The organism is Myxococcus sp. CA033 (assembly GCF_013336625.1).
Classification (GTDB): Bacteria; Myxococcota; Myxococcia; order Myxococcales; family Myxococcaceae; genus Myxococcus; species Myxococcus llanfairpwllgwyngyllgogerychwyrndrobwllllantysiliogogogochensis.
In genome coordinates, this window is the sequence record NZ_JABUMU010000020.1 from 1 (window position 1) to 57,110 (window position 57,110).

Sequence of the window (57,110 nt, forward strand, 5' to 3'; positions counted from 1 at the left end):
CAGTCCACCCGTTTCACCCGGAGAATATCCATGCAGATCAAGACCAAGGTTCGTGGCGGTCCCCGTGGTTGCGGTGGTGGCGGTACGATCCCCGGGTTGGCCGACGTGCTGGCGTAGTCGTTCAGTCCACCCGTTTCACCCGGAGAATATCCATGCAGATCAAGACCAAGGTTCGTGGCGGTCCCCGTGGTTGCGGTGGTGGCGGTACGATCCCCGGCCCCGTGCTCAGCACGGACGTGCTGGCGTAGTTCCTGGCGTCGACTGGCTTTGCCGGTTGACCTCGGCGGTATCTGTTCCTTCAACTCAGTCTTCACCAGGAGTTCATCATGCAGATCAAGACCAAGGTTCGTGGCGGTCCCCGTGGCTGTGGCGGTTCTCTTCCCTTCCCCACGCCTGTGTTGACCACGACGGACGTGCTGACGCAGGTTCCGTAGTTTTTCGTCGGGCGCCTCGGTGCCCGTATAAGACGTAAGTCGCCAGCGGGTGGTGGACCACCCGCTGGCGACTGTCATTGCGGGCAAAGACAGCCTCCCGGGCGCCACCTCTCCGGAGTGAACTCGCGCTAGGCTGGAGGGATGTCACTCCATGTCCAGAGCTATGCCTGGCAGGCCGCGATTGTCGGCAACGCCCGTCTCGGAGGTCTGGAGCTCCGGGCGCTGATGCTCGAGGACCCGTACGCCGGGGTCTTCCGCGGGGCGCCGGACAAACCCTTCCGAGGTTTCCAGGTGGAGGGAGGCTTCGAGCCGTCCTTCTATGCCTGGTTGGACTCGATGAAGGCGCGGGGGCTCGTCGCCATCCGCTCGGTCGAGGCCCTGGACCCGGCCGACTGGGTCCTCACCACGCCTCCGCCTCCGCTCCCCAGGATGCCGGAGCTGGTGCTCGTGTTTCCGGACCGGGACGTCTGGTACCAGCACGTCTTCCCGTGGCCAGGGCCCGACGGCAAGGCGAAGAATCCCGACGAGTGCTTCAGGGAGGTTCCGGAGTCGCGCTCCTCGGCCGTCCCGTCCGTGGAGGACGCGGAGCGGGAGCTGCTCGCGGCCACCCGGGCCTATGTCGACTTCGTCGGGGCGCGGGCCCGGGCGGATGACACGACGGAGGTGTTCCATGCGGAGATGGGGCGCACGGCGCTGGCGCGACTCCTGGATACGGAAGCCCAGTTCCGCGAGCGGCTGGTGGCGCTGCGGGACGAGCGGCTGCGGGAGTACCGGCGCCGCGCCAAGGACTGGTACCCGGTGAAGCCGGTGACGAAGGCGATGCGCCCGCTCATCCTGGAGAACGCGGCGAAGAACCTCCAGCTCGACGACTACCTGCGCATCATGGAAGCAGCGGGGCTGTCCTGGCGGGCCGTCCGGCTGGCCTGCGCGGCCGAAAACCTGCATCCCCTCAACATGCGCCACGAGCGCACGTCCGAGGAGCAACTGCCGCCCTTCGTCAATGCGCCGGGCTATGTGGCCGTCGGCGAGCGGTTCGACCGGGCGGCGAGGGACGCGCGCAATGCCGCGGTGAACGCGCGGTAGCTTCCGGGCCGGGACGTCTCAGCGGGGCGTGTCCACCGAGGTGCCCGTGGGGGAGGGCGCGGAGCGGGAGAGGGCTTCGCGAAAGCGCCCCTCACGCTGGGCCACGCAGACCTGGAAGCCCTCCACGGTGCCGCAGGTGACGGCGTCACCCAGTCGCCGGAAGGACTCCAGCCGGGCCGGGTCGACGATGTAGAGCGTGTCCGGAGAGAGTCGCCCCGCCGAGACGTCGGCCAGGAGCGCCTCGCAGACCTCGGAGACGCGCGCCTCGCCCCCGTGGACCTCGAGCACGGGAGCGAGCGCTGGCTCCGCGCGCTTCCGCGGAAGCGCGGGCAGGGGGCTCACCACAGCATGATAGCGGACTCGCCCGCGCGCTCCTCGTAGTAGAGCCGCAGGCGGACCACGTACTCGCGTCCCCGGAACAGCTTCAGCTTGAGGGCCGCGTTGGTGCCCAGGCCGCTGTCGTCGTCACCGGCGAGGAAGCGCAGCCCCGTGCCGCTCTTCTCGAAGAGCACCATGACGGTGTCGGAGACGCCGAACGTGCGCAGCTCGTACGTGCGGGTCTCCTGGGGCGTGAAGGTGAAGTTGCGCTGCTGTCCGGGCTTGAGCTGCAGTCGCACGGACTGGAACGGCTGCAGCGCGGTGTAGTCCTGCTCGGTGAGGGGCGGGTACATCGTCCGGGCCCAGGCCTTGTCCTGGTCCGACAGCCCGCCCTTCGGGGTGAGGCCGTTGCGGAAGTACTCGATGGGCTCCTTGATGAGCCCGGGCTGGAAGGGGTACTCCATGACGGAGTCCGGGTCCCAGGTGGAGCCCTCCACCGAGCTCGCGACCAGCTTGCGGATGATGTTGTGGAACGTCGTCTCGCGGCTCCAGCTGTTGGGGGGCCGGGCCAGCGCGGCGTAGACGGCCTCCTCGTCCCAGATGATGCCCGCGTGGGGGTTCTGGTGCTCGTGCGGGAAGCCGAGCGTGTGGCCGATTTCGTGGATGGCCGTGTCGATTTCGCGCGGGTGCTCCGTGAGGTCCCAGCCGAAGTTCATCGTCCGCTCGTCCTGCCCCTGGGCGAGGATGTCCCTGCCCACGTAGGACCAGGCGCCGTCGTCGCGCATGAAGCCGATGCGCACCTCGGCCTCGTCGCGTGAGGCCACCTCCTGGAACTTCAGGCCGAGGCCCACCTGCGTCCACCGCTCGAAGGCCGCGCGCACGACGTCCTTCTCGGTGTCCGTGGTCGTCCATGGCACGAAGCGCGTGGTGCCGTTGGCCAGCCGCACCTCCTCGCCATCCGTGGCCTTGTCGAAGAAGTAGTAGTGGAGGACCGTGCCGTTGGCCCACTTCTGCTCGTTCATGCGGATGAGGCGAAGTCGGCGCGCGTTCAGGTCCGGAGGCAGTGGCCGCTCCGGGACTTGCGGCAGTGCGCAGTAGGCATAGCCGAGCGCCTTCGTGGTTTCGCTCGTCGTGGCGCGGCCTGTCTTTCCCGCCGTCCTCGCGCGAGGCGCCGCCTTGCGGCCCCGGCGAGTCGTGGGCTCGGGTGCCGCCGCGCGGGGTTTCGAGCGCCCCCTGCCTCGCGCCCCGCCCGCGTTCTGTTTGAGTTTGTCCGTCATGGTGACTCTCCCCTGGCGGTGGATGCTCCGCCCGTCAGAGAGAGTCCCGAGGTGTTTCGTGTGACGGCGCGAGGACTGGGAGGGACGCGGCCAGCGCTCGGCGCCGGCCTCGCCCGGGCAGGGAGAGACCAGCGACGTGAAGCGGCCCGGGAGGCGTGCTCCGGGGCAGTCTCTCAGCTCGCCTTGGCGAGCACCTCGTTGGAGACCTGCGGCGGAACGACATAGCCGGCGGCCATGAGAATCTCCGAGGCGGCCATCGCGACGCGGGCTTGCACGGCGCTGGCCTGGGGCTGCTTGCAGTACACGCCGATGCCCAACACGGGACCCAGCACGCTGAACTCCGCCACCTCGACGCTGGGCGCGGGTTTGGCCTGGACGTCCGGCACCAGCGCCACGCGCTCCTCGAGGGCCCGCATCAGTCCGCGGACGTCACCGCCGTGCATCATCGGAACCTTCACGACAAGCTTGCGGTGGGGGTGGTGGCTGTAGTTGACGATGTTGTCGCCGAAGAGCCGGTTGTTGCCGACGGAGATGCGCAGGTTGTCGGACGTGTCGATGGTGGTGGCGAACAGGCCAATCTCCTGCACCACGCCTGTCGCCCCCGCGGCGGAGATTTCGTCTCCCACGCGGAACGGACGCAGCACGAGCAGGAAGATGCCCGCCGCGAAGTTGGAGAGCAGGCCGGACCAGGCCGTGCCGATGGCGATGCCCGCGGCGGCCAGCAGCGCGGCGAACGACGTGGTCTCGAACCCCATCATCCCCAGGATGCCGAGCAGCAGCAGGATGGTGAGGGAGCCTGCGAACAGCGATTCGATGTACCGGATGAGCGTGGCGTCGAACTGACGCTTCTGCAGGGTGATGTTCAGCACTCGCCGGAAGGTGTTGATGACGGCGCGACCCACGAACCACAGCACCAGGGCCCCGACTGCCTTGAGCAGGAAGGGGAAGGCCTCTGCGAGTGCCAGGGTTTTCAACTGCTCGATAATGGCGTCCATGACGTTCCTGAAGCGGCGGAGAGTCCACGTCCGTGGCGCGCCAGCTTCGCGGGTGCGCATGTGCAGGGGACGGGCCAGCAGTGGGGCTGCCGGTAAGCCCCCGGATGCAAAGCACTTTCACGCCCGCGGAGGCAATCGCCCCTCGGTCTGAGCCGCCCATGGACGCGTCAGCCTCCCCCGTTGACGTGTCAGCGGGGGCCCTCCGTCAGGGGTGGGGCCCTCAAGAGGGCTTCGTGGCCGTGAGCAGCTTCTCCACCGCGAGCAGCACCGAAGCGGCGGTGGCGGGGTGCTTCACGAAGGCGGCGGGGCTGAGGTTCGACAGCCGGCCCATCAACGAGTCGGGCCCGCTCACGTTGACCAGGATGGTGCGTGAGCCCGGCCGGCCCGCGGTGCTGAGCACGTCGAGCGCGGAGCCGGTGTCCACGACGATGATGGGCGCGGGCCTGTCGCTGTCCGTCACGACGCGCAGTCCCTTCTGGTGGAACAGCTCGGTGACGAGCGTCATCAGCCGCGCGTCCGACAGGCGCACCAGGATGGGGACTCGCGTATCCAGCTCCACGGCGGTGGCCGCCTGGGGCGCGGGGCCCTTGCCCAGCTCCCGCACGTCCGTCTTCAGCAGGCCCATCACGTCCGTCTTCAGCACGCTGCGCACGCGCTGGAGCAGCGAGGCATCCTGCGTGAGGAAGGACTTCAGCCGGCGCTCGGCTTCGGGCGGCAATTGGGTGAAGGCCACGCCCATGCCGTCCTCGCGGGACCAGACCACCTGTCCCTCGGCGCGCAGGGTCTGGGAGGCGTCGGGCAGGGTGATGCGCAGCTCCAGCGTGCTGCCCACCGGCAGCGCGCGCGGGGTGCGGATGGCCAGCCCTCCGGTGCCGATGTTCTTGCTGTACGCGCGCACCACGTCGTCCTGCGTGGCGAACGTCAGCTCCAGTACCGCGTCCGCTCGCGCGGGGCGCGGGGGAAGGGGACTGCCCTCGGGTGGCAGCGCGCCCAGCTCCAGGAGCACGTCGCGCAAGAGCTCCAGTCGTTGCTCGTCGTCGGGGCCGAGCGGTCGGGTTCGTTGTCGCTCGAGCAGCGCCTTGTACTCCTCGAGCGCGTTGACGCGTGGACTTCCCATGGAGCCCCCCTGCCTGCCTGGACTTCCGTGCAGCCTGCCATGTCCCCGCGGAGGCGCGCGAGAGGTCCGCTTCCACCCTGTCGTGATGGATACACCCTGGTATAGCGGGCCGCATGGACGTTCCCTGTGCGCTCCCTCCCCGCCCGGGTCTGCTGTCGAGCCTGCTGCGCTGGAGCGCGGCCTGCGCGGCGATACCTCCGCTGCTGACGCCCGCGCTGTTGCTGGGCCCGGTGAGCCAGGGGGCGTCGGATGCACTCATGCGCGCCTGGTGCCTCTGGGCGCGGCGGGTCTTCGGCGTGGACGTGGAGGTGGTGGACCACAACGCGGGCCGGTACGACGCCGCCGCGTACGTCTTCCTGCAGTTGAATCAGACGAGCCTGAGCGAGACGTTCGTGACCCCCCCGGCGCTGCCGCGACCCGCGCTCATCTTCATGAACCTGGGGTTCGCGGTGCTGCCCTTCGCGGGGTGGGTGCCGCTGTCGCAGGGCTCCACGGTGGTGGTGCGGCAGTGGCATGCGCAGGCGCGGCGCGCGGTGGACCGGGCCACGGAGGCGCTGCGGCGGGGGGCCAGCTACTACATGTCCATCGAGGGACTGCGCAGCCCCGACGGCGCGCTGGGGCCCTACAAGAAGGGCGCGGCGGTGCTCGCGATTCGCTCCGGGGCGACCATCGTCCCCATGGTGTTCCACGGAGCGCGCGCGGTGCTTCCCGTCGGCGAATGGCGTGTGCGCCCGGGCCGGGTGCGCGTCGAATTGCTGCCCGCGATGGAGACGCGGGGCCTGCGTTACGAGGACCGGGATGTGCTCCTCCAACGGCTGCGTGAGCTCGCGGAGGCTCACGGGCTGGGGCGGCCGCAGGGGTGAAGTCCCACGTCGGGGCCGGCCCCGAGTAGGCTCGGCGTCATGTCCTACCAACGCAACCCGGTGAAGGCGCCCCGCGTGTCGGGGTTCGCGCTCAAGGCGTTCGTCAACACCCTGGAGAGTGGGGTCGGCGCTCCCGTGCTGGAGAAACTGGTGCGGGACAGTGGCATCACCCAGTGGCGCGAGCTGCCCGCGGGTGACGCACCTCCGCTCCAGTTCCCGCTGCCGCCCGGTGCGCCCGCGACGGAAGTCCAGTCCCCGCAGGAGCAGGCCGCGCGTGCCATCGCCGCGCAGGCCGTGACGCCGGAGCGCGAGACGGTGGGCTCGTACGCGCGCGCCTACCGGGAGGGGGGAGCGGACCCTGTCGCCGTGGCGCGGCGGTTGAACGAGGCCATCGACCGGCTGGAGCGGGGTGAGGCGCGAATGGGCTTGTTCATCGCGCGCAAGCCCGACGAGGTGCTCCGCGCCGCCGAGGCGTCCGCCGAGCGCCTGCGCGCTGGTCGTCCGCTGAGCGTGCTGGACGGTGTGCCCGTGGTGCTCAAGGACGAAGTGGACCTGGCGGGTTTCCCCACGACGTTGGGGACGCGGTTCCGCAATCAGGTGGCCTCGACGGACTCGACGGTGGCCGCGCGCCTGCGGGCCGCGGGCGCGCTCATCCTGGGCAAGGCCAACATGAATGAGATTGGCATCAACCCCATCGGGTTGAATCCGCACCACGGTGCCGCGCGCAACCCGTGGAACCGGGCGCACATCACCGGGGGCAGCTCCAGTGGCTCGGCCGCCGTCGTGGCCGCGGGCCTGTGTCCGCTGAGCATTGGCGCGGATGGCGGTGGCTCCATCCGGATTCCGGCGGCGCTGTGCGGCATCGTCGGGCTCAAGGCGACCTGGGGCCGCATCCCGGAGACGGGCGTGCCGCCGCTGTGCTGGAACGTGGGCCACGTCGGGCCCATGGGACTCACCGTCGACGACGTCGCCGCGATGTATTCGCTGCTGGCGGGGCCGGATGGCAAGGACCTGGTCTCGCAGACGCAGCCGCCGCATCACCTGTCTGGTTACGAGCGCACGGATTTGATGGGGGTGCGGCTGGGCATCTGCTGGCCCTACTTCGAGGATGCCTCGCCGGACGTGGTGGCGCGCTGCAAGGACGCGGTGCGCGCCCTCACCGACGCGGGCGCGACGGTGGTGGAGATTCCCGCGCCTGACTTGAACACGGTGCTGTGGACGCACAGCTGCATCATCCTGAGCGAGATGGCGGAGTCGATGCTTCCGCACTCGCGCGCCAATGCCGCGGACTTCGGGCTCGACTCCCGCACCAACCTGGCCATCGGCCGGCACTTCCGTGCCACCGACCTGATTCATGCGCTGCGCCACCGCCACCGGCTGACTCGCGACTTGTTGGCCGTCATGGCGGACGTGGACGTCATCGTCACTCCGTCGACGGCCACCACCGCGCCGCTCATTCCGGAAGCGACGTTGCCGGATGGCGAGTCGAACCTGCCCGTGGTGGATGCGCTGATGCGCTTCGTGCGCGAGGGCAACCTGACGGGCTTCCCCGCGCTGTCAGTCCCGGCCGGCTTCGACCGCGCGGGCCTGCCGGTGGGTGTCCAGCTCATGGGGCGCCCGTATGAGGAGCACCTGCTCCTGCGCCTGGGCCGAGTGGTGGAGCGAGCCACGGCGGCGCGGACTCCCGCCATCCACGTCACGGCCTTGCGCTGACCTGGCGCGCGGTGTGCGCGCGTGTCACGGCGCGGAGGGCTTCATGGGCCTGGCGCGCCGACTCTCCCGGGTGGACATCTCCAGGGTGCCGTCGGGTGTGACGATGACGTCGCCGCCCGCGCAGGAGATGAACAGCCGGCCGTCTTCCATCGTCCCGGCGACCTTGGGCGAGCCGGGCAGCACCCTCCAGGGCTCGGCGACGTAGGAGTCACCCTTGGGGACGATCCGGTACAGCATTCCGCGATGGCTGGAGAGGTGGGCCAGTCCCGTGACGGCGACGAGGGTTTCACCGATGCGGTGGATGGACCGCGTGTTCTCCTTCAACAGCACCGTGGTGGCGCGCTTCGCGCTCCGGTGGACCAGCTCGCCTCCCCATTCTCCTCGGTTGGTGCCCAGCAGGTGCCCGTTCGCGACGCGCAAGCCACAGCCCGGCTCCGCCTGGAAGTTCTGGACGCGCCAACCCTTCTCGGCCCGGGTGCGCACCTGCATGGGGTACTTCAGCGGCTTGAGGTCCTTCTCGGAGAGTTCGTCGCTCCCCGGGACGAAGGGCGGCTCGACCGGGTTGGGCGTGTCGTCGACCGAGAACCGGTAGTGGAGGAACTCCGAGGGAAAGTGCGGATCCTCGGTGTACGTGGCCTCGCCCCGGATGACCTTGATGGCCTGGAGCGCTCCCTTGCGCACGAAGGGATACCAGTGCTCCTTCGCGACGCGCTCCAGCGGCCCCACGGCTTTCTGGGCCTTGAACTTTCCGAGGGCCTCGACCGAGACGATGACCATCCGCCAGTCCTTCTCGTCGTTGAGCTGGGCGATGAGCAGGTCGGTTGCGTCCGTGTACTGGAGGTAGCCCATGGCATGGACCGCCGCGACGCGTACCTCCCAGTTCTCGTGGGTCAGCAGCTCGACGAGGGCACCGCCGGCTCCGCGCCCGTCCTGACGCAGCTTCGCGAGGTCTCGCAGCAACGGGATGGTGGGCTCGACGCGCAGCTGTTGGGCGAAGAGCGCCGCGGTCAGCTCGGGGCGGATGCTGATGAGCGCCAGGTCGATGTCCCGCTTCAACCGGGGCGTCTTCTCACGAAACTGCTCGAGCCTGTCGGCGGCGGGCTGGGCGAGAAAGCCGATGCATCCCAGCAGTCGTATCGCGTGGACCTGGTTCTTGGGATGAGTCTTCTCCTCCGCCATCACCGCGAGGAGCGGCTCGATGGCGGGGCTCGCCTTGTCCTTCATTTCACGCAGCAGCTCGCAGGCGACGTCGACGTACGCGGGTTTCCGAGGCTTGGGAGCGCGCAGTGACTCCGTGAGTGCGAGGGCCCCTTTGCCTCCCGCCGTTTCCAGGGCGCCGGTGATCTGATTGTGTCTCGAGGGGTATTCATCGAGGGCCTCCGTGAGGAATGCCAGGGCTCGAGGCGTTCCGATGTGGCCGATGGCCCGCTCGACCCACGGCGTGCCCTGACGCTGCGCCTCGATGAGCGGCTCCAGATGCTGCTCGGTGAGCCCCTCGATGTCGCCCAGGGTGTAGCCCGCGAGCACGCGCACGCCCACCTTGTCGCTGTCGAGCATGGCGAGCAGCGGGGGAATGGCGGCCGCGCCATGGGCCTGAATGGCCGTCGCCAGGGCTTGTCGTTCCTTCTGGATTCCCGAATCTTCTACTTCGTCGTCCGTTTTCGAATCGTCATGCGCGACGTCCTGGAATCGATCCAGGAGGTTCGTGAGCGGCTCGCGAGCGTCGGGCGTCGGCGCGGAGCCCAGGGCCAGGGTGGTGGTGAAGGCGATGATGAGGGCGAAGCTCAATTCCAGGCCTCCGGGACGCGCGGATGGGTGGACAGCCTACACCTGGGCCGTGACACACGAATCGGGAACGGGGCGGGGCTGGTCCGGGGACCTCGTGGGGCGGCTAGCATGGCGCCATGTCGGAACGGGGAGACGCGGGGCGCCGGGAAGGGGACGACGGGCCCACGATGGATGGCAGCGAGGCGCCGGAGGACGCGCGCGCTCCAGACCTGGGCGTGGCGGAGGTGGCGATGGGCGAGCGCTTCGACTCGCTGGAGCTGCTGGGGCGCGGGGGGATGGGGGAGGTCTACAAGGCGAGGGACCGGAGGTTGGGTCGCTTCGTGGCGCTCAAGTTCGTGCGGGAGGCGGACCCGGACCGCGTCATGCGCTTCCTCCAGGAAGCCCGCGCGCAGGCGCGCATCGTCCATCCTCACGTCTGCCGCGTGTACGAGGTGGGCCGTGTCGGCGCGCGGGACTTCATCGCGATGCAGCTCGTGGACGGCACCCGGCTGGACCGCGTGGCGCCCGACATGTCGCTGGGCGAGAAGGTCCAGGTGATGCGGGAGGTCGCATCGGCGATGCACGAGGCGCATCGGCTGGGCGTCATCCACCGCGACCTCAAGCCCTCCAACATCCTGGTGGAACGGCAGGAGGAGCGGCGCTGGTACCCGGTGGTGACGGACTTCGGGCTGGCCCACGACGCGGACCTGGAGCAGGGCCTCACGAAGACAGGGGCGGTGCTGGGCACGCCTTCGTACATGGCTCCCGAGCAGGCGCGCGGAGACCGCGCCAGCGTGGACCGGCGCACGGATGTCTATGGCCTGGGCGCCACGCTGTACGAGCTGCTGACGGGGGTGCCGCCGTTCCGCGACACCACCTCCGTGGGCACGTTGCATCAGGTGTTGCACGAGGACGTGGTTGCTCCTCGCCTGCGCGTGCCGGAGGTGGCGGGCGACCTGGAGACCATCGTCCTGACGTGTCTGAACAAGGACCCGGCGCGACGGTATGCCTCGGCGCGCGCGCTGGCGGAGGACCTGGACCGGTACAGGGATGGCGAGCCCATCCTCGCGCGAAGACCGGGGCTCGTCGCACGAGGACGGCGGTGGGCGCGCAAGCACCGCGCGCTCGTCGTCGTCTCCGCCGTCTCCCTGCTGAGTGTCCTGGTCGTCTCCGTCCTGGGTGTGCGCTCGTGGAGTCAGGCCGAGGGACGCGCCCGCCTCGCGGAGCACCTGGGGCAGCAGGTGAAGGACGTGGAGTGGCTGATGCGCGCGGCCTTGATGGCGCCGCTGCATGACACGCGTCCGGAAGAGCGGCTCGTGCGTGAGCGGATGGTCCAGCTCACCTCGGCACCGCACGCGCTGGGTGTGCATGGCGAGTCGCTGGTGCATTACGCACGAGGCCGCGGCCATCTGGCGATGGGCGAGTTGGAACAGGCCCGCGAGGAGCTGACTCGCGCGGCGGGGCTGGGGCTGGATTCTCCCGAGCTGAATCTGGCGTTGGGGAAGACGCTGGGCGGCTTGTACCTCCTGGCGATGGAGACGGCGCGACGCCGGGGCGGGCCCGAGTGGGTGGCCGAGCACGCGCGGACCCTGGAAGTGGACCTCCTCGCGCCCGCCCTGCGCGCGCTGGAGCGAGGGCAGGGCGCGGCGGGGGAGTCGCCACGGCTGCTGGCGGGATGGATGGCGTTCTATCGCCAGGACCTGGCTGGGGCGGAGGCCGCCGCGTCGGGTGCGGAGGCCGAGACTCCGTGGATGTTGGAGCCGCGGATGCTCGCGGCGGACGTGGCTCATGCGCGGGCCATGGAGCGGCTGGGCCGTGGGGATTACGAAGCCGCGCGCGCGGACTTCCTGGAGGCGGCACGTCGCTATGAACGTGCGCTGGAGCTGGGACGCAGCGATGCGCGGGGCCACGAGGCGCTCGCGGAGGTCTGGCTCCAGCAAGCGGACCTGGACCGGAAGGAGGGCCGCTCGCGCAAGGACTCGTTGTCGCTGGCGCTGGAGGCGAGTGAGCGGGCGCTCGTCGCATCGCCCATGCGCGCGTCCGCGCACACGAAGCGGGCGCTGGTGTTGATGAATGCCTATCGCGCGGCGAGTCCCCTGGATGGGAACGAGGAGCCGAAGCGGCTCCTGGGAGAAGCCATTGCGTCTGCCTCGCGAGCCATCGAGCTCGAACCCCGGGAGGTCCTGGCGTACGACACGCTGGGCTTCAGTCTCTTCCTGCGGGGGCTTCAAGTCGCGCGCGAGGGCGGAGACCCCGGGGCGTCGTGGGACGAGTCCATGGCCCAGCTCACCCGGGCACTGGAGCTGGAGCCGGCCTACCCCTGGGGACACAATGACCTGGCGCTCGTGCACCGGTGGAAGGGCAATCATCAGCGCGAGCACGGTCTGGACCCGCGTCCCGAGTACGAGGCCTCGGGGAAGCACCTGCGGCTCGCGCTGCGCACGGACCCCCGGTACCTCTTCGCGCACTCGAATCTGGCGGAGCTGCACAACTCGCTGGGGACGTACGCGCTGTCGCGAGGCGAGGACCCGAGCCCGGACGTGGAACGCGCATTGGAGGCGGGACGGGGCGCGCTCGCGTTGGATGGTCGCTTCTACTCCGCGCTGAACGAGGTGGCGCTGGCGGAGCTGACCCACGCCTCGTACCTCATCGACGTGGGAGGTGACGCGAGTCCCACGTTGACCCGGGCGCTCGATGCACTCGCCCGCTCGCTGAGCATCAATGCGACGGCGGGACGCACCCACTTCCATGTCGCGTCGGCGCACTTGTTGTTGGCGACCCAGGCGGTGCGTGACGGGAAGTCTCCCGAGACTCCGCTGGCGGATGGGCGCCGGGCGCTGGAAGAGGCGTTGCGTGTGGACGCGCGCTGCGCGGATTGTCGCGTCGTGGGCTCGAGTCTGGAGTTGATGGGCGCGGAGTGGGCCCGGCGGCAGGGGAGGAGCGCGGTGGAGGCGCTCCTGCGAGCCCGTGCCGAGGCCCGTCGCGCCGTGGCGCTCTATCCGTATCTCGAGGCCCATGTGTCGCTCGCGCGGGCTTCGTGGAAGCTGGCGGAGACGCAGCCCCTCGCGGAGGCGAGAGTCGCGCTGGCCGAGGGCTTGAAACAGGTGGAGCTGGCGATGCGGCTCGACCCGAATCAGGCGCAGGCACATGCGCTGCGTGCCGGGCTGTTGTTCATGGAGGCGCGGGTGGGCTCCACGCAGGAGGAAGGTGTCCGTCAGGCGAAAGCCGCGCTCGCGCGAGCCCTGGAACACAACCCCTTGCTTCGTCGTGAGTACATCGAACTGATACGAGGCCTGGACGCCATGGTCCAGGTCCCCGTCGCAGGACCTGCAAAGTGGCTGGCCCCCGTAGAACATCCAGGGGTCATCCACCTCCAGGCACCCGGCGGTGAACGGTTGCTCGACACCCAGCGAGGCGTGAATCCCCGTCAGCGGTGACCCTGACATCATTGCACATGGATATGGGTAACGGAATGAAAGACAATACAGGGCGGCGGTTCGGAAGGCCAGCAGCGCTCTGGCTGGGATTGTTTCCATGGGTCAGCCGTGGACAGCCCACCGGCGCGCCAGGAGCGCAGGTTTCGACAGGCGCTGCTCTGTCGGGGGCTCAGGCTCAAGCCCGTATCGCCGCTGGCGATTCCCATTCGCTGGCGCTGCGCTCAGACGGCACTGCGTGGGGCTGGGGCTACAACGCATTCGGCGAGGTGGGGGAGGGCATCACGAGCAAGCGCTCCACCCCGGTGCCGGTGCCAGGGCTGATCGGGATATAGCCGCATCCGCCTGGTGAGCGAGCGCAACGCGGACACGGTGGACCTGTACCGCACCGGATTGTCGAGACACCCAGGCGGGTCGTAATCAGGCCGCTTGTTTCAGCTGCGGCAGCGCTCGCCGGGCCTGACTCGGCGAGAGGAAGTTGTGGCGCTCCAGCAGCCGGTGCTCGTTGTATCGGTGGGCCCACTCCAGCAGGGCCGTCCGGAGGTACTCCACGGGGGAGAAGATGCTCACCCAGAGCAGGTGCTCCTTGAGGGGGCGAATGAAGCGCTCGGCGCAGCCGCTGCCCTCGGGGCCTTCGAACAGAAGCAGTACCCGGGTGTGAGCAGCAACCAGAGAACCAGGGTGACCCGCGCCATTGCAGTTATCGATGAGAGGAGGCTCCTCTTCCGTCTTGCTCACCTGGATGCTAGGTATCAAATATTCAGCTCTTTCTGCCGTCACCAAATCCTCATGAACGCCTCCGCCGTCAATGCGTCCCCAGCCTTTGACAGTCGTCCACTACCGCAGCCGCCTGAAGCCGTGACGCCCTTTCTGTCGGATGTTGCCATGAAGAGAGGAGGGGGCTGGTGAAGGGCTTCGGCTGTCTAGCGGTGCTGTTTGGGGGTGCACTCAAGCTCTGGTCAGCCTTTTGGGTAATCGCCCTGCTCGTCGCCCACGCGCACGGGAAAATACAGGAGCCGGCCAAAATGGTTGCCGCCCAGTGGGGGGTGATGGTCGTACTCCCCTTCCTGCTCGGCCAATTTCTGTGGAAGAAGGGGCGTTCGTCCCAAGAAGAGCGCGAGCCCGCTCACTGGGTAACGCCGACAGTGGAGAGCCGTGACCCCATGGCTGAGCTGGCTGACTTCATCCGCAGCAAGGGGGATGTCACCGTCAAGGACGTGGCCATCTTCTGTCAGGTGTCGGAAGAGAAGGCTGAACAACTCATCCTGAAGCTCATCGCCGCCGGTGAAATCAACCGAGTCTTCGAACCCCAGAAGGGGGCTTACGTTGTTTCCTCCTTCACCCCGGGGCGGACTTCCGCCGGCCTCCTGTCGAGCGCTGTTTCCCGCGGCAACGTGAGCGCAGATGCATCCGCTTCATCAGAAAACGTCACTGTCTCAACTCGGCGCCTCGAGCACCGCTGCCCTTCGTGCAACGCTCCACAGGACCTCGGCGAATCAAGTCCCGGAGACAAGCGCGTCTGTCCCTATTGCGATATCGCCTTCCTGGTGGTCGCCGCGTCGCCCGGCCCCTGAACAAAGAGCCCGCCTGCTGCTGGAGGAGGAGATTCGAGGCCTGCTGACGTCCTTGGGGCACCTGGACGTGGTTACACTCCGCCTTGGCCCTGACCTGCTGGGCACGCCCTAGTGTCGCGGTGGGAGGCCCGTCGCGAGCTTGCCGTTGTCCCGCCACAGGATGCGCTGTCCCGACGGTGCCTCACAGCGCTCGATTCGGGGGCCATGCTCCGGATGCAGGGGAATCTCCGGGTGACGCCGGTGCTCGGGATTGAGGCAGACCGCGCCCTCGGGACTCCAGAGGGCCTCCAGGAAGTCGGTGCGCTCGATGCCGCCCTCCGCGTCTCGCCCAAACCCATACTCATCCCGTTTGACGATGCGAGTGCCCGTCAGCGTGTAGCTCTTGAGGTCGCCCTTGCCCACGAAGTACGCCGCGCGCTTCGCCTGGAGACAGGAACCATAGACATATTCCCGGTTCGGGTCCGACACCCCCGTCTGGGGATTCCAGGGGCTGTAACCCCAATCCAGGCACGTGACGATGGCACCGGACTCGCAACCAAGCGTCGTGACGTTGGCGTCGGCGGTGACGGCGGCATTCATGTCATCCACCACCCGCCCCGGGAGGATGCCCACCCGGCCCCGCGCGGATCCTCCGCACGGATTCGTCCAGGCCGGATGGTTGCCATTGGGGTCCCTCAACCGGTGTCGCACCTCATACTTCTGAAGCTGGAACGGCGGGAGGAGTTGGTCGGCTCCCAGCGGGATGAGCTGGAACTCGAAGAACGTCTCCTCGTCCGGCACGTTCCGGAAGAGCACGTCGAACGTGAAGCCCGCGAGCGCCGACCCCTGGAGCGTCTGGATATCCTCCGGCTTGCTGCACTTCATGCGCGACTGACAGTAATTGACGACGAGCTGGTCCCCCTGTCCCTGCACGCTGTGAATCGCAACGAAGCTCGCGGGAGCCCCCTGTGGCGTGCGCCCGAGCTCACCCGGCAATACCCCCCGGAGCGTCGCGGTGTAGAAGAGCGTGCCCATGAGTCGGTCCCTCCCCTTGAGCACCACGTCCCCGGGCGCGCGGTTGACGAAGGCCTCCGGGCAGAACCGGAACTCCGTCCCCTGGGTGAAGCAGAAGTCGCTGCCCTCGACGATGTAGATGCCCTGGCCGTTCGAGTTGTCTGGAATGCACTGCCCCGTCGGACACTCCAGCGGCGCCAGCGGTTGGGCCGTGGGCTCCAGGGGCGGGCAGTCCTTTCCCTTGCAAGGTGTGACGGGCAACTGGGTCTCCGAGTCCGTCACGTACTTGTCGCCCACGTCGGGCTGCCGGGGGGGCGGGTCCGAAGGTGACGGCGGGAGCTGGAGGGGCTTGAGGCAGGCGCTCGCGCCGAGGAGCGCCAGTGTCGCCAGCAGGATGGGGCTGGTGGTCCGGTGGGCTCCCCGCACGGGCGCCGCGATGTCGTCAGTCATGTTCCTCATGGTGGTGTCCCCTGGTGCCTCGTGATGCGTGCGCCCCATAGCGAGCGCCGTGCCACGGTTGAACGCGCCCCTGACATTCCCGTCGCCGTCGGGAGCATGTCCTCGCCAGGCGCCCGAGTCGCTCCGGAAATGGCACAAGCGCTGGCACCGTGCCGTGTGCCACCGCCCGGCGCGTATGATGGCCCGGCATGGAACACGATGGGTCGACGCTCCGGCCGAGTGGTGATGGACGAGGGATGGGGGCCTCGGACGCGGCGCGCGTTCCCGGGCTGGTGCGCCTGTTCGGCGGAGGGGCGGCGCTGGCAGGGGTGCTCCGGCTCCCGCTGGAGGGGCTGGAGCTGGGGCGAGGTCCCCAACTCGGCGACGTCCAAGACCCGAGGATGTCGCGGCGCCATGCCCAGGTCCGCTTCGACGGGAAGCACTTCTGGGCCGTCGACCTGGGAAGCCAGAACGGAACCTGGGTGGATGGAGAGCCGCTCGCGGCCGGCGCGCCTCGCGAGGTGCGCACCGTGCTCCGGATGGGAGACTCCCTCTTCGTGCCGAGCGTCGACGTGCGGCCCCTGGAAGAACACGGCGTCGGCCTGGTGGACGGCTTCGTGCGGGGGCCCGGTGGCCAGAGGCTGCTCGCGGAGGTGACTCGCGCCGCGGAGCTGGGCTTTTCGCTCCACATCCATGGGGAGAGCGGCTCCGGCAAGGAAGGCATGGCGCGCGCCTTCCACCAACACGGTCCCCGGCGCGAGGGCCCCTTCGTCGCCGTCAACTGCGCGGCCATTCCCGAGGGCATCGCGGAGCGGCTCCTCTTCGGTGTCCGGCGCGGCGCGTACTCCGGAGCGGAGGCAGACGCGCAGGGGTACCTGCAGGCCGCGGATGGCGGCACGCTCTTCCTCGATGAAGTGGTGGAGCTGGACCTGGCCGTCCAGGCCAAGCTGCTGCGCGCGCTGGAAACACGCGAGGTGCTGCCCCTGGGCGCCTCCCGGCCGAAGACGGTGGACCTGCACCTGTGCTCCGCGAGCAACAAGGACCTGCGCGCCCTGGTGGCCCGGGGCGGGCTGCGCGAGGACCTGTACTTCCGCATGGGCCGGCCCGAGGTGGTGGTGCCGCCGCTGCGCCAGCGCCCCGAGGAGTTGCCCCTGCTGCTCCAACGCGAAGCGGAGCGGGTGGCACCGGGGCTCGGGCTCCACGTCTCCCTGGTGGAGCAGTGTCTCCTGCGGCCCTGGCCGGGAAACATCCGCGAACTCCTGGTGGAGCTGCGCAGCGCCGTCCAGGCCGCGCTGCTTCAGGGCGCCACCCGGGTGGAGGCTCGACACCTGAGCCCGAGCGCGGGAACAGCCTTTGGCCCCGGAAGCGTCACCGTGCGCGCCGGTCCCGAGCCTCGCGCGGATGCGACGGAGCGCGCCCAGGGGGATGTCCAGGAACGGGCCCGGATTGAAGAGGCCCTGCGCCAGCAGGGAGGCAATGTCTCCGCGACGGCGCGCGCGCTCGGCCTGCACCGCACCCAGCTTCGACGGCTGCTGCGACGGCATGGCCTCGACGGCGCGGAGTCCTCCGAGCCCGAGTGAGCCGCGTTCTCCTTCACGCGCGCGCCCCGTGTGTGTGCCCGCATGACGGAGGGTCCGGTATCTCCTGGCGTCGCCGCCGGGCGTGGATGTCTACAATCCGGATGGACGACGCTGTTTCAAGCTCCTTTTCAATTTTGCCATTGCAGTCGTCCGCCAGGGCTTGTGTGTATTTGAGCTGGCAAAACAGGGAAAGCCTGCCAGTATGCCGCGACTCGGCGAAGAAGGACTTTCACCGTCGCGCCAAGGTCCCGCGCCAGGCCGGACGTCATTCCCTGTCATCCGGAAGCGGGCAGGAGGAATCGTTTCGTGCAACTGCGTCGACATGTGGGTTGGGTAGCCGTCGTGTTGGGTGCATCCCTGGTGGCCGCGTGTGGCCCCGCGGTGCCGTCAGCTCCCGCGCCCGAGCCGGAGTCGGAGGGCCAGGTGTCCTCGCCGCTCACGGAGCTGGTCGTCAATGGAACCTTCAGTGGCGGGACGGTGGCGCCGTGGTGGAGCGGTGCCAACTCCCAGTCCGTGGTGGAGAACGGGAAGCTGCGCATCAACGTCACGGGGAACCCCGCCAATCCCTGGGATGCACCCTCGGGACAGGACAACATCGTCCTGGTGAATGGCCGGGCATACACCCTGTCCTTCACGGCGTCCGCGTCGGCGACCGTGAGAGTGCGGGTGACGGTGCAATTGGGGGCCGCGCCGTACACCGCGCCGCTGGACCAGTACATCACCCTGGATGGCACCACGCGCACCTTCACATTCCCCTTCACCTCGAACCTGGCCACGACGGCGGGGCAGGTGACGTTCCAGCTCGGCGGCGTGGGCGCCTTCTCGGCCTTCCTGGACAACATCTCCCTCACCACGGAGGACGGCGGGGGTGGCACCGGGCCGGTGGGAATGACGAGCGGCTTCTACGTCGACCCCAACTCCAACTCCGCCGTCTGGGTGCGCAACAACGGTGGGGACTCCCGCGCGGCGCGCATCCAGTCGTCCATCGCGAGCAAGGCGGGGGCGCGCTGGTTCGGCAACTGGAGTGGAGACATCGCCTCGGCGGTGTCCAGCTTCGTCGCCGCCGCGGACACGGCGGACAAGCTCCCGGTGCTGGTGGCCTACAACATTCCCGGACGCGACTGCGGCAGTCACTCCGGCGGAGGCGCGGGCAGTCCCGAGGCCTACCGCACGTGGATCTCCGCCTTCGCCACCGGCCTGGGCAACCGCCCGGCCATCGTCATCATCGAGCCGGACGCGGTCGCCCAGCTCGACTGTCTGCCCAATGATGCGGAGCGACAGACGCGGCTCGGCCTCCTGCGCTACGCGACGGAGCAGCTGAGAGACCGTGCGCCGAACACGTGGGCCTACCTGGACGGTGGCAATGCCAACTGGATTGCCGCCGACACGATGGCGCAGCGGCTGGAGTCCGCCGGGGTCCGCAACATCCGGGGCTTCGCGCTGAACGTGTCGAACTTCTACACCACGGCCCAGTCGACCACGTACGGGGCGGCGGTGAACGGCGCGCTCAATACGCGCTACGGCTACACGAAGCCCTTCGTGGTGGACACCAGCCGCAACGGCAATGGCCACAATGGCGAGTGGTGCAACCCGGCGGGCCGCAAGCTGGGCGTGCTGTCACAGGTGGGCGGGGGCGCGGAGATGCTCCTGTGGGTGAAGGTGCCCGGAGACTCCGACGGCAACTGCGGCATCGCCCCCACGACTCCAGCGGGCCAGTTCAGCCCCGACATCGCCATCCGCCTCATCGACGGGACCTGAGCCCAGGGGCTCCCGGAGCGCGCGACGAATCAGCCGCGCTTCGGGAGCAGCCGGGCCAGCTCGCGGTCCAGCGCCGCGGCGAAGCGCTGGCGGTCCTGGGCGTTGAAGCCGCTCGGGCCGCCCGTCACGACGCCGCTCTCCCGCAGCTCCTGCATGAAGTTCCGCACGGAGAGTCGCTCGGCGATGTTCTCCTCGGAGAACAGCTCCCCACGAGGGTCCAACGTCACCACGCCTCGCGGCACCAGCAGTGCCGCGAGCGGGATGTCCTGGGTGACGGCCAGGTCCCCGCGCTGGGCCGACGTGGCGATGTGCTGGTCCGCCACGTCGAGCCCCGCCCCCACCTGCACGGTGGAGACGAACTCCGCGCGGGGCAGGTTCATCGCCCGGTTGGCCACGAACACCAGGGGCACCTTGAGGCGCTGTGAGGCGCGCAGGAGGATTTCCCGGACGGGGCCCGGACAGGCATCGGCATCGACCCAGATTTTCATGCGGCCCGCATCCTCGCGTGGATTCACGGCGCGGTGCTCCGGAATATTCGGCGTGGACCGTGCAGTGCGTCGACGAGCGCTCACTGGATGACGGCGACCCGGAGTGAACGTTGCCCCGTTGCGGACGAAGTGCTTGACGACGCGGGAGCGCGGCGCTCGGATGCGCGCCCATGTCCGAGCTGCTCACCCGCGCTGAAGCCTCGAATTACGCCGAAACCTCGCGTCATTCCGACGTGCTCGCCTTCATCGATGAACTCTGCCGCCGCACGAAGCTCGCCCGACGGGTGGACTTCGGGACCAGCGGCGAGGGTCAGCCGTTGGTGGCGATGGTCGTGAGCGACCGCAACTGCTTCACGCCGGAGCTGGCGCGCAAGCAGAAGAAGGTCGTCGTGCTGGTGGAGGCCAACATCCACGCCGGCGAGGTGGAGGGCAAGGAGGCGCTGCTCGCGCTCGCGCGGGATTTGACGCTGACGAAGCTGGGCGCGAAGTTGCTCGACAAGCTGTGCCTGGTCCTGGTCCCCAACTTCAACCCGGACGGCAATGACCGCATCAGCCCCAACAACCGCAAGCTCAACCTCAAGAGCCTGGAGGGGCAGGTCAATCCCGAGGGCGGCGTGGGCACGCGCTACACGGGCGAGGGGTGGAACCTCAACCGCGACAGCACGAAGCAGGAGGCGCCGGAGACGCGCGCCATGGCGAAGCTGCACCAGACGTGGTGGCCCGAGCTGTTCATCGACTGCCACACCACGGACGGCAGCATCCACGCCTTCGACCTGACGTTCGACACGTCTCACTCGAACGAGCCGCTGTTCCAGGAGCTGCGCGACTACAACCGGGCGATGCTGGAGCGCGTCTCCGAATCGGTGAGCAAGCGCCACGGGTTCGACAGCTTCTGGTACGGCAACTACCGCGAGGAGGACGTGCCCGCCTCGGGTTGGCACACGTACCCGGCGCTGCCGCGCTTCGGCAGTCACTACCGGGGCCTGCTTGGCCGGCTCGACGTGTTGCTGGAGACGTACAGCTACATCGACTTCCCGCGCCGCTGCGCCGTGACGCGCGCGTGGCTGTTGGAGCTGTTCCGCGAGGCGGCCCGGAGCTCGAAGGCGTTCCTCTCCGTCACGGAGGCCCAGCAGGCGGCCATCATCGCGCGCGGCAAGACGCCGGACCTCCAGTCGCTGGTGGGCATCAACTACGGCGTCGCCACCCGGGACGCGCAGGGCGCGCTGACGTTCGACTACCCGGCCTATGCGAAGGACGGGGACCTGGCGCGCATCCAGGCGTTCGACGAGAAGAGCATCGCGGAGCATCGCTTCCCCGGGAAGAAGCGCCGCGTCTACCGCGTGCCGCACTACCGCACGTTCATCCCGACGCAGGCGGTGAGCACGCCGGAGGCGTACCTGGTGCCCGCGGAGCTGGCGCCCCGGCTGGAAGGGCAGGGCATCCGGTTCGAGGTGCTCCCGAAGGCGCGCCACTTCCTGGTGGACAGCTACCGGATTGCCCGGCGGGAGGAGACCTTCAGCCCCGACGTCGCGGCGAACGTGCCCGCGCCCGGCGAGGCCGAGGTGCCGCTGAGCCTGAAGCCCAAGCCGGTGCGCTTCGAGACGGTGCTGACGGTGTCCTCCGAGCGGACGAAGCGCGAGTTCGCCCAGGGGACGCTCTACGTGCCCACGGCGCAGCGCGCGGGCACGCTGGCCGTGTACCTGCTGGAGCCGCACTCGGACGATGGCTTCTGCCGGTGGCAGTTCCTGGACACGATGCTGGAGGTGGGCGGGCTCTACCCCGTGCACCGCGTGGTGAGCCCCGCCCCGGCTCCGAAGAAGGCGGAGTGAACGAGCGCGCGCTGGGGCCCCGTGCTCAGTTGGGGCTCCAGCAGAACTGACCGGTCTCCGCGGGGGCGGAGGTGACGCCCGTCGCATCCGTCACGCGGAACCGGACGTGCTTGCGGTAGTAGGTACCGGTGGTGGAGCGCTTGAAGACGCACGTCTCCTCGCACGACGTCGTCCCGACGCCCCAGTAGGGGCTGTTGGGGCCGTGTGGCTGGATATGTCCATGGTGCCTCCAGATGACAGGCGCTGTTGAGTTGCAACTGTTTGCGGTATGCCGGCAGGGGTTGGGGCTCAAGACAGGGCGTTCCGTGAGACATTGAACCCGGGGCCACTGTCGCGCCACAGTGCGGGGTTTCGAAGGGGAGGCGCTCATGAGGAAGTCCGTCGGACTGAGTCTGTGGTTGATGTTGGGCCTGGGCTGCGCGCACTCGTCCGGGAAGCCCCAGGACGTGGTGTCCACCGTGGGCGCGATGACCTCGCAGGAGTTGTCCCTGCGCGCGGAGAAGGCCTACGACGCCGAGGACTTCGCCACCTGCGCCGATTTGCGGCGCCAGTCCGCGGAGGCCCTGACGGACCCCGACCTTCGCGCGGAGGAGTACTACTCCGCAGCCGGCTGCGCTTCTCTCGGAGGGCGCACCGAGGACGCGATGGCCTTCCTGAAGCGCGCGGCCGACAGTGGTTTCCCCTCCGTGGATCAGCTCCAGTTCGACCCCGAGCTGGCCTCGCTCCACTCGCTGCCGGGCTGGGCGCAGGTGGTGGCGGGCGTCCAGGCCAACCTGGACAAGGCGGGCACCCCACCCATGCCCATCCCCGTGCTCGCGACCATCGACGTGTCGCGCTCGCGTCGCGCCACCGCGGCCGAGGTCATCAAGATGCTCGGCCTGGAGGTGGGCAAGCCCATCGTCCGCAGCCGTCATCTCATGAAGAAGCGGGAGGAGGCGCTGCGTCAGCACTTCAACCTCGCCTACACCCACGTGGGCGTCATCGCGTTCTTCGCGGAGGAATTGAAGGGACAGGCCTTCGCCAGCGTGGACCTGGTGGACGCCGAGGATTCGCACCGCTTGAGCTTCCTCCCCGCACCCACCGGACACGTGGAGGACCCGGAGGGGCTCATCGCGCACTGGCTGGAGTACGAAGACAAGGTGGTGCGCCTCATGCGCTCCGGCGCGCTGAACACCGACCAGCCTCCGTCCTGTCGCGTCGCCCACTGCTCGTTCGGGTTCGGTCACCCCGAGCTCGCTCCCTACGAGCCGCGCTTCGTCGAGAAGGCCCCCGCCGCTCGGGAGGCGCTGCTGCGCGTGCTGCGCGAGGACGCCGATGCGAACCGCCGCTCGGCGGTCCCCTATGTGCTGGGTTATGCCGGCACGCCGGAGCAGGTCATCGGGTGGCTCCTGCCCTTCTTCAAGGACCCGGACTCTGGCGTGCGCAACAACGTCGTCCGCTCGGTGCTGGCCTTCCAGCAGGGCCTGGACCGGCCGGTCGTCGACCTGTCCAAGGTCTTCGAGGCGATGACGATGCCGGACGTGTCGGACCGGAACAAAGGCACCTACCTGCTGGAGATGGTGCTCCAGAAGCTCTCGCCCGACGAGCTGAAGGCCCGCCGCGCGGAGGTGCTCCAGAAGGTCGGCACGCTGCTCGTGGACATGTCGGCCTACCAGCAGCCCATCAATCGCGAGCCCGCGGTGCTGGTGCTCCAACTGCTCTCCGGTGAGAAGTTCGAGCGTCCCGAGCAGTGGCGGCAGTGGCTGTCGAGCCAGGGTGGCTGAGCGACGCTCCGTTCATCCCTGTCCGCGAGCGGTTTGTCCCAGGCCTCGTGGAAGCCATCCCCGGGGCCCGCTACCCTTGCTCGCCATGCGCGAAGAGGAGACGGCGAGACCCCGGGCTGGTGAGGTGGCGCCCCTGCCATCCTGGGCCGTGTGGCCAGGCGCCCTGGGCTGGTGGCTCGCGGACGCGCTCATCTCCGTGAGCCAGGTCCAGCTCCTCCAGCGCATCGGCGAGGCGGAGGTCGCCGGAGGCGCGCTGTGGCGCATGTCCCTGGCCAGCTCCCTGTTGTGGGTGCCCATCACCGTGATGTGTCTGCGCCTGTCGGAGCGAGTCCCCCTGGCGCGCGGGCGCCTGCCTTCCGCCCTGGGCTTCCATCTGGTGGCCCTGCTCCTGGTGGTGTTCGGCAGGGCGACCTTCGTCGTGCTCACCCAGGACCTCATCGGCTGGTACGAGCGCGAGCCCCGCGTGCTCGACGTGCTGGCCCAGAGCGTCGTCAACAACCTGCTGCCCTTCGTGCTGCTGACGGCGGGCGCCCACGCCCTGGGCCTCGCCCGCCGGGCGCATGTGCGTCAGCGTCGCGCGGACCAGCTCCAGGCCCAGCTGGCGGAGGCTCGGCTCCAGGCGCTCGCCTCGCAGCTCCGGCCACACTTCCTGTTCAACGCGCTCAACGCCGTGGCCTCGCTGGTCCACGCGGACCCGGATGCCGCGGAGCGCATGCTGGCGCGACTGGGCGACCTGCTGCGCCACAGCCTGGAGTCCCATGCACGACAGGAGGTGACGCTGCGCGAGGAGCAGGCGGCGCTGGCTCCCTATCTGGACATCGAACAGATTCGCTTCGGGCCCCGCCTGGAGGTGTCGTGGCGGCTGGCTCCGGACGTCCTGGATGCACGGGTGCCCTATCTGGCGTTGCAGCCCCTGGTGGAGAACGCCATCCGTCACGGACTGGCGCCGCGCGCGGAGCCGGGGCGGATTGAAATCTCCGCCGAGCGGGAAGGGGACGTGCTGCGGCTGTTCGTGCGGGACGACGGCATGGGGCCGCCCGTGGGAGGCCCGCCTCGCGGTGGAGGCGTGGGCCTGTCCAACCTGCGAGCGCGACTGGCGACCCTCTACGGGGGCAGGGCGGGGCTGGAGCTGCGGCAGGGGACGCCCCGGGGCGCGGTGGTGGAATTGCGCGTGCCGCTCGACGCGGGCCCCGAGGGGGCTCGGGTGGCGGCATGAGCGCGGAACCGGTGGAGTCGACGCTGCTTCGCGTGGCGCTCGCTGACGACGAGCCGCTGGCGCGCTCCCGGCTGCGCGCACTGCTGGCGGCGGAGCAGAACGTCGAAGTGGTGGCCGAGGCGACCAGCGGCGCGGAGGCGGTGCGCGCGGTGCTCCACACGTCGCCGGACGTGCTGCTGCTGGATGTCGAGATGCCCGCGGGTGACGGCTTCGAGGTCCTCCGCGCGCTGCCTCCGGAGTCGCTCCCCGTGGTCGTCTTCGTCACCGCGTGGCAGCAGCACGCCGTGCGGGCCTTCGAGGCGCAGGCGTTGGACTTTCTGCTCAAGCCCTATGACAAGGAGCGCTTTCGCGCCGCGCTGGTCCGGGCACGCGAGCAGGTGCGCCTCGTGCGGCGCAGCGAGGCCGTGGCGCGCCAGGAGGCCCTGCTGTCGGGGCTCGCGATGGCGGAGGCCCCTCTGCGCAGGCTGCCCATCAAGGTCGACGGGCGCATCCGCTTCGTCGACTGCTCCACCATCACCCACGTGGAGTCCGAGGCCAACTACGTCCGCGTCCACGTCGGGGGCGAGCAGCACGTCCTGCGAGAGACGCTGACGCATCTGGAGGAGCGGTTGGACCCACGTCGCTTCCTCCGCGTGCATCGCTCCGTACTCGTCAATCTGGACCAGGTGCGGGAGATGGAGCCCCTGTCCCAGGGCGAATACCTGTTGGTGCTGGGCCCTGGCGGCACCGCCGTGCGCACCGGGCGCAGCCATCGCGCTCGCGTGGAGTCCGCGCTCGGACTGGGTCCAGGTTCGGACGGAGCGCGCTGAGGCGCGTCCCCGAGGGGCTCCCGTCCGTCCCGCGTCCCTCTCTCTTCATCCCCGCTTCCCGGACAGCGGCGGGCAACGCGCGTACCTCTTGGGCCATGGCGGGAACGACGTCACTTCCTCCCGCCACATCTCGAGAGGAATCCGTCATGTCATCGTCATTCCGTCGCATCCCCGTGGTGCTCGCGGCGCTGGTGCTGTGCGCCGCCATGTCCGCTTCAGCCTCCGCGCCTCGCGCTCCCGAGGTGTTCGCCCCGGGGTTCGTCTCCCTTCCGGGCCAGGAGGAGTGGCGCATCGCCTTCACTCCGGATGGGCGCACGGCCTTCTGGGGCGTGAGCCCCGGCTTCTTCCCCGAGACGCGCCAGGCCACCATCGTCTTCTCCGAGCTGCGCCACGGCCGATGGACGGAGCCCCGCCCCGCGTCGTTCTCGGGCGTGTATTCGGACATCGACCCGTTCGTCTCGCCGGATGGACGTCGGCTGTTCTTCTCCTCCATCCGTCCCGTCAACGGCGCGCCGCGCGAGGATGTGGAGATGTGGGTCGTCGAGCGACGCAGGGACGGCGGCTGGAGCGAGCCGAGTCACCTGGGGGCCGCGGTGCACAGCCTCGGTGACGAGCTGTACCCCAGCGTGGACGAGGACGGCACGCTGTACTTCGGCTCGGACCGTGAGGGCGGCTTCGGCGGCTGGGACGTGTGGCGCTCGAAGCTCCGCGCGGATGGCAGCTACGGGCCCGCGGAGAACGTGGGCCCCGCCGTCAACACCGAGCTGTGGGAGTTCAACCCGAACGTCCTGCCGGACGGCGACACGCTGTTGTTCGCCTCCATCGGTCGTCCGGAGGGCTACGGCTACGGCGACCTCTACGTGGCCACGCGCACGTGGCGCGGCTGGCAGCCGGCCCGCAACCTGGGGCCGACGGTGAACACCGCGCTGGACGAGTACCATCCGACGCTCTCGCCGGACCACCGCACGCTCTACTTCGTGCGGCACCAGTATGAGCCGTTCCTCCCCAGCGACCTCTTCCACGTCCAGGTCGGCCGGCTCCTCTCCGATGCCGGCTCGTGCGACGTGCGCGACTGAGCGCCCAACGCGGCTTCCACCCGGAGCCAGGGGTCTGACTCCGGGCGGAGGCGCGATGTGGCTTCCGGCTCGTCTCTCAGCGGGTCACGAGGCGGAGGTTGTCCAGGATGAGGTCGGGCTGTCCGGCCGGCAGGTCGACGAAGAAGGCCACGGGCTGTGCCGCGCCGAGCTGGAAGTGGGTGCGGACGCGTCCACGCACCGCGTTGCAGCGCGTGCGCAGCTCCCGCCCGTCAGCGGTGATGAATCCGCAGGACACTCCCACCGTGTCGCGTGACGTGTCGAATTCGACCGTCCAGGCGCGGCCCGACACGAAAGCCTGTCGTGTCACGACGAACCGCTGGCCCCCACGCAGGAGGGCCGCGAAGCGCGAGGGAGGGAGTCGCGTCCAGGTCGCCGGGACGGGCGTGCGAGCGCCAGGCTCGAGGATGCCCATGCCCACGCGCTGCGAGCGATACTCGAAGCCGTTGGCCAGCGGGTCCGCGACGACGACGACCTCCGTCACGGCGAAGGCCCCCGAGTCCTCGCCTGGGGCGAGCCGCAAGGGCTGCGCCGCGCCGGACAGCGGCACGAAGGTGGTGGCGATGAGCCCCGCCGCCTCGCCCGGGAGCGCGACGGGACTCGCGTTGCTCAGGAGGGACTGAGTCCCGAGCGAGAGCGTGACAGTCGCCGGAGTGCTCTCCAGGGCCCGGACGCGCACCGTCACGCGATAGGTCATTCCCGCGATGACCTCCGCCGAGGGCAGCGTGAGGGACTCTCCCCGCGCCAGGGGTACCAGGGGCTCATTGGGAAAGCGCAATCGTTCCCAGGCGGAGCACGAGGAGGCGGTGCACGGCCAGGGCTTGGGAAAGGGTTGTGTGCCCAGCGCGCCCCGGCGCAGGAGCCACACGTCGTGCGTCAACCAGAGCAGGGGATTGGGAAACAGGCCCGGCACCAGGGTGTCGCAGACATCGTCCGGGCTCCTCGACTCGACGAGCTTCCGGGTGAAGGCCAGCCGGGCATAGCCCAGCCCGGCGTCGCCCGGGAGCCGCGCGGTGCGCGCGGGGTCTTCACAGAGGAAGTCGTAGTCGTGCGCGGGGAACACCCAGTGGGCCCAGACCGCGACGGGCCCGAGCAACTCCTGGGTGCCCAGGTGCTCGTTGAGCTGCGTGATTCCGGAGCCGGACGAGCCATGGCAGCCATGCAGCTCCGTGAGCCGCGCGTCGGTGCCGAAGCCGGAGAGGCCCAGGGAGACGCGGGGCCGCGACGGATTGCTCCAGGGACTGGAGAGCAGGGGCAGCAGCTGATTCACCCCGTAGTAGTGGTAGTTCTGCGCGGGCTCGTAGTCGATGTAGCGCGTGTAGCGCTGCCAGAGCTCGGTGCTCCGGTCCTCCGGAATCGAGTAGACCTCGTGGGCCCACGCCATGGACACGGGGACGCCCAGGCCCTCCGACTCGGCGACGTCCAGGTAGTCGTAACGACAGCCGGGGCTCTCGGCGCCGCAGTCGAGCAACGCGGTGTCGGCCCGGGGGAACGATGCGGGGCACTGGTAGTTGCCGAACGAGTCGCCGCAGCGGGCAATCACCCGACACGAATAGGACGACGTGCTGTAGCCCCCGCCGAGCGGCGTCCGGTGGAAGCCGGGAAAGGTGCCCGACAGGCTCTCCGCCGTGGCCTCCCAGTTCACCTCCGCGTCAATCATCGGGTCATACATGCGGACCTCGAGCGCCTGGTTCGCGGGGTCCCAGACGCTGACGTCGTCCAGGCAGTGCGCGGCGGTGATGGCCCTGCGTGGGGAGATGAACGTGACGCCGCACGTGTAGCGAAGAGGCGTGCCATCCAGACCCAGGAGCGGCGCATGGGTGACGGGCTGGAGGATGGGGACGAAGACGGTGCCCCGGCTGAGCTGACTGCTGCCCGTGGGACCGCCCGGCGCGAGGGCCACGCTGTAATAGTCCTGGTACGCACGCTGGACGGCCTGGGGGGCCATTGTCCGCGGCTCCTGGGGTGGCGACTCACCGGGTCCATCGCAGGCCGCGAGGACTGCTCCCAGGATGACGAGGTGGATGCTCGTGCCGACGAACGCGGCGCGAAGAGACGTCTTCATTGAATGACCCCCCAACTCCAGAGACAGACGTGGCGAGTCCTTCCGCCGCGAGGGGCCGGTGTCCTCGGCGCCCTGGGCACATCCTGCCTTCCGAGTCGTGGGTGTGGCCCCTGACGTCCGTCTCCGATGTCGAGGAGTAACACTCGCCACATGTCACACGTCGTGGACGGGACGGCGCGCGAGGGCAGGGCCTTCGTTCAGCTTCGCACCCAGGATTGGTGGAGCAGGGCGGACCTGCCCAACGAGCGAGAAACGGAAGCAGCATCTGCCCCCTTCATCGAGGGCGACGCGCACGGCTTCCTCCACTGCGACGAGGACTGAGGCGGCCGCCGCTACGCCCACTGGATGTGCAGTGGGGTTGTAGCGCTGGGTGTCACGGAGAGTGAAGATTTGTTGCGGCGGACGCAACAACGGCACCGGCATAGCACCCCAGATTCCGAGGGAAGCCAGAGATGGCCTACTTCCTGCCTTCACGGGGAGTGCAGCAACCATCGCACCCGGCCTTGCGCCAGGTGCGAGTTCCCCACCGCAAGAGGAGTGTCCCCACATGTTTCATCCGGCTGAGTCACACCGTGGTTCTTCCAACGGCATGCGCGCGGCAACGCTCGCGATGCTCGCGGTCTTCACCGTTCAGATCGGCTGCAGCCGTGCTCCCGAAGCCAACCCGATGACCAAGGCGCGCGAGGCCCTGGCCGAGAACATCGTCTTCAGCGCCGTGGAGCCCGCGCAAGTCGTTGACGGGAGCCTGGAGCGGTTTGGCCGGCTGGGCATCGCGATGCATGACGAGGTGCCCCGTTTCATGAACTTCGTCCTGCGGCAGACGCTCGTCCGCGGCACGGAGGACGCCGTCCTCGAGGTGTATGACGAGAAGACCGGGGAGCGCACCATCTACACGGTGAACAACGAGACGGGCGACGCCTGGGTCCACCATGAAGGCGGCAAGCTGCACATGGTCTTCAACGCGGACAAGACCATCCTGGTGGGTGACAAGCTGGCCGCCAACGAGCAGGAAGCGGCCAGTATCCTCCTCGAGACCGGGGCGCTGGAAGCCGTCTCCGAGTACTCCCTGTTCACGATGATTGAAGTCATCAGCAAGTACCTTCCCGAGGACAATAATGGGAAGGGCGGCGCCGCGGCGGTGGTCGTCCTCATCGCGGTGGGCGTCTGGTACGTGGGCTCCACCGTCGGCTGCTCCCAGCAGTACCGGCGGAACGGCTGCAGGCTCACCGGGTTGAGCAACTACTGCCGCTCGTGGTGCGCCTCGTATTGGTGCCGCTGCTAGCAGGCCTCCCGGTGTTTCGAGCCAGGAACTGGAACCGTCCATGACTGTGTTGGTAAGGCACTGGCTCCTGGCCCTGCTTCTGGGGGCCTGCGCGTGTCGGCAGGCCCCCGGAGTGCAGGAGCGCGTCGTGGCGATCTACTCACGAGTGGATGTCGCCGAGTTGCAGCAGTCGCCGTGCTCGGATGCCCGCTGCCCGCATGTGGCCCTCGAGGACTTCTCCTGTCCCTCTGGAGTGAGGGCCGAGGTGCTCGTGCTCAGCGGACACAGCCTGCCGCCGAGCTATCTCAACGCGTCCCCGGAGGACCTCGCGCGGGTGGTTCGGTGCTATCGCCCGGACCTCATCGTCCTGGATACCTGCTACGGCTTCTCCACGCCGCTGCTCACGGCGCTCGCGGAAGAGGCGCCTGGGGCCTGGGTGCTGGGCTCCACGTACAAGCTGCCCCTCGATGGGCTGCTCTATGACGAGGGCTTCTTCCAGGCCGGGAGCCCCGAGCAGCGCGCTCGCTTCGTCCGGACGCGCTCTGGCAAGGCGCTCGAGTTGTGGCGGTTGGATGCGAAGGCCATGGACACGGCGCTCGAAGAGGTGTCGCGCTGGGAGCCCGAGGTGCTGGAGGCCCGGTTGGCGCGCAAGCACCCCAACCTCGTGAAGGTGGTGCTCCCGGGGGAGGCCACGGCGCTGGTCCCCGTTCCGCCCGAGAGGTTCCGGAAGCGATGAGCCTGCTCCTGGCCCTGGGCTCGGGTGTCGCGCTGGGCGTCGCCTTCCTTTGGACGTGGGCGCAGCCTTTGGCCTGGGTGGGCATCGCGCTGTTGGGGTGGGCGCTCCACCGAGCCAACGGCTGGCGCCAGGCCGCCGCGGCGCTGCTGCTGTCCGCGCTGGTGCGCCAGGGCGTGGCCCTGCACTGGTGGGTGGGGACGGCGGAGTTCTACACGGCCCCCTGGCTTCCTCCTCCGTTCATCGTGGCGTTTCTGGGCTGGACGGCCACGGGGGCGCTGTCCCAGGTGCCGCTGCTGGCGCTGGCGGCGCTGCCCGTGAAGCGGGTGCCTCCAAGGTACTGGTTGCCTTTGGGCTGGGTGCTGGGCGAGGCGGGGCTGGAGGCGTGGAGCGGCTTCTCCATGACGCACGTGCTGCATTCCCAGTGGATGCAGCCGCCAATCCTGAGGGCCGTGGGCTTCGTGGGGTGGGTGCCCACCCTGGTGCTCTGCCTGCTCGCCGCCGTGTGCGTTGGAGAGGCCGTGGCCCTGCGCTCGCGCCGCCTGTTGCTGCCGGCCGTGGGCGTCATGCTGGCCCTGGCCGCGCTGCCCCGGCTGCCCGTGGCGGACGATGCGCTCCAGGGGACGGGCGTGGTCCACATGGCCTCTTCCGTGCGGGTGCCGGAGTCGGTGCCCGAGGCCACGGAGCGGCTCATCTGGCCAGAGTCCACGGTCCGGGGGCTCCAGCGGGGGACCGAGGGGCGTGTGTCACGGCCGGAGGTCCTCGAGGCCTTCGATGCGCGCCTGCCGGTCCCCGCCATCGCGGGGCTGATGCTCCGAACGCCCGAGGGTTTTTTCAATGCCGCCGCCGCCTTTGATGCGGACGGGCGTCTGCGGGAGACCCGAGGCAAGTCCATCCTCGTCCCCATCGGCGAGCGCTCCATCTTCGGGCTTCAGGGAAGAGGGGAGCCGCTGCTCGCAAGCCAGGCGCGACCGCTGCTGTCCCTCGCGGGGCGGAAGGTGATTCCGCTCATCTGCTACGAGGCCTTCAGCCGCGCCACCGCCTTGCGTGGACGGGAGGCGGGAGGAGAGCTGCTCGCGGTCCTGGCCAGTGATCTGCCCCTGGCTGGAAGTCGCTTCGCCGTGGACCAGGCCATCGGCGGTGTGGTGATGCGGGCGGTGGAGCTGCGCATGCCCGCGGTGCGAGCCTCGCTGGGAGGCATCGCGGTGGTGGTGTCTTCCGACGGCCGCGTGCTGGCGCGGAGCGCACCGGGGGCGAGCAGCATCCTCATGCTGTCCCCGCCGCCGCGGATGGTGGAGGCGATGCAGGAGTAGGCAAGGTCCTCGTGGGCATGCGCCAGTCCTCGGGATGTCGATGTTCACGAGGTCAGGCGGCTGTGCGCGTGAAATGAGGCGACGGACCGGGTAGCAGCGAGGGCGCGGAACGGGCGTGCAGAGGTGCTTCGAGCTCCGCTGTGGCACAACTACGGGTTCTGCCACTGCTGAGAGGGGTCCAGCCGGCCGGTGTCGAGGAACGCAAGCCCGGCAGCGAGAGCCTGCTCTTTGGTCACTATCTGTTCGGCTGGATAGTCCCCCTCCTGTCCCCCGACGTTCAGCAGGGTCGTGCCGGTGGCTGGCTGGGAGCGCAGCAGGTTCCAGAACTGATTGTTGTCGAAGGTGGCGTACACGACGAACTGGCCGGCACCACCACCCATGGTCAGGTGCTGCTCTCCCTCCTGCAGGATGGTGACCATGGTGTGGCTGCGAGCGTCGAGTCGATCAAGAGCGCGCTCAAGGTCGGCCGATGACGCGCGGTCGACCTTCCACTCGTGGAGCATCAGTCCCTCCCAGCGGTCCCCGTGAATCATCGCCATCTTCGTCATCGCTCCAGGGAATGCTCTCAAGGTCCGTTTCCGACCCACAGCAGCCGTGCGAGGACGCTGAGTCCGCCGCGGCAATATGCGCCAGTGGGTCCGCGTGCGCCTTCTGAAACGCTGCACCCGGTAGGGCAGCCACTCGCCCTCGGCGCGGCTGGGTGGAGTGGTGACTGCCGGACAACGTTCGCTCCCTTCAGTGACGCTCCGCCGTGGCAGAGCTGCATCCTCGCAATGCAGCGTGTCCGGGGGGACGCAAATGACGACGCATCGGTGGTTGGTTGTCCTGCTCTTGGTCACTGGCTGTGCCGCAGCACCGGAGTACATCCGTGCCGGTGAGTTGCTCGACACGAGCGTGGATGACTCCGCGGAGGCCTGCGCTCAGTCAGCCGGGGACAATGACGAAGGCTGCTACGCGCCCTCCTGTGGCGAGGATGAGTGTGGCCTCTACCGCTGCGAGGACCTCGCCTCTCCGCCGTATGCACTGAGGCTCCCACCTGCCCGGGCTCCAGACGGGGCTACAGCGCGCATCCAGCGGTACTGGGGCGGAGCTGTTCCCCTTCCAGGGCGGCAGGCCGTCTTCATCATCCCGTGGTACCGGAGGGACAAATTGCCAAGCGTCAAGGCAGCGCGGAAGGCCATCGCAGACTGGAGCCGCCGCGAGAAGGAGCGACACCACATCTTCCCGCGTGCCTTTGAGGGGTACTTCGCGACTATCGGCATCGAGATCCACCAGTACACGCTTCTCGTCGGCGTCGCGGAACACCGGCGGGTGCATGAGGGGAAGGATGGTGGACCGTGGAATCGGGACTGGTTCGACTGGATTCAGGCGAACCGACTGCGTGCGACGCGTGCTGACCACTTCCGCCATGGCGGGAGATTGGTGGAGCGGTATGGTCTCCTTGGCGTCCCGATGACGTACTGGCAGCGGCTCTCGCTGGCCGCCGCCGCTGGAGAGTGAATGCGCTACTACACGCTGACCCGGCGACGCGTGGAGCGGTCGAAGTGGACCGGAGCCTACGATCTGGGACGGGAGTGGGGACTCCCCGGAGTGGCGTGCCCGACGTGCAAGGCGGTTTGGGGGGGCGGCGGATACGACTACCCGACGGTCGACCTCTCCGAGATGTCAGGGCGGCGGGACTTCGAACGGCCACGGTGCGTGCCCTGGGATCAATTCGTGAGCCTTCGGAATCGCGTGTTGCCGCTGGTGCCGCAGGGAGCCGTTGTGGAGCCAGGCACAGGGTTCGGCGCGTTGACCGGCAGGGCCAGGGGACGCTTTCCCCCCGTGGTCATCCACGTGCCGTGGATGCTCGTCGTTCAGCCGGCCGTGGTGGAGAGACTCAAGGGGCTCACGGGGGCCAGCCCAGTCCCGACACGCTTCAGGGCGCGGCCTGGGGTGGCCGACCTGGTGGAACTCGAGGTGCGGTCTGGCGGGCGCATCGCGGGCGCCGATGCCCATGGGGCCTGCAAGACCTGCAGTCGTACGGACTTTGTGCTGCCCCCCTTCGGTCAGTTGCGCCTGGCCGAAGTTCCCGACGTCGATTTCGCGCGGAGCTGTGCGTCTCTCGTGGTCGTGAGCGAGCGTGTCGTCGAACGGTTGGGCCGTGAGTTGGAGGAGTCGGAGATTGTCCCTCTGGATGTCACTGGCGGGGCCCTGACGACGCGTGCGGTGCGGCCACCTGCCGGGGCCACTCATCACCGCTGACGCTCCTGCTGTTCGCCACCCTGATTGCCCCCCAACTCCAGCGACAGACGTGGCGAGTCCTCCCGCCGCGTGGGGCCGGTGTCCTCGGTGCCCCGGGCGCATCCTGCCTTCCAGGTCGCGTGCATCGCCCACGACGTCCACCCTCCGACGTCGGGGAGTAACACTCGCCACACGTCACACGTCTTGGATGGGACGGCGCGCAAGGGTGTATCGAGACCCAAGCCCTGTCGCCGACGCTCGCAAGCCCATGTTTGCGTTTGACTCATCCTCTTTGTGGATTTTGTGTCAGTGAACAATGTATAAACGCGAAATCATGGGATTTCTTGCCGACCCGTGAATCCGGCAACGTGCCGGAGTGCTCATCCCTGGCAGGGGGCGCGGCCGTCCGCGCGGGTGTGAGACCTCGAATGCAACGCATGGTTGAGAAGAGCCAGTTGGCCTGGCGCGGGATGCTCGTGTGCGCGCTGGTGGCCCTGGCGGCCGGCTGTGACAACGCGGCGCCGGAGGCGGAGCCGACCGGGATGGATCCGGCGGAGGAAGTGACGGTGGACCCGACGAGGCACCCGGAGCGCCGCGGCATCGGTGCCATGGCGCTGCCACCCATGGGGCCGTCGGCGATGGTCGTCACGGTGGACCCGCGCTCGTCGCTCATCATCACCGACGACGCCATCGTGAGGAACTTCCCGCTCGTGCGGGTGATGAGTCAGCTGGTGACGCAGTCCGGTGTCGCGGGGCTGACGCCGCTGGCGCTCTTCCAGGACTGGTGGAACACGGCGAACCCGCCCAACTGCGGCCCGCTCTTCAACGGCTTCCAGTATCAGTGTCCTCGCATCGAGGGGAACCAGGCCTTCGTCAATCCCTTCCTCAGTCCGGGCACCAACCCCGACGAGTACGTCCCGCTGGCGCTCGTCAACCGCTTCGACCTGGCGCCGGCGTCGGGCGTGGACTGCGGTGAGTACCGCATCGTCTATGGCAAGCGCTCCGGCATCCCCGGCGGTGGCAATCGCAACCTGCTCATCTTCGAGGCGGTGCTGCCCAACCCCAATCCGACCGCCGGCCTCAATGGCTGTGCGCCGGTGGCCAACTTCTGGGCCTCGCTGACGGGCGCGGCGCTGGCCACCCGCATCGGCGGGCTGCAGAACTTCTACTTCACGGGCCTGCCGGGCTTCATGCCGGTGGTCCACATCGACAACTACGGCAACCGGACGACGGGGAGCGTGCCGACCGGGCAGGTGCGCACCAACCAGTTCATCCAGCCGCCGTGGACGCTGCGAGAGTTCAGCGTGCGGCGCACGATGTGCGGCAGCGTGCCCTGCCAGTTGAACTTCCGGCCGGTGACGGTGAAGGTCAACCCGGGCGGCACGTTGTTCGACCCCGTCTCCGGGCACCCGCTGGCGCCGTCCTTCCAGAACGTCCTGTTCCCCTCACAGGTGCCGGCGCTGGCCGTCACCGACATCAACCTGTTCAACAACACCATTCCGGACATGTTCAACAGCGGCCAGAGCAACGCGCAGGGCCCGGAGAACGACTACCGCTTCCAGTTCGGCCCCAACCCCAGCCCCTTCCGCACCAACATCCAGAACGAGCTGCTGCTGCTGGGCAGCCCGCTGCTGCCCCAGCACATCGTGGAGCGCTCGATGGCGCTGTCGTGCGGCGGCTGTCACGAGCTGAGCAACGGGGCGAACCTGGGCGGCGGCCTCGTCTGGCCTCCGTCGGGCGGCTTCGTCCATGTGGGTGAGCAGTTCGACCCGGCCCCCGGCCCGTTCGGCCCGCGCTTCCGCATCTCCCCCGCGCTCAACGCCGTCTTCCTGCCGCACCGCAGGGCCGTGCTGGAGACGTTCCTCAACTCCTCGTGCGGGGATGCCGTGTGCCAGCCTTGGGAGTCGCCCGCCGCGTGCCCGGCTGACTGCTAGCCCTCCTTCGCGCAGGCAGGCATGGGAGTGGGCGCGGAGAGGTGCGTATACTCCGCGCCCACCATGACGGCGGACTCCCTCAAGCAACAACTGCGGCGCACGCTGCGGCGCGACCTGTGGTTCACCCTCGCGCCCGCGGTGCTCCTCATCGGCATCGCCTTCGCCGCCGCGTTCCATTTCATCGAGCCCGCGCCTCCAAAGAAGCTCGTGCTGGCCCTGTCGCCCGACGAGGGCGGCTTCCGCTACTACGCGCGCAAGTACCAGGACTTCCTCTCCAAGCACGGCGTCACCCTGGAGCTGCGCTCGACGAAGGGCTCCATCGAGAACGTCGCGCTGCTGTCGGACGAGAACTCCGACGTCGACGTCGCCTTCGTGCAGAGCGGCACCGCGGGCGGCGAGAAGGCCGCGAGCGTCGTGTCCCTGGGCAGCCTCTCCTACGTGCCCCTCTGGGTCTTCTACCGGGGCGAGCCCCTGGAGGACGTGCGCCAGCTGAAGGGCCGCCGCATCGCGGTGGGGCCGGAGGGCAGTGGCACGCGCGCGCTCGCCGTCACGCTGCTGAAGGCCAATGGCATCGACCAGGCGCCCACGGAGCTGCTGCCGCTGGAGCGCGAGGCCGCCATCGAGCAGCTCAAGCAGGGCCACCTCGACGCCATCTTCCTCATCTCGCCCGCGGAGTCGCCCCCCATCCAGAAGCTGGCGGCGGTGCCCGGTGTGAATCTGCTCAGCTTCGCGCGGGGCGAGGCGTACGCGCGCCGCTTCCCGTACCTGACCCGGCTGGTGCTGCCGCGCGGCGTGTTCAACCTCGCCTCGGATATCCCCGCGCGGGACGTGGTGGTGCTCGCGCCGACGGCGAACCTCGTCGCGCGCGACTCCCTGCACCCCGCGCTCTCCTACCTCCTCATGCGCGCGGCCAGCCAAATCCACGGCAGCGCGGGCCTGCTCGATGGCGCCAGCGAGTTCCCCGCGCCGCGCGAGACGGGCTTCGCCCTCAGCAGCGAGGCCCGTCGCTACTACGAGGCGGGAATCCCGCTGCTCCATCGCTACCTGCCGTTCTGGGCGGCGAACCTGGTGGACCGGTTGTGGGTGATGCTGGTGCCCATCATCGCCGTGGTGGTGCCGCTGTTCCGCGCCGTTCCCGCGCTGTACCAGTGGCGCATCCGCTCGCGCATCGTCCGTTGGTACGCGCGGTTGAAGGAGATTGAAATCCAGCTCGATGAGAACCCCGGGCGGGACATGCTCGAGGACATGCTCAAGCGGCTGGAAGAGGCCGAGCGCGAGGTCAACCGCATCCCCATGCCGCTCGCCTACGCGGAGAACCTCTACTTCTTCCGCGAGCACATCGAGGTCGTCCGCCGCCGCCTCATCCGCCGACTCGACGGTGCGCGGGACGGGGTGGGCGCGCTCGTCCGCTCCGCCAACGCGTAGTCGGACCCCGTCTGGCGCGCGGCGCCCGGCTCGGAGGCAGGGACTGCTCCGCGCCGCCGCGCACGGGAGGCTCCAGGTCCGTGCCGCGCGCCGAGGTGCCGAGCGCCAGGCGCAGCACCTGATAGGCCCGAAGCAGCCTGCGGCGGGTATTCACATGGGTGATGCCCAGCTCCACGGCCATGCTGCGGCCATCCAGCTCCCGCTCGAAGCGCAGCAGGCACGCCCGCCGCAAGGGCTCCGGCAGCCGGTGGACGTGGCGCCACAGCAACTGGGACTGCTCCTGCTCCAGGACGAGCTGCTCCGGCGATGGGGCATGCGCCGGCTGCACTGCCTCGGACGGGGCCTCGTCGTCCTGCTCGGGCGGCTCCTCCGCGCGCCGGGCCCGCATGCGATGCAGGTCCACGCAGGCGTTGTGGAGGATGCGTGTCAGCCACGCCTCGGGGTTTCGCAGCCGCTGGACTTCCCGGGGCCAGGCCTCGGCGGCTCGCAGCATCGCGGTGCTCAATGCGTCCTCCGCGTCGGCCTGGTGGCCACCCAGGTGGCGCAGGCTCTTCGCGAGGAGCTTCGGGTGGTGGCACAGCCACAGCTCCCAGAATCCAGTCGTCTTCGCTTCCATGAGGGTTCTCACCGTTGGCAACCCCTCCGAGCGCCTCCTAGAGCAACCGCTGTGCCGGGGCGTGCTCCCTCGGAGAAGGGCGCAGGGGCGGGCGGCGCGGTGCTCGGCTGGCATGTCAGCGGCGTCGGCTGACATGTCAGCGTGTGCCAGCCTGGGGGCTCCCACGGTCCGTCGCGCTTCGGGCTCGTGTAGCCTGAGGGAGAACGCGGGCCCTGGCTCAGAGCGTCCCCCTCATGAAGCAGAGACTCCTCGACGACGTCTCCACCGCGAGTCCTCAGCGGCAAGGCGGTGATTCGCAGGCCACCGCGCACCTGCCGGCGCTGACGCTGGTCTCCCATCCGCTCGCCTCGCGGGTGGGGGAGCGGTTCGTGTTGGAGTCCCTGGCGCGCGGCAAGGAGGTGGCCCTGTCGCGCAACGAGCCGCTCTTCACGCGCGTGGGGGAAGTGATTGGCCGGCCGCTGGCGGACCCGTTCGTGAGCCGCCGTCCCCTGCGCTTCCTCCCGCGTCCGGAGGGTGGTGTCCGGCTGGAAGGGGATGCCGAGGGGACCCAGGTGATGGTGGGCGGGGTGCCAGGGGTGAGCTGGGACTTCCGACCGGAGGCGCTCGCGGCGGGGGTGACGCTGGAGCTGGCCGGGCGCGTGGTGCTGCTGTTGCACCGGGTGGCGGTGGACGAGGAGCGGTCCGCGGACACGTTGGGCATGGTGGGGCAGAGCTCCGCGCTGGGCCGGGTGCGCACGCGCGTCCGCCAGGTGGCGGACCTGGACGTGCCGGTGCTCATCCGGGGCGAGACGGGCTCGGGCAAGGAGCTGGTCGCGCGCGCGCTCCACCAGCGCGGCCCCCGTCGCAAGGGGCCCTTCGTCAGCGTCAACCTGGGCACGCTGGCCCGCGAGCTCGCCGCGGCGGAGTTGTTCGGCGCGCAGCGGGGCGCCTACACCGGCGCGTCCCAGAGCCGCGAGGGCTTCTTCCGCGCCGCGCACGGCGGCACGCTGTTCCTGGATGAGGTGGGCGAGGCTCCCGCCGAAGTGCAGGTGGCGCTCTTGCGCGTGCTGGAGACGGGGGAGGTGTACCCGGTGGGCGCGCACACTCCCATCGCCACGGACGTGCGACTGGTGGCGGCGACGGACGCGCCCCTGGAGGACCTCATCGAACAGGGCCGCTTCCGGGCGCCCCTGCTGCACCGGCTCTCCGGCTACTCCATCCAGATGCCCCCGCTGCGCGAGCGGCGGGAGGACATCTCGCTGCTCTTCCACCACTTCGCGCGGGTGGAGCTGGAGGGGCTGGGGGAGGCCTGGCGCCTGGAGCCCACGGACCCCTATGCGGAGCCGTGGCTGCCGGCCGCCCTGGCGTCACGGTTGCTGCGGCACGACTGGCCCGGCAACGTCCGCCAGCTTCGCAACGTGGCCCGCCAGCTCGTCATCAGTGGCCGGGGGCAGGCTCGCCTCCAGGTGGACGCCACGCTGGAGGCGGAGCTGGCACCGAAGCCCTCGGGCGAGGAGGCGCCAATCCATGAGCCCACGCCCGTTGCCCGTCGCAAGCCCTCGGACGTGACGGAGCCCGAGCTGCTGGAGGCGCTGCGCGAGTGCTCCTGGGACTTGAAGAACACGGCGGAGAAGCTCGGCATCACCCGGGCGTCGCTCTACAACCTCGTCGACCGCAGTCCCCACATCCGCACGGTGAAGGACCTGGGCGCGGAGGAAATCACCCGCTGCTTCCAGGCCTGCGGTGGCGACCTGGACGCCATGGTGCGGAAGCTGGAGGTGTCCCGTCGCGCCCTCCAGCGGCGGGTCAGGGAGCTGGGCCTCGAGCCTCCCGAGTCATGAAGCCGTGGGGCGTGGCAAGCTCCACGGGCCACCGTCCGGGTCGGGCCAGTCCCGCGCATCCCAAGCGACGTGGCGGGGAGGCTTGCACCATGGATGGGCACTTGAAGCATTGGCCGGGCGTCGTCATGTTGTCGCTGGGGTGGAGCTGCGCGCCCGACACGTCGGGGCCCGCGGAGGTCGATGCGCGGGGCGTGCAGTCCCAGGCGGAATACGACGCCTCCGCCTGCGCCAAGCTCCATGCCGTGCCCTGTCCCATGGTGGACGGGGATTGCCCCAAGCCCGAGGAGGGGACGCTGTGTTTCATCACCATCTCCCTGGGGGCCGACCCCGTGACGCCTCCCCGAAGCTGCGTCTGGCAGCGACACCTGCTCAAGTTTCAGCTCGCCCCGGGTGTCCCCTGGGCGTTGCTCAAGTTCCATGGAGAGGGCGCCGACGCCATCTTCGAGAACTACAACAAGGACGACATCAAGCTGGTGGCGGGGCCCATGTCGAGCTGGTGCCGCAGGGTCCGTCGCAATGCGGTCTGGAAGGACTACCCCTTCGTCGTCTCGACCGACACGGGCGAGGGCCAGCCCGGGGACCTGGAAGTGGTCAGGGATCCCAACGAGCCCGAGGAGGAGTGACGCTCCAGCTCTTCACGGAGGCATCGCGCGGGAGCGGCCCGGCTCCGTGAGCAGGGGCGCCCAGGTCCGAGCGAGCAGGGGGCGCGCGGTGAGCGCGCTCGACAGGGCTTCCCGCGCGCGTGCCTGCTGACCGGGATGCTCGGCCGGGAAGGCCCGGGCCTGGGTGAGCTCCAGCGCCGCATGCAGCGCGCGCGCCTCTTCATCGTGGGGGCGCGCTTTCAGCACCGGGGCCACCCATGACAGGCCGCGCTCCAGCACCTCGCGAGGGTCCTTGTCCGCGCGCCGCCGCGCCAGCGCCCAGTCCAGGTGAAGCCGCGCCAGTGCGCGCCGGTCATCGTGGGGACGGGAGCTGACGGCGAGGGCGGCCTCGTGGGCCTGCTCGGCGCGAGTGAAGGCGGCCTCCCAGTCCTTCGCGTGGAGGACACTCCAGGCCGCGCTCAGGCCGCGAGCCTCCGCGGCGTAGCGCAGCGCTTCCTCGTCCCGGGGGTTGCGTCGCAGGGCCTCACCCAGGGCCTGCTCGGCGGCGTCGAGCTCGGGCCTGGCGTCTGTGCCTCGCTCCAGCGCGAAGGCGGCGAGCACCCGGTGGGCCTGTCCCAGGTTGGCCCAGGCCGTCGAAAGGTCCGGCTGGAGCGCGAGCGCGGCGCGGGCCTCGCGTTGCGCGGCGCGGGCGTCGTCTCGCGGGTCTTCTCCCCGGGCCAGGCGATGGGCCGCGCGGGTGGCGTGGGCTTCCGACAGGTTGCTGTGCGGCAGGCCCTGCTTCGGGGCCAGGGCCAGGGCGCGGCTGAAGGATGCATGCGCTTCGTCCAGGGCGGGGAAGGGGGCCTCGCCGCGAAGCCACGCGGCCCGCGCGCGCTCCAGGTGCACCAGCCCCACGCCCCCGTGGAGCTGGGGCACGTCCGCGTTGAGGGCCAGCGCGCTCCGGTACGACGCGAGCGCGGTGTCCAGGGAAGGACTCGCGTCGCCTCCACCGTCGCGCAGTCGCGTGGCGCGCAGCGCGTGGACCTGGGCCTCGTAGAAGTGGCTGACGAGGTTGCGGGGATTGAGCGTCCGCGCCTTCTCCAGCGCCTGTCGCGCGCGCTCCAGGTCCGCGTCCGCGTCGGGGTTGCGAGGGTTCGACGCGCGCTTGAACCAGGCGCTGCCCAGGTTGATCCACGCGTCGGGCAGCGCCTCGTCGATGCGGATGGCGGTGAGGTACGCGTCGATGGCGCGCTTGCGATGGCCGAGCGAGTCCTCGCCCACCGCGTCCTCGTGGTCCGCCCACACCTTGAAGATGAGGCCCAGGTTGGAGTGGTAGTCGTAGCCGCGCTCCTGGAGCGCCACGCCGTCGAAGGCCTCGATGGCCTGCTTCAGCGATTCCCGGGGGTCCTCGCTGCGCGCCTGTTGAATCCGGGCGCGCTGCCAGAGCACCAGCCCCAGCGCGTGGCGGACCTCGCTGCTCACGGGGTCCACGTCGAGCGCGGCCCGGGCCGCCTTCAGCGCCGCCTGGAGCGCGGCTTCCGCGTCGCCACCCTGTCGGCTCCGGAACTCGGCGAGCCTGCGATGGAGGTGGGCCTTGCGCACCAGGGACGGCAGGTGTCGGGGCGACGCTGTGAGCGCGCGCTCCAGGGCTTCGAGTGCCCGCTCGATGTGCGGTGTCACGTCACCCTGGCCATACAGGCCCATGCGCAGGGCCACCTGCTCGACGCCGGCCAGGGCCAGGTGTGACTCCGGCAGGCTCTCCGCCAGGGACGCGGCGCGGACATGGGCCTTCCTCGCCGCCTCCAGGTCTTCTTGCGCGCGCTCGCGACGTCCCGCGTCCCAGTGCCCGGTGGCGCGCGCCACCAGCACGTCACCCCTCAGGAGCGGGGCCTCGAAGAACCAGGGCAGCCGGTCTCCCAGCGCATCCAGCCGCTCCAGCGCGTCCTCGTACCGCTCCTCGTGGTACGCGAGCAGGGCCGCGACGTACTCGGCCGGGGGCAGGTCGGCGCCGCTGCCCTGTCGCAACCACGCCAGCGCGGGCTCCCGGTAGAGCGTCACCAGCTCGCGCCGCCGCGCCTGTCGCTCCGAGGCGGGCAGGTGCTCGTAGGCGCGCAGCCGCTCCTGGTAGAGCTGCCCGAGCGCGAGCGCCAGCGCGCACGCGACGCGAGGCGTGCGGGTGCCATGCTTCCACGCGGCCTCCAGGTGCTCCCGGGCCCGCGCCGGTTCTCCGAGCGCCAGCCAGCCCCGGCCCAGCGCCTCGTTGCCCGGCCCGAGCGCGTGCTCGCCGCCCTCGCGCATCTCCCCCGCGATGTCCGCGAGGCGCGTCTCCAGCACGTGCCGCTCATTCCGGGTGTCGTGCAGTCGCGCCAATGCGGTGTAGCGCGCGCGGGACTCCACGTGCTCGGCCAGCTCGGAGAAGCGCCGCGCCAGGTGTTCGCGCACGTCCGCGTCCCGGCGGGCCAGCACGGCCTGCACCCCGGCCAGCAACATCAGCAGGCCCGCCACCGCCGCGAGCAGCAACCCACGCCAGTGTCTGCGCGTCAGCCGCGCCAGCCTCCAGGCCGTCCCCACCGAGCGCGCGAGCACCGGCTCCCCGTCGAGGAAGCGTTGCAGGTCCTCAGCGAGCGCGCGCGCCGAGTCGTAGCGGCCCGCGCGCTCCTTCTCCAGACACTTGAGGACGATGGCCTCCAGGTCCGCGGGAACCTCGGGCGCGAGCACTCGAGGCGGTGTGGGGTCCTCGGTGGGGATGCGGCTGAGCACCTCCAGCGCGTTGCCCCCGGGGATGGGCGGCTGGCCCACCAGGAGCGCGTAGAGCGTGGCGCCCAGGGCATAGACGTCCGCGCGGCGGTCCAGGCGGTTCACCTCTCCGCGCGCCTGCTCCGGCGCCATGTAGTGCGGCGTGCCGAGGATGGAGCCCGTGGCGGTGGCCCCCTCTCCCGGGTCCCTGGCGAGGCCGAAGTCCATGACGTACGGCTTCCACTGCCCGTCGGCCGTGCACTCCACCAGGATGTTGGACGGCTTGAGGTCCCGGTGGATGAGGCCCGCGCGGTGGGCGGCGTGCACGCCCTCGGCGGCCTGGGCCAGGATGAGCGCCTTCTGCTCCAGGCTGAGCACGCCCGCGAGCTGGTGGAGGGGCTGGCCGTCCACGTACTGCATGGCGATGTACGCGCGGCCCTGGACCTGGCCCACTTCGTACACCTTGCACACCCGCTCGTGGTCCACCCGTGCCTGGGCCTGCGCCTCGGCGACGAAGTGCCGCGCCCGGTCCGAGTCGTCGTCCCTCACGAACTTGAGCGCCACGGGGCGACGCAGCACCGGGTCCTGGACCAGGAAGACGCGCCCCATGCCGCCCTGTCCCAGGAAGCGGATGGGCGCGTAGCGCTCCCAGCCCGGCACGGGGAAGCCAGGCTCCGGCTCCGGCTCCAGCGCCTTGGGGGGCCCCACATGGCCGGTGGCGGTGGGGGCGCCCACCAGCGCGCCCTGGAGGGCCGCGCGCGACGCGCTCCTCAGCGAGGCGAGCGTGTGCTCGGACAGTCGCCCCCGCTCCCGCAACAGCTCCAGGGGCGCGGCCTCGCGTCGCAGGGCCTCCGCCCGCAGCGCCTCCACTTCGCTGTCCGAGAGCAGGCCCTCGAAGAGCACCGCCCGCAGCTCCGCCTCGTAGTCCTCGCGCATCGGCGTTCCCAGGCTCGTGTGTCCGCGGCCTTCTCTACCGAGACGACGGGCGGGACGTTTTGTACCACCCGCCCCCCACGACATCCCCCGTGCACGGGGCGGGCCTCGTTGATATGCAGGGGGCGCCGGACGACGGTCGTCGTCGTCCCGCGTGTCCCCTGGAGGCCCCATGCACGCCGACATTCATCTTGCCGCGGTGGGAGTCCTGTTCACCCGGAGGACGCGGGCCTGGTAAGGCCGGCGTGAAGGCCCGTCACAGCGCGGTCCACGTCCCCCCGGGTGCCCCTGAAGAACCGAGGTGCGCCGCAGGCACCGCTCTGTCCGGAGTCTTTCCACGTGTCACTTGAAACCTTTGGTTGGGGGCCCGAGCTGGCCCAGGCTTTCTCCGTCGTCGTCGCGTCGTCCCCTCTGCCCCTCGTCCCCGGCCGCGTGGTGCGCCAGCACCGAGGGCTCGTCTCCGTACAGACCGCCGAGCGCACCCTGTGGGCGCGCACGGCGGGAAAGCTGCTCCACCAGGCCCCCGGCGCCGAGTCGCTGCCCACCGTGGGGGACTGGGTCGCGATGCTCATGCCTCCCGGAAAAGGGGAGGGAATGCTGCACGCCGTCCTGCCGCGCAAAAGCCTGCTCGTGCGCCGGGAGGTCGGCCGCGAGCAGGGCGGCGGCCAGCTCATCGCCGCCAACCTGGACGTCGTGCTGCTCGTCGCCGGGCTGGATTCGAACTTCAACCCCCGCCGCATCGAGCGCGCGCTCACCCTGGCCTGGAGCAGCGGCGCCACCCCCGCGGTGCTGCTCACCAAGGTGGACCTCCACGACGACGCGACGTCGCTCGTCCAGGCCGTGGAGGCACTGGCCCCCGGGGTCCCCGTGCTCGCGCTGAGCTCATGGACTGGCGAGGGGCTCGACGCGGTGCGGGCGCTGCTGCCCTCCGGCAAGACGGGCGCGCTTTTGGGCTCCTCCGGCGTGGGCAAGTCCACCCTCGTCAACCGGCTGCTGGGCGAAGAGCGCCTGGCCACCCAGTCGGTTCGCGTGGAGGATGACAAGGGGCGTCACACGACGACGCACCGCGAGCTGTTCCTCCTGCCCCACGGCGCACTGCTCATCGACGGCCCTGGGATGCGCGAGCTGGGGCTGATGGGGGATGAGGAGGAAGGCATCGAGCAGACCTTCGCCGACATCCTCGAGCTGGCGGAAGGGTGCCGTTTCAACGACTGCACCCACCAGGGCGAGCCGGGGTGCGCCGTGCGCGCCGCCGTCAAGGCCGGAACACTTCCCGAGGAGCGGCTCTCGAGCTTCGAGAAGCTCCAGAAGGAGAAGGCGTTCCAGTCGCGCCAGGCGAGCCCCGCCGCGCAGCGTGAGCAGCGCAAGTTCGAAAAGGGCCGCACGATGATTGGCTGGGAAGTCTCTCGCGCCAAGCGCCGCCGCGACTGAACCCCCCGGGCTGAAAATCGCCGCGGAAATCCCGCGCTCAAGGATTTGGACCCGTCGCGTTTGGATATTTCGAAAGGTGGGGACACCCGGGCAGAGCCGGGGTGTCCAAGGGGTTCAGACGCAGAGCGTCTGAAGGGCGGTTGGGGGGAGTGTCCGGGCGGTTTGCCGGCACTCGAGTTTTCGAACGCACTGCGTTCGAGGGGGGACGAGGCGCGCCGGGGGGCTCGCCTCTGACCTTATGAGGGGGCGCCCCTGGGGAGGGGCGTGGCTTCCGGAGGGCATGCCGAGGGGCGTGCCCGACGTTGGACCGGAAGTTCGAATTCGAGCAGTCCATACGGCGGGGAGCGCGTCGAGGGGGCGCGCTCCCCGCGGTTCTTTTCAGGGCCCGTCCAGGCCCGCCGCACGTGAGCTACCGCGCGGAGTCGGACGAGGGCATCAGCTTGATGGGCTGACCGTCGTCGCCCGTCACCACGTCACCCGTGGTCTTCTGCTGCTGCACGCTGGGCTCTCCCACGGAGAAGGTGGCCACCTTCGTCATCGGAGCGCCTCGGAAGGTGCCGCTGATGGCGACGACGAGGAGCGAGCGCCCGTCGCCCGGGGTGAAGTCCACGTCCAGGGTGGTGGTGGTGGCCTGCTCGAAGCGGGCGCCCCGCATGGGCGTGGTTTCGCTCGTCACGCGCAGCCCGTCCAGGCCGGAGATGTCCACCTGGACGTCGTCCGCGGGGCCCTGGAAGCGCAGGGTGACGGTGGCCTTGTCGCCGGCCAGACTGGCGCCCACCTCCACGGGCGCGCTGATCTTGCCGGTGGTGGCCCCGTTCGCCTGCGACGCGGTGTCCGCCGTGCCACTCCCGGCGGGGCTGCTCTTCGCGGGAGACGTGCAGGCCACCGGCGCCACGAGCGCGAGGAGGCCGGAGAGGAGCGCGGGTGCGATGCGATTCATGAGAACTCCTGGGGGAGACTGAAAGAGGCGAGGTCCGTTCATGGGCTGGTGATGGAGACGGAGTAGTTGTAGGTGCCCGTGCTGTCCTTGAAGCCCGTCACGATCAGCACGTATTGACGGTCCGCCTGGCTGGAGAAGCGGAAGGACTCCGTGCCTCTGAGGAAGTCGTCGGCGAAGCCCGCTCGGGTGCCCTGCTGGAGGGCCTGGATGCCCACGTCCTCGGTCGAGTTGGCGGAGATGATCACCGTCCTGCCCGTGCCGTTGAAGACGTAGTACCGGTTCTGCTGTTGCTGGTTGGAGGGCTTGCCACCCGTGAGGGTGCCGTTGGCGTTGTACGGCAGCGACGACACCGTGGTGTACATGGCCGCCAGTTGGGTGTCGCCTTCGCCGAAGGCGGAGCGAATCGAGCCGATCTGGTAGTGGGCCGCGAGCGTGTCCAGGGCCGCCGCGTTGATGCCCGGCTGCGCCTTGAGCCCGTGGATGAAGGAGCCGATGGTCGTCAGCGCGGGCGTCGTCTTCTGCGGTCCCACCAGCACGTCGTACAGCGTGCCCAGGCCGATGTTCACCTGGTCATACGAAGCCTCGGCCGCGCTCGAGGCGTCGAAGATGTCATAGAGCAGCCGCATGACGCTGAACTCGGAGAAGGCGCTCGGCGTCGGGTCGTCCGTGGACGCCGTCTCCATGTCGAAGCCGAAGGCGGTCTGCCGGCCTGCTCCCCAGGAGGTGTCGACGTAGAGGGGGTCCGGCAGGAGGATGGCGGAGAGCGCGTTGCCGTAGCCCTCGCCGAAGGCGATGCGCGGATCCAACACGTCGCCGCCGATATGCTGGCCGCCCGGGTTGTCCGAGCGGGAGAGGTTGGACTCGAAGTAGTGCCCCCACTCGTGGACGATGACGTGGTCGTCGAACTCGTCGGTGTCCGCGCCCTCCTTGCCCAGCACGTAGATCTCATTCTCCGAGGGCGAGAAGTGCGAGGTGCCAATCTGCCCGGTGGAGGTGTCTCCGCTGTTGTTGCGCTCCGCGATGTTGTTCGGGCTCCAGTTCACCTTGAGCGGCGGAAAGGGGACCGTGCGCACGGCGAGGAAGGCCCGTGACGCGGTGTACATGCTGTCCAGGATGGCGAAGGGCGCGGCGACACGCTGGCTCGGGTTGTAGGAGGAGCCCGTCCAACCGTGGCCCGCGTGCAAGTCCCTGCTCGTGGTGCCGCCGGTGATGGTGGCGGACACGGCCCAGATGGCGTTGCGCGCCGTGTTGTCCTCCACCTGGATGGCGGGCGTGGTCGTCTTGGCCAGGGTCGCGAGCGTCAGGTTGGCGCCGGTGCCGGCGGTGTAGGTGAGCTGGTAGCGGCCGTCCTCGTCCGTCGTCGCCGTGCCGAGCACGGTGGTGCCCCGCATCACCTGGACGGTGGCGTTGCGCACGGGCCGCACGCTCGTCTGTGCGAAGGCCAGCATGCCGCCACGGGTGGGCGTGGTCGTGAGGATGGCTGGAACGAAGTCGTACGTCACCCTGCCGGTGAGGGTGGCGGTGATCGGCGGGCCCGCATCGGGCTCGGGCACCCCCGCATCGGGATTGCCTCCGCCGTCGGGCTCGTCGTCGTTGCCGTTGTCGGTACAGCCGAACATGGTGAGACTGAGCGCGAGCGCCAGCATCGCGCTGGTGCGGCCCCAGACCGATTTGCGAGACACGTACATTCCGTCCTCCCCCTTCCTTTCGCTTTCGATGGGTGGCGGGCATTCTCGGCGGGTCCTCCTGGAACTTCAAACGTTGGAGGGCGGATGCGGCCCGTGAGCCGCGAATTGTCGGGGAAGGGTGTGCACTCTGGCCGGGAGCGTCCGGGCGTGCGGGCCCGTCCTCGAGGCTCGGCAGGCAGGCCGGCCTCGCCTCGGACCCAGGTGTGGGTTGGCGTTGGAGCAGGGCGCGCGCATCGTTCACGCAGGCGTCGCGCGCGCGGGGGGCGAGCGACCCCCTGGCCCATCGTCTCCTCGCCATGCCCTCTTCGACCGACAGTCCGAGCCTGCCTCACCCCGTCGGGAGGGATGTGCCTGTCGAGGGCGGCGAGAGCTTCTTCCAGTCCGTCGTCACCAGCATGGCGGAGGGCGTGGTGGTGGCGGACGAGCAGGGGAGGTTCGTCTTCATCAACCCCACCGCGGCGCAGTTGATGGGGGTGGACGCCTCGGGCACGGCGCTCTCCGAGTGGTCGTCGCACTTCGGCCTCTTCCTGCCGGACCAGGTCACGCCGTATCCCCCGGAGGACCTGCCGCTGGCGCGCGCCATCCGGGGCGAGTCGATGAGTCAGGTGGAGATCTTCCTTCGCAACCCCGAGAAGCCCTCGGGCGTCTGGCTGCTGGTGAGCTGCCGACCCGTGCGGGACGCGAGCGGAGCACCGCGCGGCGGGGTCGCCGTCTTCACCGACATCACCGAGTTCAAGCGGGCCGAGCAGGCCCTGCTCGAGAGTGAGCAGAAGCACCGGACGCTCTACAACAACACGCCGGTGATGATGCACTCCATCGACCGCGAGGGCCGGCTGATCAGCGTCAGCGACTGCTGGCTGTCCACGCTGGGCTACCGGCGCGAGGAGGTGCTGGGCCACGACTCGGTGGAGTTCCTGTCCGAGGAGTCCACGCGGCTTGCCCGGGAGAAGGTGCTGCCCGCCTTCTTCGCGACGGGCTTCTGCAAGGACGTCCCGTACCGGCTTCGCAAGAAGAACGGCGAGTACCTCGATGTGTTGCTGTCCGCCATCGCCGAGCGCGACTCGAGCGGCGCGTGGGTCCGCTCGCTGGCGGTGCTGCTCGACGTGACGGAGCGCAAGCGCGCGGAGGAGGCCCTCCTGCAGAGCGAGCAGCAGCTGCGGGCCATCCTGGACAACGCCACCTCCATCTTCTTCCTGCTCGACACCCAGGGCCGCTACGTCTTCGTCAACCGGCAGTGGGAGCTGATGTTCCGCCGCACCCGCGAGGACGTCATCGGCAAACAGGTCCACGACCTCTTCCCGCCGGAGGTCGCGGACGGCTTCCATCGGATGACCGACGCGGTGCTCCAGCGACGGATGCCGCTGGTCCAGGAGGAGCGCATCCCCCAGGAGGACGGCCTCCACACGTACATCACCCAGAAGTTCCCGCTCATGGACGCCCTGGGCGTGCCCTATGCCGTCTGCGGCATCTCCACGGACATCACCGAGCGCAAGCGCCTGGAGGAAGCGCAGCGGTTTCTCGCCGAGGCGAGTCGCGAGCTGGGCACGTCGCTCGACTACGAGACGACGCTCCAGCGCGTCGCGGAGCTGACGGTGCCCCGGCTGGCGGACGTGTGCGTCGTCTTCATCCCGGGGGAGGGCGGGCGACTGCGTCCGGTGGCGGTGTCGGCCCGAGAGCCCGGGCAGGCCGAGGATGTGCGAGCGCTGCTCTCGGCCCACCCGCTGCTTCCAGACGTCCACCGGGGCCCGGTGGCGGTGATGGCGACGGGGCGCTCGGAGTGTTCGCGATTGCCTGGGGGCATCCTGGACAAGGATGGGCTGGATGCGAGGCAGTGGCGCCGCGTGCGCGCGTTGGGCGGTCGGCCCTCCCTCAGCGTGCCGCTCCAGGCGCGCGGCCGGAGCCTGGGCGTGCTGACGCTCCTGTCGACGTCGCGGTCCGCGCGAAGCTTCGGCGCGGACCAGGTGGCGCTGGCGGAGGAGCTGGGGCGCCGCGCGGCCTTCGCCATCGACAACGCACAACTGTACCGCAAGTCCCAGGAGGCCATTCGCGTCCGCGACGAGTTCCTCTCCATCGCCTCCCATGAGCTGAAGACGCCGCTGACGTCCATGAAGCTGCGCATGCAGCAGATGGCGGCCCTGCTGTCGCGGCCCCGGCCCGACTCGACGCTCGCCGCCAGGCTGTCCAGCATGCTCTTCGTCTGCGAAAGCCAGCTGTCCCGGCTGTCGCGACTGGTGGAGCACCTGCTCGACGTCTCCCGCATCCACGAGTCGCGGCTCGCCCTGCGCCCGGAGGAGATGGACCTGTCGGTGGTGGCGCGTGACGTGGCGGCCCACCTCCGGGAGCAACTGGAGAAGGCGGGCTGCGAGCTGGTGTTGGAGGCGCCGCCGTCGCTGCCGGGCCGCTGGGACAGGCTTCGCGTGGAGCAGGTGATGATGAATCTGCTGACCAACGCGGTGAAGTATGGGGCGGGCCAGCCCATCTGGATGCGGCTGGCCTCCCACGACGAGCGGGTGTGGCTGAGCGTGGAGGACCGGGGGATGGGCATCCCCCGCGAGGCCCAGGCGCGCATCTTCGAGCGCTTCGAGCGCGCCGCCTCACCCAACTACGGAGGGCTGGGGCTGGGCCTCTTCATCACCCGACAAATCGTGGAGGCCCACGGTGGCCGGGTGTGGGTGGAGAGCGAGCCGGGGCGGGGCGCCCGCTTCGTCGTCGAGCTGCCCCAGTGGACTCACGTCAGCGGGCCTTCCACCAGCCGCAGCACGTCCGCCAACACGCCGGACGCCGTCACCGCCGCGCCCGCGCCGTAGCCCCGGATGACGAGCGGCGTGGGGCTGTAGCGCTCGGAGAGGAAGCTGAGCGCGTTCTCTCCGCCCTTCACCGCCGCCAGCGGGTTCTCCAGGGGCACGGCCTTCAGGCCCACCGCGCAGCCCTCCTGTCCGACGCTGCCCACGTACCGCAGCACCTTCCCCTCGTCGCGCAGGCGCTCCACGCGGCGCTGGAAGGCGGCGTCGATGCTCGGCAGCCGCTCCAGGAACGCGTCGAGCGGGCCGTCCGCGTCGAAGTCCGTGGGCAGGAGCGACTCCAGCGCCACCTGCTCCAGCTCCACCTCGCGTCCCAGCTCCCGGGCGAGGATGAGCACCTTGCGCGCCACGTCGGTGCCCTGCAGGTCGTCGCGAGGGTCCGGTTCGGTGAAGCGCTTCTCCATGGCGGTGCCCACCGCCTGTGACAGCGGCACGCCCTGTTCGGTGAGGCCGAGGATGAAGGACAGCGAGCCGGAGAGGATGCCTTCGATGCGGTGCACCTGGTCTCCGGTGCGCAGCATGTTCTTCAGCGTGTCGATGACGGGCAGCGCCGCGCCCACGTTCGTCTCGTACAGGAAGCGGCGCTGGTGGCGCGAGGCCGTCTCGCGGATGGCGCGCCAGTGGGCCATGCGTCCCGCGTTGGCCTTCTTGTTGGCGGTGACGACGTGGAGCCCCGAGGCCAGGAGGGACGGGTAGGCGAGCGCCACGTCCTCGCTGCTGGTGCAGTCCACGAAGATGGGACGGCCCGGGCGCTTCTCGCGCGCCTGCTCGCGGAAGGAGTCCAGCGACGCGGACGCGGTGCCCGCCTCCAGCTTCTCCTTCCACTGCTCCAGGGGGATGCCCGCCGGCTCGATGACGCCCTTGCGGCTGTTGGCGATGGCGCACACCCGCAGGTCCACGCCCTGGGCGCGCAGGTGGGGGGCCTGCTGACGAATCTGCCGCATCAGCTCCCCGCCCACGCTGCCCACGCCGGCCACCAGCAGCTCCACCACCTCCGTGGTGCCGAAGTAGCGGTGGTGCACGTGGGCCATGGCGCGCGGGCCGTCCGCCTCGGTGATGACGGCGGAGATGCTGCGCTCACTGGAGCCCTGGGCGATGGCGGCGATGCTGCAACCCACGTCGGCCAGGCCACTGAAGAAGGTGCCGGCCACGCCCACGCGGTGGCGCATGCCGTCGCCGACGATGCTGAGCACCGCCAGCTGGCCCTGGCGCTCAATCGTGTCCACCTTGCCGGCCTCGCGCTCCACCTCGAACTCGGTCTCCAGCGCGCGCACGGCGGCGTCGGACTCCGACTGCTGCACGCAGAAGCTGATGGAGCACTCGCTGGAGCCCTGGGTGATGAGGACCACGGAGATGCCGGTGCGGGCCATGGACGCGAAGACGCGCGCGGCGGTGCCCGGCACGCCCTTGAGGCCCGCGCCGGCGATGTTGATGAGCGCCACGTCGCGCAGGAAGGACAGGCCGCGCACGGGGTGGTCCGGCGGCGCGGCGGAGTCCGTCACCAGGGTGCCGGGGTGCTCGGGGCGGAAGCTGTTGCACACGCGCACGGGGATGCCGCGCTCGCGGGCGGGGGCAATCGTCTTGGGGTGGAGCACCTTGGCGCCGAAGTACGCCAGCTCCATCGCCTCCTCGAAGCTCACCTCCGCCAGCGGGAAGGCCTCCGGGACCAGCCTCGGGTCGGCGCTGAAGATGCCGTCCACGTCCGTCCAGATTTCCAGGAGCCGGGCATCCAGCGCGGCCGCGGCCAGCGCCGCCGAATAGTCCGAGCCGCCGCGTCCCAGCGACAGCGTCTTGCCGCGCTCGTCACCGCCGAAGAAGCCCGGCATCAGCATCAGCCCGGGGCCGCTCGCGTCGCGCAGCGGGGCGAAGCGCGCGCGAATCTCGTCCATGCGCGGCGTGGCCTGGAGCGGGTCTCCCGTGCAGATGAGCACGTGGCGCGGCTCCACCGCGTGCGGGGACAGCTTGCGCGCCGACATCAGCGCCTCCAGCAGCAGACAGGAGGCGCGCTCGCCCAGGCCGGACAGGTGGGCGAGCACGGAAGGGGAGCACTCGCGCAGGAGGCCCACGCCCTGGAGCAGGCCGCGCAGCTCGGTGGAGATGGCCGCGAGCCCCAGCTCCAGCGGCGCGAGCGCCTCCAGCTCGCTCCCCAGCTCCCGGGCGATGGAGAGGTGGGTCTGCTCGAAGCGGGAGAGCGCGGCGTCCACCGCGCCGCCCTCCTGCGCGAGCCGCGCCGTGTCCACCAGGAGGTTGGTGATGCCGGTGACGGCCGAGGCCACCACCATCACCCGTGTCTCCTTGCGGGCCTGCTCCACCAGGTCCACCACGCGCCGAATCTGCGCGGTGCCGCCCACGCTCGTCCCGCCGAATTTCATCACGCGCATGACGGCACCTCGTGGAGGGCGGGGCGGCGCGAGACTGCGGACTGGCGGGGCGTCGTCGAGGTCTGGGTCTGCATGGCGTTCCAGGTGGGTGGAGGAAAACGAAAAAGGCCCCGCGCCGGGGAGCGCGGGGCCAGGTCGGAAGCACTGCCGATTCCGAGCTAGACCTCCCGCGCTCCGCGAGGAGTCGTGGTGGTAGTGGTCGTCGTCGTCGTGCGAGTGGAGGGAGCGGTCGCCGCGCGCGCGAAGGACGAGGACGTCTGTCCCCGGGTCCACGCGAAGTCCTGGCGCATGCCGTTCACGAAGTGGAACGCTGACCGATGACCCCGGTGCGAGTCAAGCCACCCTCCCGAACGAGCGGGCGAGGGCCGTGTCGCTCCATCAGTCCCACGCCACCTGGTGGAGCGTCAGGGCGTCCTGCTTGCCCTTGACCCGGGTGGGCGGCAGCGTCGTCAGGCGCCAGGTCGACTCGCGCAGTCGGGCGCGGGTGGCCTCCGAGAGGACGACCTCTCCCGCCTTCGCCACGCCGCACACGCGACTGGCCACGTTGGTGACGTCACCCAGGGTGGCGTACTGCAGATAGTGCCCGGAGCCGATGTTGCCCGCCGCGGCGGGGCCGCTGTTGAGTCCCACGTGGATGCGCAGCTCCGGGTGGCCCTTCGCGCGGAAGCGTGCGTTGAGCGCCACCAGCGCGCGTTGCATGTCCACCGCCGCGCGCACGGCCCGGTCCGCGTCGTCGTCCCGGGAGAAGGGCGCGCCCCAGACGGCCATCAGCGCATCGCCGATGTACTTCTCCAGCGTCCCCTCGTGACGGAAGACCGCATCCGCCATCACCGGGAAGTACTCGTTGAGCATGTCCACGACTTCCCGGGGACGCAGCGACGCCGACAGCGGCGTGAAGTCGGAGATGTCCGCGAAGAGCACCGTCACCTCCGTCTCCACCACCTCCAGCGACGCGCCCGGTGACGCGTTGAGCCTGCGGACCACGGCGGGAGGGAAGAAGCGCAGGTACGTGTTGCGCAGCACGGCCTCCTCTTCCAACCGTCGCGCCAGCCGCGCGTTGTCGATGGCGACCGCGGCCTGGTTGGCGAAGGCGGTGAGGAACTCCAGGTCCTGCTCCGTGAAGAGCCCGCCCTGCGAGCGGTTGTCCACGTAGAGCACGCCCAGCCAGGTGTCGCGCGGACGCAGCGGCACGCACATGGCGGAGAGGATGGCCTGCGAGCGGATGGAGGCGGAGCTGTCCAGGCGCACGTCTCGCTGGGCGTTGGCGAAGAGGGACGCCAGGCTGTGGGTGCGCACGAAGTCGACGATGCGCTGGCTGAAGAAGCGCTCCGGGAGCGTCTCTCCGCTCGCCGCGCGCGCCACGCGAGGGCGCAACTCTCCGGTGGCTTCGTCCACCAGCAACAGCGCCGCGCGGTCCACGCCGAGGATGCGGAAGACGAGCTGGAGGATGCGCTCCAGCAGCGTGTCCAGCGAGCCGGGCGAGGCGAGCAGTTGCGCCACGGCGAGCAGCACCTGGAGCCGCTCCCGCGTCGTGTCGCCCTCGGGTTCCGGTCGCACCCGCAGCCGGGGCACGTCCGCGTCCAGCAGGGTCTCCAGGGGAGACAGGGTGAAGCGCGTGTCCAGCGTGCGAGTGTGCAGCGGACTCAGCTCCTCCTCGGGCTCGGGGTCGCCCGCGAGCAGCTGGAACCACACCTCGCCGCAGCGGAAGGCCTCGCCTTCCTGGAGCACGTGCCGCTCGACGCGGACCTCTCCCATGAACGTGCCGTTCTTGCTGCCCTGGTCCACCAGCACCACGCGCGAACCCTGGCGCTCCAGCCGCGCATGGCGCCGCGAGATGCTCTTGTGGAGCACGCAGACGGAGCTCTCGTCCGTCCTGCCGATGGTGGTGGTGCCCTCGGAGAGCAGGAGCTCCTGCTCTCCCTCCCGCCCGGGGTTGAGGATGAGACGCATGGAGTGGGGAATGCTAGCACCCGCCCGCGGGCCTCTCGAAGGAAGTGGCCGGCGCGGGCGGGCAGGGGGAGGCCGGACTCAACCCACCAGCCGGACGACCACCTGGGTAAGCCCGTAGACGAGCAGCGCCATGAGCGCGGCGGCGGGGATGGTGAACACCCAGGCCCAGATGATGCGGCCGGCCACGCCCCACTTCACCGCGCGCCAGCCGCGCGTGGAACCCACGCCGACGATGGCACCGGTGATGGTGTGGGTGGTGGACACGGGGATGCCCAGCTCCGCCAGCGCGATGATGGTGACGCCGCCACCCGTCTCCGCGCTGAAGCCGCCGATGGGCGCCAGCTTCGTGAGGCTGTGGCCCATGGTGCGGATGATGCGCCAGCCGCCGAAGAACGTGCCCAGGGCGATGGCCGCGTGACAGGAGATGATCATCCACCAGTCAATGTGGAACGGGCGGTCCTTCCAGATGGTGCCGAAGAGGACCACCGCGATGATGCCCATCACCTTCTGCGCGTCGTTGGTGCCGTGGCTGTACGAGAAGATGGCGGAGGACACGAGCTGGAGGCGGCGGAACCACCGGTCCACGTAGGTGGGCGTCTGCTTGTGCACCACCCAGGTGCTGATGAGCATCAGCGTCATGCCCAGGAACGTGCCGATGAGGGGCGAGAGCACGATGAAGGCGGCGATCTTCGCGATGCCCGCGCCCATCAGCCCCTTGAAGCCCAGCACCGGCACCGTCGCGCCAATCATTCCTCCGGCGAGCGCGTGTGACGAGGAGGAGGGCAGGCCCCACCACCACGTCAGGAGGTTCCAGGCGATGGCGCCCATCAGCGCGGCGAAGATGACCGACAGCACGGCCGAGGGGCCCGCGCCGCGCAGCATGTCGAAGTTGATGATGCCCTTGCCCATGGTGTTGGCGACATGGACACCCCCGCTGAAGGCGGCGATGAAGTTGAAGAAGGCGGCCCACGCCACGGCCAGGTTCGGTGACAACACCCGGGTGGACACCACGGTGGCGATGGAGTTCGCCGCGTCGTGGAAGCCGTTGATGAAGTCGAAGATGAGGGCGACTCCGACGATCAGGATGACGGCGGCGAGTAGCATCTCAGGAGTGCTCCAGCACCACACCCTCGATGACGTTCGCCACACCCTGACACTTGTCCGTGGCGGTCTCGATGAGGTCGTAGATCTCCTTCCACTTGATGATGGTCAGAGTGTCGACCCCGCTCTTGAAGAGCCGGCCCAGCCCGGAGCGCAGCACCTCGTCCGCCTGCGTCTCCAGCCGCTTGATTTCCTTGCAGCCGGCCAGAATCTGCTCGGGCTTCTTGATGAGCCGCAGCGCCGCCACCACCTCCTGCACCTTCTCCGAGGACAGGACCAGCAGGCGCGCCAGCTCCGTCGCATCCGGCAGGCTGCTCTGGATTTCGTAGTAGTGCAGCCGGGACGCGGCCGCGTTCGCCAGGTCCAGCACGTCGTCGATGCGCGACAGCAGCGAGTGAATCTGTGTCCGGTCGAACGGGGTGATGAACTGTTTGTGCAGGCGATTGAAGGCGGTGTGGGTGACTTCGTCGCCGTGGTGCTCCACGTCCTTGAGCGCGCGGACCCGTGCGGGCACATCGCGATAGTCGCTCAACAGTTCGTACAGCATCTTCGCGCCCTGGACTGTCGCGGCGCACTGCTTGTCGAAGTCGTCGAAGAACTCGTCCGACTTGGGCATCAGCCTTTCGAGCATGGCT

The 57,110-nt window shown here is 69.7% G+C and carries 45 protein-coding genes; 25 read left to right on the plus strand and 20 right to left on the minus strand.

What is annotated here, in order from left to right; genetic code table 11:
• The first annotated feature begins 575 nt into the window (after positions 1-575).
• Positions 576-1,517 (plus strand): hypothetical protein, encoded by a 942-nt coding sequence (locus HUA78_RS33355; RefSeq protein ID WP_174477992.1) that lies wholly within the window; start codon positions 576-578, stop codon positions 1,515-1,517.
• Positions 1,518-1,535: 18 nt separating this feature from the next.
• On the opposite strand, the gene HUA78_RS33360 is transcribed toward HUA78_RS33355, so the two are convergent.
• The 4 genes from HUA78_RS33360 to HUA78_RS33375 form a co-directional block, all read right to left on the minus strand.
• Positions 1,536-1,859, minus strand: a complete 324-nt coding sequence (locus HUA78_RS33360; protein WP_174477993.1) for a hypothetical protein — start codon at positions 1,857-1,859, stop codon at positions 1,536-1,538.
• Entirely contained in the window at positions 1,856-3,112 is a 1,257-nt protein-coding gene (locus HUA78_RS33365; RefSeq protein ID WP_174461646.1) for a M12 family metallopeptidase, read from the minus strand. The genes HUA78_RS33360 and HUA78_RS33365 overlap by 4 nt, the downstream gene beginning before the upstream one ends.
• 173 nt (positions 3,113-3,285) lie before the next feature.
• Positions 3,286-4,107 (minus strand): mechanosensitive ion channel family protein, encoded by an 822-nt coding sequence (locus HUA78_RS33370; protein ID WP_174458487.1) that lies wholly within the window; start codon positions 4,105-4,107, stop codon positions 3,286-3,288.
• Positions 4,108-4,327: 220 nt separating this feature from the next.
• Positions 4,328-5,224 (minus strand): TIGR02266 family protein, encoded by an 897-nt coding sequence (locus HUA78_RS33375; RefSeq protein ID WP_174458486.1) that lies wholly within the window; start codon positions 5,222-5,224, stop codon positions 4,328-4,330.
• 113 nt (positions 5,225-5,337) lie between these two features.
• Here HUA78_RS33375 and HUA78_RS33380 point away from each other — a divergent pair, with 113 nt between their 5' ends.
• Together HUA78_RS33380 and HUA78_RS33385 are read left to right on the plus strand one after the other, a co-directional pair.
• Entirely contained in the window at positions 5,338-6,087 is a 750-nt protein-coding gene (locus tag HUA78_RS33380; RefSeq protein WP_174477994.1) for a 1-acyl-sn-glycerol-3-phosphate acyltransferase, read from the plus strand.
• Positions 6,088-6,126: 39 nt separating this feature from the next.
• Positions 6,127-7,800 carry an amidase gene (locus HUA78_RS33385; protein ID WP_174477995.1) on the plus strand — a complete coding sequence of 558 codons (1,674 nt, stop codon included), beginning with the start codon at positions 6,127-6,129 and terminating at the stop codon, positions 7,798-7,800.
• Between the two features lie 24 nt (positions 7,801-7,824).
• Here HUA78_RS33385 and HUA78_RS33390 read toward each other — a convergent pair whose 3' ends face one another.
• The gene (locus tag HUA78_RS33390; protein ID WP_174477996.1) at positions 7,825-9,588 is read right to left on the minus strand and encodes a HEAT repeat domain-containing protein; all 1,764 of its coding nucleotides are present in this window, start codon (positions 9,586-9,588) and stop codon (positions 7,825-7,827) included.
• A 116-nt stretch (positions 9,589-9,704) separates the two neighbouring features.
• On the opposite strand from HUA78_RS33390, the gene HUA78_RS33395 reads away from it, so the two are divergent.
• Positions 9,705-13,004 carry a serine/threonine-protein kinase gene (locus tag HUA78_RS33395; protein ID WP_174477997.1) on the plus strand — a complete coding sequence of 1,100 codons (3,300 nt, stop codon included), beginning with the start codon at positions 9,705-9,707 and terminating at the stop codon, positions 13,002-13,004.
• Between the two features lie 35 nt (positions 13,005-13,039).
• Positions 13,040-13,336 (plus strand): hypothetical protein, encoded by a 297-nt coding sequence (locus tag HUA78_RS33400; protein ID WP_254624044.1) that lies wholly within the window; start codon positions 13,040-13,042, stop codon positions 13,334-13,336.
• An 85-nt stretch (positions 13,337-13,421) separates the two neighbouring features.
• Here HUA78_RS33400 and HUA78_RS33405 read toward each other — a convergent pair whose 3' ends face one another.
• Complete coding sequence (locus HUA78_RS33405) at positions 13,422-13,739, minus strand: hypothetical protein (protein ID WP_174477991.1); 318 nt, start codon at positions 13,737-13,739, stop codon at positions 13,422-13,424.
• A gap of 167 nt (positions 13,740-13,906) precedes the next feature.
• Here HUA78_RS33405 and HUA78_RS33410 point away from each other — a divergent pair, with 167 nt between their 5' ends.
• Entirely contained in the window at positions 13,907-14,575 is a 669-nt protein-coding gene (locus tag HUA78_RS33410; RefSeq protein ID WP_174477999.1) for a hypothetical protein, read from the plus strand.
• Between the two features lie 108 nt (positions 14,576-14,683).
• Here HUA78_RS33410 and HUA78_RS33415 read toward each other — a convergent pair whose 3' ends face one another.
• Positions 14,684-16,027, minus strand: a complete 1,344-nt coding sequence (locus tag HUA78_RS33415; RefSeq protein ID WP_174478000.1) for an ADYC domain-containing protein — start codon at positions 16,025-16,027, stop codon at positions 14,684-14,686.
• Positions 16,028-16,263: 236 nt separating this feature from the next.
• Between HUA78_RS33415 and HUA78_RS33420 the strand changes: the two genes are divergently transcribed.
• Both HUA78_RS33420 and HUA78_RS33425 read left to right on the plus strand, forming a co-directional pair.
• Positions 16,264-17,586, plus strand: a complete 1,323-nt coding sequence (locus HUA78_RS33420) for a sigma 54-interacting transcriptional regulator (RefSeq protein ID WP_254624035.1) — start codon at positions 16,264-16,266, stop codon at positions 17,584-17,586.
• 306 nt (positions 17,587-17,892) lie between these two features.
• Positions 17,893-19,344, plus strand: coding sequence for a glycoside hydrolase family 6 protein (locus tag HUA78_RS33425; RefSeq protein ID WP_174478002.1), 1,452 nt, complete (start codon positions 17,893-17,895; stop codon positions 19,342-19,344).
• A gap of 29 nt (positions 19,345-19,373) precedes the next feature.
• Here the strand turns inward: HUA78_RS33425 and HUA78_RS33430 are convergent, their stop codons facing one another.
• Positions 19,374-19,832: a YaiI/YqxD family protein gene (locus HUA78_RS33430; RefSeq protein WP_141643811.1), complete on the minus strand. Its 459-nt coding sequence runs from the start codon at positions 19,830-19,832 to the stop codon at positions 19,374-19,376.
• A gap of 170 nt (positions 19,833-20,002) precedes the next feature.
• Between HUA78_RS33430 and HUA78_RS33435 the strand changes: the two genes are divergently transcribed.
• Positions 20,003-21,661 (plus strand): M14 family metallopeptidase, encoded by a 1,659-nt coding sequence (locus HUA78_RS33435; protein ID WP_174458477.1) that lies wholly within the window; start codon positions 20,003-20,005, stop codon positions 21,659-21,661.
• A gap of 25 nt (positions 21,662-21,686) precedes the next feature.
• Here HUA78_RS33435 and HUA78_RS33440 read toward each other — a convergent pair whose 3' ends face one another.
• Positions 21,687-21,953 carry a hypothetical protein gene (locus HUA78_RS33440; RefSeq protein WP_174478003.1) on the minus strand — a complete coding sequence of 89 codons (267 nt, stop codon included), beginning with the start codon at positions 21,951-21,953 and terminating at the stop codon, positions 21,687-21,689.
• Positions 21,954-22,029: 76 nt separating this feature from the next.
• Between HUA78_RS33440 and HUA78_RS33445 the strand changes: the two genes are divergently transcribed.
• From HUA78_RS33445 to HUA78_RS33460, 4 genes are all read left to right on the plus strand, one after another.
• Entirely contained in the window at positions 22,030-23,424 is a 1,395-nt protein-coding gene (locus tag HUA78_RS33445; RefSeq protein WP_174478004.1) for a HEAT repeat domain-containing protein, read from the plus strand.
• 85 nt (positions 23,425-23,509) lie between these two features.
• Positions 23,510-24,640, plus strand: a complete 1,131-nt coding sequence (locus HUA78_RS33450; protein WP_141643815.1) for a sensor histidine kinase — start codon at positions 23,510-23,512, stop codon at positions 24,638-24,640.
• A complete protein-coding gene (locus tag HUA78_RS33455; protein WP_174478005.1) occupies positions 24,637-25,449 on the plus strand; it encodes a LytTR family DNA-binding domain-containing protein in 813 nt (270 codons plus the stop codon). Before HUA78_RS33450 ends, HUA78_RS33455 begins: the two co-directional genes overlap by 4 nt.
• Positions 25,450-25,595: 146 nt before the next feature.
• Positions 25,596-26,525: a PD40 domain-containing protein gene (locus HUA78_RS33460; protein ID WP_174478006.1), complete on the plus strand. Its 930-nt coding sequence runs from the start codon at positions 25,596-25,598 to the stop codon at positions 26,523-26,525.
• Between the two features lie 76 nt (positions 26,526-26,601).
• Here HUA78_RS33460 and HUA78_RS33465 read toward each other — a convergent pair whose 3' ends face one another.
• Positions 26,602-28,608: a hypothetical protein gene (locus tag HUA78_RS33465; protein ID WP_174478007.1), complete on the minus strand. Its 2,007-nt coding sequence runs from the start codon at positions 28,606-28,608 to the stop codon at positions 26,602-26,604.
• A 150-nt stretch (positions 28,609-28,758) separates the two neighbouring features.
• Between HUA78_RS33465 and HUA78_RS33470 the strand changes: the two genes are divergently transcribed.
• From HUA78_RS33470 to HUA78_RS33485, 4 genes are all read left to right on the plus strand, one after another.
• Positions 28,759-28,929, plus strand: coding sequence for a hypothetical protein (locus tag HUA78_RS33470; protein ID WP_174461662.1), 171 nt, complete (start codon positions 28,759-28,761; stop codon positions 28,927-28,929).
• Positions 28,930-29,155: 226 nt separating this feature from the next.
• Entirely contained in the window at positions 29,156-29,890 is a 735-nt protein-coding gene (locus tag HUA78_RS33475; RefSeq protein ID WP_141643819.1) for a hypothetical protein, read from the plus strand.
• A gap of 127 nt (positions 29,891-30,017) precedes the next feature.
• A complete protein-coding gene (locus HUA78_RS33480; RefSeq protein WP_174478008.1) occupies positions 30,018-30,605 on the plus strand; it encodes a hypothetical protein in 588 nt (195 codons plus the stop codon).
• Positions 30,602-31,915: a nitrilase-related carbon-nitrogen hydrolase gene (locus HUA78_RS33485; RefSeq protein ID WP_141643821.1), complete on the plus strand. Its 1,314-nt coding sequence runs from the start codon at positions 30,602-30,604 to the stop codon at positions 31,913-31,915. The genes HUA78_RS33480 and HUA78_RS33485 overlap by 4 nt, the downstream gene beginning before the upstream one ends.
• A gap of 149 nt (positions 31,916-32,064) precedes the next feature.
• On the opposite strand, the gene HUA78_RS33490 is transcribed toward HUA78_RS33485, so the two are convergent.
• Positions 32,065-32,463: an Imm1 family immunity protein gene (locus HUA78_RS33490; protein ID WP_174467942.1), complete on the minus strand. Its 399-nt coding sequence runs from the start codon at positions 32,461-32,463 to the stop codon at positions 32,065-32,067.
• A 268-nt stretch (positions 32,464-32,731) separates the two neighbouring features.
• On the opposite strand from HUA78_RS33490, the gene HUA78_RS33495 reads away from it, so the two are divergent.
• The gene (locus HUA78_RS33495) at positions 32,732-33,415 is read left to right on the plus strand and encodes a TIGR02269 family lipoprotein (protein WP_174478009.1); all 684 of its coding nucleotides are present in this window, start codon (positions 32,732-32,734) and stop codon (positions 33,413-33,415) included.
• Positions 33,416-34,159 (plus strand): double-CXXCG motif protein, encoded by a 744-nt coding sequence (locus tag HUA78_RS33500; RefSeq protein ID WP_174478010.1) that lies wholly within the window; start codon positions 33,416-33,418, stop codon positions 34,157-34,159.
• Here the strand turns inward: HUA78_RS33500 and HUA78_RS47340 are convergent.
• A complete protein-coding gene (locus HUA78_RS47340; protein ID WP_256434370.1) occupies positions 34,150-34,284 on the minus strand; it encodes a hypothetical protein in 135 nt (44 codons plus the stop codon). The genes HUA78_RS33500 and HUA78_RS47340 overlap by 10 nt on opposite strands.
• Before the next feature lie 282 nt (positions 34,285-34,566).
• Between HUA78_RS47340 and HUA78_RS33505 the strand changes: the two genes are divergently transcribed.
• Positions 34,567-36,072: a hypothetical protein gene (locus tag HUA78_RS33505; protein ID WP_217442686.1), complete on the plus strand. Its 1,506-nt coding sequence runs from the start codon at positions 34,567-34,569 to the stop codon at positions 36,070-36,072.
• A 63-nt stretch (positions 36,073-36,135) separates the two neighbouring features.
• The gene (locus HUA78_RS33510; protein ID WP_174478012.1) at positions 36,136-37,497 is read left to right on the plus strand and encodes a TAXI family TRAP transporter solute-binding subunit; all 1,362 of its coding nucleotides are present in this window, start codon (positions 36,136-36,138) and stop codon (positions 37,495-37,497) included.
• Here the strand turns inward: HUA78_RS33510 and HUA78_RS33515 are convergent.
• Positions 37,433-38,113 carry an RNA polymerase sigma factor gene (locus HUA78_RS33515; RefSeq protein ID WP_174458466.1) on the minus strand — a complete coding sequence of 227 codons (681 nt, stop codon included), beginning with the start codon at positions 38,111-38,113 and terminating at the stop codon, positions 37,433-37,435. The genes HUA78_RS33510 and HUA78_RS33515 overlap by 65 nt on opposite strands.
• Before the next feature lie 233 nt (positions 38,114-38,346).
• Between HUA78_RS33515 and HUA78_RS33520 the strand changes: the two genes are divergently transcribed.
• Both HUA78_RS33520 and HUA78_RS33525 read left to right on the plus strand, forming a co-directional pair.
• Entirely contained in the window at positions 38,347-39,933 is a 1,587-nt protein-coding gene (locus HUA78_RS33520) for a sigma 54-interacting transcriptional regulator (RefSeq protein WP_174461670.1), read from the plus strand.
• 89 nt (positions 39,934-40,022) lie between these two features.
• The gene (locus HUA78_RS33525) at positions 40,023-40,556 is read left to right on the plus strand and encodes a hypothetical protein (protein WP_174458464.1); all 534 of its coding nucleotides are present in this window, start codon (positions 40,023-40,025) and stop codon (positions 40,554-40,556) included.
• A gap of 12 nt (positions 40,557-40,568) precedes the next feature.
• On the opposite strand, the gene HUA78_RS33530 is transcribed toward HUA78_RS33525, so the two are convergent.
• Positions 40,569-44,186, minus strand: a complete 3,618-nt coding sequence (locus tag HUA78_RS33530) for a serine/threonine-protein kinase (RefSeq protein ID WP_174478013.1) — start codon at positions 44,184-44,186, stop codon at positions 40,569-40,571.
• 336 nt (positions 44,187-44,522) lie between these two features.
• Between HUA78_RS33530 and rsgA the strand changes: the two genes are divergently transcribed.
• On the plus strand, positions 44,523-45,614 hold the full coding sequence (gene rsgA / locus HUA78_RS33535) for a ribosome small subunit-dependent GTPase A (protein ID WP_174461673.1): 1,092 nt from the start codon (positions 44,523-44,525) through the stop codon (positions 45,612-45,614).
• 409 nt (positions 45,615-46,023) lie between these two features.
• On the opposite strand, the gene HUA78_RS33540 is transcribed toward rsgA, so the two are convergent.
• Entirely contained in the window at positions 46,024-46,554 is a 531-nt protein-coding gene (locus HUA78_RS33540) for a hypothetical protein (RefSeq protein ID WP_174458461.1), read from the minus strand.
• A 38-nt stretch (positions 46,555-46,592) separates the two neighbouring features.
• Complete coding sequence (locus HUA78_RS33545) at positions 46,593-48,242, minus strand: hypothetical protein (RefSeq protein ID WP_174478014.1); 1,650 nt, start codon at positions 48,240-48,242, stop codon at positions 46,593-46,595.
• Between the two features lie 296 nt (positions 48,243-48,538).
• Between HUA78_RS33545 and HUA78_RS33550 the strand changes: the two genes are divergently transcribed.
• Positions 48,539-51,049 (plus strand): PAS domain S-box protein, encoded by a 2,511-nt coding sequence (locus HUA78_RS33550; RefSeq protein ID WP_174478015.1) that lies wholly within the window; start codon positions 48,539-48,541, stop codon positions 51,047-51,049.
• On the opposite strand, the gene thrA is transcribed toward HUA78_RS33550, so the two are convergent.
• From thrA to HUA78_RS33570, 4 genes are all read right to left on the minus strand, one after another.
• Positions 50,971-53,424, minus strand: coding sequence for a bifunctional aspartate kinase/homoserine dehydrogenase I (gene thrA / locus HUA78_RS33555; RefSeq protein ID WP_174458458.1), 2,454 nt, complete (start codon positions 53,422-53,424; stop codon positions 50,971-50,973). The two genes, HUA78_RS33550 and thrA, sit on opposite strands and share 79 nt — an antisense overlap.
• A gap of 378 nt (positions 53,425-53,802) precedes the next feature.
• Positions 53,803-55,374, minus strand: coding sequence for an adenylate/guanylate cyclase domain-containing protein (locus HUA78_RS33560; protein ID WP_174478016.1), 1,572 nt, complete (start codon positions 55,372-55,374; stop codon positions 53,803-53,805).
• A gap of 78 nt (positions 55,375-55,452) precedes the next feature.
• The gene (locus tag HUA78_RS33565; protein WP_141643834.1) at positions 55,453-56,478 is read right to left on the minus strand and encodes an inorganic phosphate transporter; all 1,026 of its coding nucleotides are present in this window, start codon (positions 56,476-56,478) and stop codon (positions 55,453-55,455) included.
• Position 56,479: 1 nt separating this feature from the next.
• Entirely contained in the window at positions 56,480-57,106 is a 627-nt protein-coding gene (locus tag HUA78_RS33570; RefSeq protein WP_174458456.1) for a DUF47 domain-containing protein, read from the minus strand.
• Between the last annotated feature and the right edge of the window lie 4 nt (positions 57,107-57,110).

Coding starts and splice junctions, on each gene's coding strand:
- HUA78_RS33355 (WP_174477992.1), top strand. CDS start 576: ATGTCACTCCATGTCCAGAGCTATGCCTGGCAGGCCGCGATTGTCGGC.
- HUA78_RS33365 (WP_174461646.1), bottom strand. CDS start 3,112: ATGACGGACAAACTCAAACAGAACGCGGGCGGGGCGCGAGGCAGGGGG.
- HUA78_RS33370 (WP_174458487.1), bottom strand. CDS start 4,107: ATGGACGCCATTATCGAGCAGTTGAAAACCCTGGCACTCGCAGAGGCC.
- HUA78_RS33375 (WP_174458486.1), bottom strand. CDS start 5,224: ATGGGAAGTCCACGCGTCAACGCGCTCGAGGAGTACAAGGCGCTGCTC.
- HUA78_RS33380 (WP_174477994.1), top strand. CDS start 5,338: ATGGACGTTCCCTGTGCGCTCCCTCCCCGCCCGGGTCTGCTGTCGAGC.
- HUA78_RS33385 (WP_174477995.1), top strand. CDS start 6,127: ATGTCCTACCAACGCAACCCGGTGAAGGCGCCCCGCGTGTCGGGGTTC.
- HUA78_RS33395 (WP_174477997.1), top strand. CDS start 9,705: ATGTCGGAACGGGGAGACGCGGGGCGCCGGGAAGGGGACGACGGGCCC.
- HUA78_RS33400 (WP_254624044.1), top strand. CDS start 13,040: ATGAAAGACAATACAGGGCGGCGGTTCGGAAGGCCAGCAGCGCTCTGG.
- HUA78_RS33415 (WP_174478000.1), bottom strand. CDS start 16,027: ATGAGGAACATGACTGACGACATCGCGGCGCCCGTGCGGGGAGCCCAC.
- HUA78_RS33420 (WP_254624035.1), top strand. CDS start 16,264: ATGGGGGCCTCGGACGCGGCGCGCGTTCCCGGGCTGGTGCGCCTGTTC.
- HUA78_RS33430 (WP_141643811.1), bottom strand. CDS start 19,832: ATGAAAATCTGGGTCGATGCCGATGCCTGTCCGGGCCCCGTCCGGGAA.
- HUA78_RS33435 (WP_174458477.1), top strand. CDS start 20,003: ATGTCCGAGCTGCTCACCCGCGCTGAAGCCTCGAATTACGCCGAAACC.
- HUA78_RS33445 (WP_174478004.1), top strand. CDS start 22,030: ATGAGGAAGTCCGTCGGACTGAGTCTGTGGTTGATGTTGGGCCTGGGC.
- HUA78_RS33450 (WP_141643815.1), top strand. CDS start 23,510: ATGCGCGAAGAGGAGACGGCGAGACCCCGGGCTGGTGAGGTGGCGCCC.
- HUA78_RS33455 (WP_174478005.1), top strand. CDS start 24,637: ATGAGCGCGGAACCGGTGGAGTCGACGCTGCTTCGCGTGGCGCTCGCT.
- HUA78_RS33460 (WP_174478006.1), top strand. CDS start 25,596: ATGTCATCGTCATTCCGTCGCATCCCCGTGGTGCTCGCGGCGCTGGTG.
- HUA78_RS33465 (WP_174478007.1), bottom strand. CDS start 28,608: ATGAAGACGTCTCTTCGCGCCGCGTTCGTCGGCACGAGCATCCACCTC.
- HUA78_RS33470 (WP_174461662.1), top strand. CDS start 28,759: ATGTCACACGTCGTGGACGGGACGGCGCGCGAGGGCAGGGCCTTCGTT.
- HUA78_RS33475 (WP_141643819.1), top strand. CDS start 29,156: ATGTTTCATCCGGCTGAGTCACACCGTGGTTCTTCCAACGGCATGCGC.
- HUA78_RS33485 (WP_141643821.1), top strand. CDS start 30,602: ATGAGCCTGCTCCTGGCCCTGGGCTCGGGTGTCGCGCTGGGCGTCGCC.
- HUA78_RS33490 (WP_174467942.1), bottom strand. CDS start 32,463: ATGACGAAGATGGCGATGATTCACGGGGACCGCTGGGAGGGACTGATG.
- HUA78_RS33500 (WP_174478010.1), top strand. CDS start 33,416: ATGCGCTACTACACGCTGACCCGGCGACGCGTGGAGCGGTCGAAGTGG.
- HUA78_RS47340 (WP_256434370.1), bottom strand. CDS start 34,284: ATGCACGCGACCTGGAAGGCAGGATGCGCCCGGGGCACCGAGGACACC.
- HUA78_RS33505 (WP_217442686.1), top strand. CDS start 34,567: ATGCAACGCATGGTTGAGAAGAGCCAGTTGGCCTGGCGCGGGATGCTC.
- HUA78_RS33510 (WP_174478012.1), top strand. CDS start 36,136: ATGACGGCGGACTCCCTCAAGCAACAACTGCGGCGCACGCTGCGGCGC.
- HUA78_RS33515 (WP_174458466.1), bottom strand. CDS start 38,113: ATGGAAGCGAAGACGACTGGATTCTGGGAGCTGTGGCTGTGCCACCAC.
- HUA78_RS33520 (WP_174461670.1), top strand. CDS start 38,347: ATGAAGCAGAGACTCCTCGACGACGTCTCCACCGCGAGTCCTCAGCGG.
- HUA78_RS33525 (WP_174458464.1), top strand. CDS start 40,023: ATGGATGGGCACTTGAAGCATTGGCCGGGCGTCGTCATGTTGTCGCTG.
- HUA78_RS33530 (WP_174478013.1), bottom strand. CDS start 44,186: ATGCGCGAGGACTACGAGGCGGAGCTGCGGGCGGTGCTCTTCGAGGGC.
- HUA78_RS33540 (WP_174458461.1), bottom strand. CDS start 46,554: ATGAATCGCATCGCACCCGCGCTCCTCTCCGGCCTCCTCGCGCTCGTG.
- HUA78_RS33545 (WP_174478014.1), bottom strand. CDS start 48,242: ATGTACGTGTCTCGCAAATCGGTCTGGGGCCGCACCAGCGCGATGCTG.
- HUA78_RS33550 (WP_174478015.1), top strand. CDS start 48,539: ATGCCCTCTTCGACCGACAGTCCGAGCCTGCCTCACCCCGTCGGGAGG.
- thrA (WP_174458458.1), bottom strand. CDS start 53,424: ATGCGCGTGATGAAATTCGGCGGGACGAGCGTGGGCGGCACCGCGCAG.
- HUA78_RS33560 (WP_174478016.1), bottom strand. CDS start 55,374: ATGCGTCTCATCCTCAACCCCGGGCGGGAGGGAGAGCAGGAGCTCCTG.
- HUA78_RS33565 (WP_141643834.1), bottom strand. CDS start 56,478: ATGCTACTCGCCGCCGTCATCCTGATCGTCGGAGTCGCCCTCATCTTC.
- HUA78_RS33570 (WP_174458456.1), bottom strand. CDS start 57,106: ATGCTCGAAAGGCTGATGCCCAAGTCGGACGAGTTCTTCGACGACTTC.